Source organism: Rhodococcus chondri (assembly GCF_036327435.1).
Lineage (GTDB): Bacteria > Actinomycetota > Actinomycetes > Mycobacteriales > Mycobacteriaceae > Rhodococcus > Rhodococcus chondri.
Map to the genome: position 1 here is coordinate 1 of NZ_JAUZMZ010000022.1, position 43,520 is coordinate 43,520.

At 67.0% G+C, this 43,520-nt stretch carries 36 protein-coding genes; 15 read left to right on the forward strand and 21 right to left on the reverse strand.

Annotation, left to right across the window (positions count from 1 at the left end; translation table 11 throughout):
• The coding region (locus Q8814_RS06115) for an acetolactate synthase (RefSeq protein WP_330151128.1) at positions 1–1,498 on the reverse strand (1,498 nt) is incomplete at its 3' end.
• A 132-nt stretch (positions 1,499–1,630) separates the two neighbouring features.
• On the reverse strand, positions 1,631–2,281 hold the full coding sequence (locus tag Q8814_RS06120) for a hypothetical protein (protein WP_330151129.1): 651 nt from the start codon (positions 2,279–2,281) through the stop codon (positions 1,631–1,633).
• A gap of 14 nt (positions 2,282–2,295) precedes the next feature.
• Here Q8814_RS06120 and Q8814_RS06125 point away from each other — a divergent pair, with 14 nt between their 5' ends.
• Positions 2,296–2,928 (forward strand): HNH endonuclease, encoded by a 633-nt coding sequence (locus Q8814_RS06125; protein WP_330151130.1) that lies wholly within the window; start codon positions 2,296–2,298, stop codon positions 2,926–2,928.
• Positions 2,929–3,295: 367 nt separating this feature from the next.
• Here Q8814_RS06125 and Q8814_RS06130 read toward each other — a convergent pair whose 3' ends face one another.
• Complete coding sequence (locus Q8814_RS06130; RefSeq protein WP_330151131.1) at positions 3,296–4,327, reverse strand: FAD-dependent monooxygenase; 1,032 nt, start codon at positions 4,325–4,327, stop codon at positions 3,296–3,298.
• A 70-nt stretch (positions 4,328–4,397) separates the two neighbouring features.
• Here Q8814_RS06130 and Q8814_RS06135 point away from each other — a divergent pair, with 70 nt between their 5' ends.
• The 3 genes from Q8814_RS06135 to Q8814_RS06145 all read left to right on the forward strand — a co-directional run bounded on the left by Q8814_RS06135 (position 4,398) and on the right by Q8814_RS06145 (position 11,312).
• A complete protein-coding gene (locus tag Q8814_RS06135; RefSeq protein ID WP_330151132.1) occupies positions 4,398–4,967 on the forward strand; it encodes a TetR/AcrR family transcriptional regulator in 570 nt (189 codons plus the stop codon).
• 305 nt (positions 4,968–5,272) lie between these two features.
• Positions 5,273–9,868 (forward strand): glutamate synthase large subunit, encoded by a 4,596-nt coding sequence (gltB, locus tag Q8814_RS06140; protein ID WP_330151133.1) that lies wholly within the window; start codon positions 5,273–5,275, stop codon positions 9,866–9,868.
• Positions 9,861–11,312 (forward strand): glutamate synthase subunit beta, encoded by a 1,452-nt coding sequence (locus tag Q8814_RS06145; RefSeq protein ID WP_330151134.1) that lies wholly within the window; start codon positions 9,861–9,863, stop codon positions 11,310–11,312. Before gltB ends, Q8814_RS06145 begins: the two co-directional genes overlap by 8 nt.
• Before the next feature lie 111 nt (positions 11,313–11,423).
• On the opposite strand, the gene Q8814_RS06150 is transcribed toward Q8814_RS06145, so the two are convergent.
• The 6 genes from Q8814_RS06150 to Q8814_RS06175 form a co-directional block, all read right to left on the reverse strand.
• A complete protein-coding gene (locus Q8814_RS06150) occupies positions 11,424–13,436 on the reverse strand; it encodes a sensor histidine kinase (protein ID WP_330151135.1) in 2,013 nt (670 codons plus the stop codon).
• Positions 13,437–13,497: 61 nt separating this feature from the next.
• A complete protein-coding gene (locus tag Q8814_RS06155; RefSeq protein WP_330151136.1) occupies positions 13,498–14,454 on the reverse strand; it encodes an NAD(P)H-dependent flavin oxidoreductase in 957 nt (318 codons plus the stop codon).
• An 11-nt stretch (positions 14,455–14,465) separates the two neighbouring features.
• Positions 14,466–15,998 carry a class I adenylate-forming enzyme family protein gene (locus Q8814_RS06160; protein WP_330151137.1) on the reverse strand — a complete coding sequence of 511 codons (1,533 nt, stop codon included), beginning with the start codon at positions 15,996–15,998 and terminating at the stop codon, positions 14,466–14,468.
• Entirely contained in the window at positions 15,995–16,201 is a 207-nt protein-coding gene (locus Q8814_RS06165) for a hypothetical protein (protein ID WP_330151138.1), read from the reverse strand. Before Q8814_RS06165 ends, Q8814_RS06160 begins: the two co-directional genes overlap by 4 nt.
• A gap of 53 nt (positions 16,202–16,254) precedes the next feature.
• Entirely contained in the window at positions 16,255–17,448 is a 1,194-nt protein-coding gene (locus tag Q8814_RS06170) for an acetyl-CoA C-acyltransferase (RefSeq protein WP_330151139.1), read from the reverse strand.
• A gap of 128 nt (positions 17,449–17,576) precedes the next feature.
• The gene (locus Q8814_RS06175) at positions 17,577–18,518 is read right to left on the reverse strand and encodes a winged helix-turn-helix transcriptional regulator (protein WP_330151140.1); all 942 of its coding nucleotides are present in this window, start codon (positions 18,516–18,518) and stop codon (positions 17,577–17,579) included.
• Positions 18,519–18,667: 149 nt separating this feature from the next.
• On the opposite strand from Q8814_RS06175, the gene Q8814_RS06180 reads away from it, so the two are divergent.
• From Q8814_RS06180 to Q8814_RS06195, 4 genes are all read left to right on the forward strand, one after another.
• On the forward strand, positions 18,668–19,888 hold the full coding sequence (locus tag Q8814_RS06180) for an acetyl-CoA acetyltransferase (protein ID WP_330151141.1): 1,221 nt from the start codon (positions 18,668–18,670) through the stop codon (positions 19,886–19,888).
• Between the two features lie 15 nt (positions 19,889–19,903).
• Positions 19,904–21,421 carry a carotenoid oxygenase family protein gene (locus tag Q8814_RS06185; RefSeq protein ID WP_330151142.1) on the forward strand — a complete coding sequence of 506 codons (1,518 nt, stop codon included), beginning with the start codon at positions 19,904–19,906 and terminating at the stop codon, positions 21,419–21,421.
• Between the two features lie 62 nt (positions 21,422–21,483).
• A complete protein-coding gene (locus Q8814_RS06190) occupies positions 21,484–22,263 on the forward strand; it encodes a YncE family protein (protein ID WP_330151143.1) in 780 nt (259 codons plus the stop codon).
• A 92-nt stretch (positions 22,264–22,355) separates the two neighbouring features.
• Positions 22,356–23,309, forward strand: coding sequence for a cutinase family protein (locus Q8814_RS06195; RefSeq protein ID WP_408015844.1), 954 nt, complete (start codon positions 22,356–22,358; stop codon positions 23,307–23,309).
• 25 nt (positions 23,310–23,334) lie between these two features.
• Here Q8814_RS06195 and Q8814_RS06200 read toward each other — a convergent pair whose 3' ends face one another.
• Positions 23,335–24,243 (reverse strand): SDR family NAD(P)-dependent oxidoreductase, encoded by a 909-nt coding sequence (locus Q8814_RS06200; RefSeq protein ID WP_330151144.1) that lies wholly within the window; start codon positions 24,241–24,243, stop codon positions 23,335–23,337.
• 58 nt (positions 24,244–24,301) lie between these two features.
• Positions 24,302–24,901: a histidine phosphatase family protein gene (locus Q8814_RS06205; protein WP_330151160.1), complete on the reverse strand. Its 600-nt coding sequence runs from the start codon at positions 24,899–24,901 to the stop codon at positions 24,302–24,304.
• A gap of 120 nt (positions 24,902–25,021) precedes the next feature.
• On the opposite strand from Q8814_RS06205, the gene Q8814_RS06210 reads away from it, so the two are divergent.
• Both Q8814_RS06210 and Q8814_RS06215 read left to right on the forward strand, forming a co-directional pair.
• Positions 25,022–25,792: an arsenate reductase/protein-tyrosine-phosphatase family protein gene (locus tag Q8814_RS06210; protein ID WP_408015845.1), complete on the forward strand. Its 771-nt coding sequence runs from the start codon at positions 25,022–25,024 to the stop codon at positions 25,790–25,792.
• A complete protein-coding gene (locus Q8814_RS06215; protein WP_330151145.1) occupies positions 25,789–26,214 on the forward strand; it encodes a VOC family protein in 426 nt (141 codons plus the stop codon). Before Q8814_RS06210 ends, Q8814_RS06215 begins: the two co-directional genes overlap by 4 nt.
• On the opposite strand, the gene lysX is transcribed toward Q8814_RS06215, so the two are convergent.
• Together lysX and Q8814_RS06225 are read right to left on the reverse strand one after the other, a co-directional pair.
• A complete protein-coding gene (gene lysX / locus Q8814_RS06220) occupies positions 26,195–29,518 on the reverse strand; it encodes a bifunctional lysylphosphatidylglycerol synthetase/lysine--tRNA ligase LysX (protein WP_330151146.1) in 3,324 nt (1,107 codons plus the stop codon). The genes Q8814_RS06215 and lysX overlap by 20 nt on opposite strands.
• A gap of 120 nt (positions 29,519–29,638) precedes the next feature.
• Positions 29,639–31,750: an MMPL family transporter gene (locus Q8814_RS06225; RefSeq protein ID WP_330151147.1), complete on the reverse strand. Its 2,112-nt coding sequence runs from the start codon at positions 31,748–31,750 to the stop codon at positions 29,639–29,641.
• A gap of 255 nt (positions 31,751–32,005) precedes the next feature.
• Between Q8814_RS06225 and Q8814_RS06230 the strand changes: the two genes are divergently transcribed.
• Positions 32,006–32,788, forward strand: a complete 783-nt coding sequence (locus Q8814_RS06230) for a putative protein N(5)-glutamine methyltransferase (RefSeq protein ID WP_330151148.1) — start codon at positions 32,006–32,008, stop codon at positions 32,786–32,788.
• Positions 32,789–32,796: 8 nt separating this feature from the next.
• Here Q8814_RS06230 and Q8814_RS06235 read toward each other — a convergent pair whose 3' ends face one another.
• Positions 32,797–33,531, reverse strand: coding sequence for an anti-sigma factor (locus Q8814_RS06235; RefSeq protein ID WP_330151162.1), 735 nt, complete (start codon positions 33,529–33,531; stop codon positions 32,797–32,799).
• Positions 33,524–34,153: a sigma-70 family RNA polymerase sigma factor gene (locus Q8814_RS06240; protein ID WP_408015846.1), complete on the reverse strand. Its 630-nt coding sequence runs from the start codon at positions 34,151–34,153 to the stop codon at positions 33,524–33,526. Before Q8814_RS06240 ends, Q8814_RS06235 begins: the two co-directional genes overlap by 8 nt.
• Positions 34,154–34,358: 205 nt before the next feature.
• On the opposite strand from Q8814_RS06240, the gene Q8814_RS06245 reads away from it, so the two are divergent.
• Together Q8814_RS06245 and Q8814_RS06250 are read left to right on the forward strand one after the other, a co-directional pair.
• Positions 34,359–35,015: a fasciclin domain-containing protein gene (locus Q8814_RS06245; RefSeq protein ID WP_330151150.1), complete on the forward strand. Its 657-nt coding sequence runs from the start codon at positions 34,359–34,361 to the stop codon at positions 35,013–35,015.
• Positions 35,016–35,065: 50 nt separating this feature from the next.
• Entirely contained in the window at positions 35,066–35,647 is a 582-nt protein-coding gene (locus tag Q8814_RS06250) for a lipocalin family protein (RefSeq protein WP_330151163.1), read from the forward strand.
• Positions 35,648–35,728: 81 nt separating this feature from the next.
• Here Q8814_RS06250 and Q8814_RS06255 read toward each other — a convergent pair whose 3' ends face one another.
• The 3 genes from Q8814_RS06255 to Q8814_RS06265 all read right to left on the reverse strand — a co-directional run bounded on the left by Q8814_RS06255 (position 35,729) and on the right by Q8814_RS06265 (position 40,166).
• On the reverse strand, positions 35,729–37,213 hold the full coding sequence (locus Q8814_RS06255) for an SDR family oxidoreductase (protein WP_330151151.1): 1,485 nt from the start codon (positions 37,211–37,213) through the stop codon (positions 35,729–35,731).
• Complete coding sequence (locus Q8814_RS06260; protein WP_330151152.1) at positions 37,210–38,574, reverse strand: TIGR01777 family oxidoreductase; 1,365 nt, start codon at positions 38,572–38,574, stop codon at positions 37,210–37,212. The genes Q8814_RS06255 and Q8814_RS06260 overlap by 4 nt, the downstream gene beginning before the upstream one ends.
• Before the next feature lie 236 nt (positions 38,575–38,810).
• A complete protein-coding gene (locus tag Q8814_RS06265) occupies positions 38,811–40,166 on the reverse strand; it encodes a cryptochrome/photolyase family protein (protein WP_330151153.1) in 1,356 nt (451 codons plus the stop codon).
• A gap of 42 nt (positions 40,167–40,208) precedes the next feature.
• Between Q8814_RS06265 and Q8814_RS06270 the strand changes: the two genes are divergently transcribed.
• Complete coding sequence (locus Q8814_RS06270) at positions 40,209–40,433, forward strand: RNA-binding S4 domain-containing protein (RefSeq protein WP_330151154.1); 225 nt, start codon at positions 40,209–40,211, stop codon at positions 40,431–40,433.
• Positions 40,434–40,440: 7 nt separating this feature from the next.
• On the opposite strand, the gene rraA is transcribed toward Q8814_RS06270, so the two are convergent.
• Entirely contained in the window at positions 40,441–40,935 is a 495-nt protein-coding gene (rraA, locus tag Q8814_RS06275; protein ID WP_330151155.1) for a ribonuclease E activity regulator RraA, read from the reverse strand.
• Between the two features lie 156 nt (positions 40,936–41,091).
• Between rraA and Q8814_RS06280 the strand changes: the two genes are divergently transcribed.
• Positions 41,092–41,841 (forward strand): FadR/GntR family transcriptional regulator, encoded by a 750-nt coding sequence (locus Q8814_RS06280; RefSeq protein ID WP_330151156.1) that lies wholly within the window; start codon positions 41,092–41,094, stop codon positions 41,839–41,841.
• A gap of 4 nt (positions 41,842–41,845) precedes the next feature.
• Here the strand turns inward: Q8814_RS06280 and Q8814_RS06285 are convergent, their stop codons facing one another.
• Together Q8814_RS06285 and Q8814_RS06290 are read right to left on the reverse strand one after the other, a co-directional pair.
• Positions 41,846–42,220, reverse strand: coding sequence for a DUF5313 family protein (locus Q8814_RS06285; RefSeq protein ID WP_330151157.1), 375 nt, complete (start codon positions 42,218–42,220; stop codon positions 41,846–41,848).
• Between the two features lie 18 nt (positions 42,221–42,238).
• On the reverse strand, positions 42,239–43,520 hold a 1,282-nt coding region (locus Q8814_RS06290; RefSeq protein WP_330151158.1), incomplete at its 5' end, for an AMP-dependent synthetase/ligase.

Here is a 43,520-nt window from a genome sequence, read left to right on the forward strand (position 1 = left end):
GAGCCACCTGGTCGTACCGCGTACCGGGAGCGAGGTCGGCGGCGACGTCGTACCCGTACAGCAACTGCATCGGGCCCTTCTCCAGTCCCCACGCGGAGTTGTTGCCCACGACGATCACCATCGGCAATCGGTGCCGGACGGCGGTATCGATGTCCATCAGCGACATGCCCGCTGCGCCGTCGCCGAGCAGCAGCACCACCTGACTCGCCGGGCGTGCGATGCGTGCGGCGATCGCCGCTCCCAGCCCGGCACCGAGACACCCGTACGGGCCGGGATCGAGCCATGATCCCGGTCGGCGGGGTTCGACGAATTTGCCCGCGAACGAGACGAAGTCGCCGCCGTCTCCGATGACGACGGCATCGTCGGTGAGTCGCGGCAGCAACTCACCGTAGATGCGCGCCGGGTGGATCGGATCGGAGTCGGCGCCGAGCATCAGCGCGTCGTTCGCGGCCGCCGACGTGGCCTCGTCCTGCAATTGCCGGCGCCACGTGTCGGTATCGGGACGGCGGGGCAGAGCTGCGAGGATCCCGTCGAGGCACGCCGTGAGATCTCCTGCCGCCGACGCCGCGAGGAGCGCGTGTGCCGAAACCTGGCCGGGCGAGTCGGCCACGTGCACCACCCGGGCTTCCGGTGCCCCGTCGCGACCTCCGAACCGCCCGTATCCGAGCCGGAAGTCGAGCGGGGTTCCGACGACGATCACCAGATCGCAGGAACCCACCGCGGTGCGGCGCGCCTTCGTGACGAGCAGCGGATGCCCACCCGGAACCACTCCTCGGCCCATGCCGTTGGTGATCACCGGTACCCCGGTCTCGTCGACGAACCGCAACGCCGCTTCCTCTGCCCGGTCCGCCCACACGTCGGTGCCGAGAATCAGCAGCGGGCGCTGCGCATCCGCGAGCAGCAGTGCGATCTCCCCGAGCGCGTCGGTGTCCGGCTCGAGCCGGATCAGCTGCGGGGCGTCGATGCGCGGAGCGGTGACGCGGCCGAACAACTCGTCCATCGGTACATCCACGAACGCCGGTCCACGGTGCGACGACCGCGCCGCCGCGAATGCTGCATCGACAGTCGATGGCACCTCGGCAACCGTGCCCGCCGTCTCCGCCAGCTTGGTGATCGTGCGGAACAGAGGCGGCTGGTCGAGCTCTTGCAGACTCCCTGTGCCCCACCGCATATTCGGTGCGCGTCCACCCAGCACGACCAGGGGAGAGCCCGCGAAGTGAGCCTGGGTGACCGCGCTGACGCCGTTGGTGACGCCGGGCCCCGCGGTGAGAACCGCGAAGCCCGGATGCCGCTCGAGTTTGCCGGTGGCCTCGGCCGCGAACACGGCGGTCTGTTCGTGACGCACGTCGACGAGCCGCATCCGCGCTTCGCCCTTCACCGCAGCGTCGTACAGCGGGAAGACATGTGCGCCCGAGAGCGTGAACATCGTTTCGACGCCGTGGGCGCGGGCCACCGCGGCGGCATGATCGCCGCCGTGCCCTTCCAGTTCCGGACTCATGCGCCGAACGGTACGAGGCCCGGCACTTCTCCGGGAGCGAATCGAGCTGATGCATTCGGACGCGGAGGCATCACAGGCCGACGACCAGAGTTGTGGATCGGTGGAGTACGTGGACTGTCCAGACGGGAGATATCAGGAAATCGGTGCAGGGCACTGACCGGTTTGCGCGCCGATCGAGTTGATTTCTGCGTTCGATCGAGGATCGCCCGCATAGTCGATTTGGTTCGTGCATCGGTCGTCGGGCACGGCATTCGGGTCGGGAATGGTTACACCGGAAGGGTATCGGCAGACGGTCCCGTCACACACCGGCGTATTCGCGTCGACTTCGCCTTGAAGAACTTCGTCGTGGACGGACTGGCAGTAGTCGGAGTATCCAGTGACGGTACCGTCCGACCAGTACGTCTCGATCGGCCCGAGCCCCATCTGACAGTCGATGATGTAGGGCTCTTCGACAATTGCTGCTTCGGTCGGTGCCGTTTCGAGTACAGCCGGGGGTGTCGTCTGAGGTGGTACCGGAGGAACCGGTGCGGCTGATCTCGTGTCCAGCGTCGGCGTGGGTGTCGCCGGTGGTGGCTGAAGCGTGGGTTCGGCGGTTGTTGCACTCTCGACGGTAGTGGAGCTCGAGGTGACCGGCTGCGGTGAGTTGGGAGTGTCGTTGAGGCCGCAACCTGCAAGCGCGGCGCAGAGGCAGGCGATCCCCGCGAGGCGCAGGGTGATTGGCATACCAGGTATGTCGATACCCCGACGTGGACTGTTACGTCCAACCTTGGGTGCCGCGGTCATTCTACGATCGGAGTATGGAGAGGCATGCGGACGGACCGGACGCTGTCTTGGACACCGGTGGCCGCGTTCTCGGCGACAAAGCCGACGTGCTCGCGCGCGTCGCTGCGGCGATAGACACGGGCGATCTCGACCGAGGCCGCCGGATTCTGCGTACCGAGTACCCGTTTGCCCCGGTAGCGAAGAACTCGCGCAAGTACACCGATCGGCAGTGCCTGCGAGTGTTCTACCGGGATGGGTTCCTCGACCGCTACAGCGGCGCCAAACTGGTGCACCCGGGAGCGCTGCGCTCGCTGTCGCTGGTCATGCCTGAGGAGTTCCCGGCACATCCTAATTGGTCGATGACGCAGTCACATTTCGCGTTCTGGGAGTTGTTCCCGACTATCGATCATCTGGTACCGGTAGCCCGGGGTGGCGCAGACGAGGAGGCGAACTGGGTGTCGACCTCGATGCTGCGTAATTCCGCCAAGGCGCACTGGACGCTCGACGAGCTCGGTTGGGGGCTCGTCGAGCGGGGTGACCACACCCGGTGGGACGGATTGGCCGGGTGGTTCCTGGACTACGTTCGGGCGCATCCGGAGCTGATGGACGACAAGTACCTCGCGCGGTGGTTCCGCGCGACCGTCGACGTCTGCGCGCAATTGCCCTGACAGTCCTGTGCCGATCCCGCATCCAGCTCGGGCGACGCAAATGAAGAACGGGACGCGCCGGCACCATGGCGTCGATGACAGTTGCCGACGGAGCGCGCAGTCCGATGAGCCGCGCCGCCTGGGCGGTCTGCTGGCACATGTGGGTTGCCCCTGTCGATGATCTTCAAGCGCCCGTGAGGGACGGCCGTGGCGATGATCCGGCTGTTGACGAGCGGCACAAGCTGATCGCCGCCCCCGTGATCACGAGCACGGTATCCGAAGCGGGCGCAATCGCGATGTCCGGTTGTTACGAGCGGGATGGCAGTGCGAGCGACAGAAAATCTTCTCGAACAGAGCTTTCGGTATTTTCGATCGGCAAGTACTCACCTCAGGCGAACCGGGCGGCGGTTCCGACCACGGCGTTACGGAGGCCGGTGAGCCGTGTCGCGGTCGCGACACCGGCGACGAGGCGGGAGGCGCGCACCAGGCGCTGTGTGGGTCGCTTGCGGGCGCGGTCGTACCGGCGCAGCGCCTCGGGGACAGGGTGCTCGGACAGCAGGACGGCGAGGGTCGCGCCGTCGACCATGGCCTCGCAGGCGCCGCGGCCGAGATTCGGCGCCATCGCGTGGGCTGCATCGCCCAGCAGGGCGACGTTGCCGCGAACGTACGACGGCAGCGGCGGTGATTCGTAGAGGTCGTGGTGCAGCACCGCCGCGGGATCGATCCGGTCGAGGATGCCGTGCACGGCGGGGTGCCAGTCGCGGTACCTCGCGCGCAGTGTGTCGATGTCGCCGTTGGAGCCGGCCGGGGCACGAACTGCCGCGAACCAGTTGGTGAGGTCGCCGTCGCGCGGCGTGATCCCGAAGAGAGCTCCCGGCCCCCACGTCTCGCTCATGGTGGTGACGCTTCCGGGCACCCAGCCTCGCCACGCGGTGTATCCGGTGTAGGTGGGCCGGAACGCCGGCCCGAACAATCGGTCCCGCATCGCGCTGTTGATCCCGTCGCAGCCGAGGACGACGTCGTACGCGGCGAGGTCGGGCATGGCCGGTGCCGCTGTGCCGAATTGCAGCACGTGGGCTGGGAGGTTCTCGGCGAGCAGCGTGAGAAGGGCGGGCCGGGACAGCAGGACCGCGGGCCGCCGGATGTTCTCGAGTCGGCCGATCACGCGGCCGTCCCAGGTGAGGGCCGTGCCGGATCGCTGCAGGACGCCGAGCTTCTCGGCGTGTCCGGACAGTCCGGCGGTGGCGAGCGCGTCGAGGGCTTCGGGCCACAGGCCCAGCGCGGTCTCGGTGTCGGGGAGTGACGAAGAGCGTTCGAAGACGTCCACGTGCCAACCGCGCCGGATGAGCGCGTTCGCTGCGGTCAGTCCGCCGATTCCGCCACCGAGGACCGCGGCCTTTCCCCTGTGCGTCATGGTCATGCTCCCAATTTACTACGGATGTAGTGCCCAAGTCACTACTGTTGTAGTGGAAACCCGTAGAATCGGGGCCGTGACCGACAAACGCACCGCCGTATTGGATGCCGCGATCGACCTGCTCGGCACCGACGGTCTCCGCGCGCTCACGCACCGCCGCGTCGACCTGGGCGCGGGAGTGCCGGCCGGTTCCACCTCCAACTACTTCCGCACCCGGCGAGCCCTCGTCGAAGGCGTTCTCGACCGGCTCCTCGAACGCGACAGGGCAGACGCGGAAGCGCTGGCCGGAGCCGCACCCCCATGCGACGCACGCGAACTCGAAGATCGTGTACACCGGTATGTGATGTTCGCGACCGGGGCCGGAGCGGTGAGAACCCGGGCACGTTTCGCGATGTTCGTCGAAGCCATGGCCGTGCCCGATCTGCGGGCCGGCGTGGAGGCTCGGCGCAGCGAACTGCGCGCCTGGATCGGAGCGCAACTGGCGGCGATCGGGATCGAGGACCCCGGATCCGCCGCCCGGATTCTCATCGACTACCTGGACGGCATGATCCTGCACCGATTGACCGCGGGTGGTGACGATCCGGACCCGAGGCAATCGATTCGTCACATGGTCGAGGCGATCGTACGAACAGAATCGGTCCGGTAAGGTCCACGCTTCGCTCGTGTTACACCGGCGTTTCCGCACTTCGCGGGGGTAGTAGGGCAGGCTGGCTTGCATTACCCCGGGTGGCCTGGCATATCGTTTCGATCAGCACGGTGGGCCCACGATGTCCCGCCGTCCGTCAGGTCTCGCCCGAGCTGCATGAAAAATGCACCCGCACCGTCGCGGATGGGCGGATACTGACGGGGTCGAAGGTATCGGCGCACCCGGGCCGATACCCGTGTCTACGGCAGTAGATGGCCATCAGCGCTGCTGGTCGTCGGTGCTATCCCATGCAACGAAGGCTAGGTATGAAGCATCTTCCCGGGCCTCAAGGGCTCTATCACCCGGCGAACGAGCACGATTCATGTGGTGTGGCGTTTGTCGTCGACATGCACGGTCGTCGCAGCCGGGACATCGTCGAGAAGGCGATCACGGCCCTCGTGAACCTCGAACATCGGGGAGCGGCGGGCGCAGAACAGAACACCGGTGACGGCGCCGGCATCCTGATCCAGATCCCCGACGCCTACTTCCGTCAGGTCGTCGATCTCGAACTCCCTCCCGAGGGCGCCTACGCGACCGGTATCGCGTTCCTTCCCAAGGGCACGGACGCAGCCGACACGGCCGCCGCCGCGGTGAGCAAGATCGTCGAGGAAGAGGGCCTCGAGGTCCTCGGCTGGCGTGAAGTGCCGGTCGACGAAACCGAACTGGGGTCGATGGCCAAGGACGCCATGCCCACGTTCCGGCAGATCTTCATCGCCTCCGGAGCCCGCGCCCTGACCGGTCTCGAACTCGAGCGTCGCGCGTACGTCGTGCGCAAGCGCACCGAGCACGAACTCGGTCACGAAGGGGCGGGCAAGGACGGTCCCGGTAGCGAGACCGTGTACTTTCCGAGTCTGTCGGCATCGACCATCGTCTACAAGGGCATGCTCACGACCCCGCAGCTGAAGGGCTTCTACCGCGATCTGCAGGACGAGCGCGTCGAATCCGCCCTCGGTCTCGTGCACTCCCGCTTTTCCACCAACACGTTCCCGTCGTGGCCGCTCGCGCACCCCTTCCGGCGCGTCGCGCACAACGGCGAGATCAACACAGTGGTCGGCAACGCCAACTGGATGCGTGCCCGCGAAGCACTCATCGAGTCCGACGTGTTCGGTGGCCGCGACAAGCTCGACAAGATCTTCCCCGTCTGCACCCCCGGTGCTTCGGACACCGCGCGTTTCGACGAGGTGCTCGAGCTCCTGCACCTCGGTGGCCGCAGCCTGCCGCACGCCGTGCTGATGATGATCCCGGAAGCCTGGGAGCGGCACGAGAGCATGGACCCGGCCCGCAAGGCGTTCTACGAGTACCACTCGGCGCTCATGGAGCCGTGGGACGGCCCCGCCTCGGTGTGCTTCACCGACGGCACCGTCATCGGAGCCGTGCTCGACCGCAACGGCCTGCGCCCGTCGCGCGCCTGGGTCACCGACGACGGACTCGTCGTCATGGCATCCGAAGTCGGTGTGCTCGACATTCCGGCCGAGAAGATCGTCAGCAAGCGCCGGCTGCAGCCGGGCCGCATGTTCCTCGTCGACACGGCCAAGGGCCGCATCGTCGAAGACGAGGAGATCAAGCGCGAACTCGCCGCCGAGCACCCCTACCAGGAGTGGATCGAGAACGGCGTCACCCGGCTCGAGGACCTACCGCAGTCCAAGTACACCTACATGTCGCACGAGCGGGTTGTGTTGCGCCAGCAGGTGTTCGGATACACCCGCGAAGAAGTCGACCTTCTCGTCAAACCGATGGCCGCGACCGGTGGCGAGGCATTGGGCTCGATGGGCACCGACACGCCCATCGCGGTGCTCTCGTCGCGCCCACGCAACCTGTTCGACTTCTTCTCCCAGCTGTTCGCTCAGGTGACGAACCCGCCGCTCGATGCAATCCGTGAAGAGATCGTCACCAGCATGGGTGGCATGCTCGGGCCCGAGGGCGACCTGCTCAACCCCACGCCCGAATCGTGTCGGCAGATCTTGATCTCGGCGCCGGTCATCGACAACGACGATCTGCAGAAACTCATCCACGTCAACGACGAGAAGCAGTTCCCGGGCTTCAACAGCGTCATCATCCGCGGCCTCTACCCGGTCGCGGAAGGCGGCGAAGGTCTGCGTACGGCGCTGGAGAGCATCCGCTCGCAGGTGTCGCAGGCGATCGAGAAGGGCGTGCGCCTGATCGTGCTGTCGGACCGCGAGTCCGACGAGAAGCTCGCCCCGATCCCTTCTCTGCTGCTCACCTCCGCGGTGCATCACCATCTGGTCCGGGAGAAGACCCGCACTCAGGTCGGGCTGCTCGTCGAGGCCGGCGACGCCCGCGAAGTGCACCACATCGCCGCGCTGTGCGGGTTCGGTGCGGCGGTGGTCAATCCGTACATGGCGTTCGAGAGCATCGACGAGTTGCTCCAGAACGGCGACCTCCCCGAGGGCATGACCCTCGACAAGGCCATCGCCAACTACATCAAGGCTGCGTCCAAGGGCGTGCTCAAGGTGATGTCGAAGATGGGCATCTCCACCCTCGCGTCCTACACCGGTGCGCAGCTGTTCCAGGTGATCGGCCTGTCGCAGGAGCTCGTCGATGAGTACTTCACCGGGCTGCAGTCGCAGCTCGGCGGTGTGGGTCTCGACGAGATCGCCCACGACGTGGCTGCCCGCCACGGGGCGGCGTTCCTCGATCGCCCCTCCGAGCACGCGCACCGCGAGCTCGAGGTGGGTGGCGAATACCAGTGGCGCCGCGAGGGCGAATACCACCTCTTCAACCCCGACACGGTGTTCAAGCTGCAGCACGCCACCCGCACCGGTCAGTACTCGATCTTCAAGGAGTACACGAAGCTGGTCGACGACCAGTCCGAGCGACTCGCGTCGCTGCGCGGGCTGTTCGAATTCAAGAAGGGTGTGCGCTCACCGGTGCCGCTCGAGGAGGTCGAGCCGGCGACCGAGATCGTCAAGCGGTTCTCGACCGGAGCGATGAGCTACGGCTCGATCTCCGCCGAAGCCCACGAAACCCTCGCGATCGCCATGAACCGGCTGGGCGGACGCTCCAATTCCGGTGAGGGCGGTGAGAATCCGGCACGTTTCACGCCGGACGAGAACGGCGACTGGCGGCGTTCGGCGATCAAGCAGGTCGCGTCGGGCCGGTTCGGTGTCACGGCGCACTATCTGACCAACTGCACCGATATCCAGATCAAGATGGCACAGGGAGCCAAGCCCGGTGAGGGCGGGCAGCTGCCGCCGCACAAGGTGTACCCGTGGGTCGCCGAGGTGCGCGGTTCGACGCCGGGCGTCGGCCTGATCTCGCCGCCGCCGCACCACGACATCTACTCGATCGAGGATCTCGCACAGCTGATCCACGACCTGAAGAACGCGAACCCGCGGGCTCGTATCCACGTCAAGCTCGTGTCCGAGCTCGGTGTCGGTACCGTTGCTGCGGGTGTGTCCAAGGCGCACGCGGATGTCGTACTCATCTCCGGTCACGACGGCGGTACCGGTGCATCGCCGCTGACCTCGCTCAAGCACGCGGGTGCCCCCTGGGAGATCGGCCTGGCCGAGACCCAGCAGACCCTCATGCTCAACGGGCTGCGCGACCGCATCGTCGTGCAGGTCGACGGTCAGATGAAGACCGGTCGCGACGTGGTGATCGCCGCGCTGCTCGGTGGTGAGGAATTCGGTTTCGCCACCGCGCCTCTCGTCGTCTCGGGCTGCATCATGATGCGGGTGTGCCACCTCGACACGTGCCCGGTGGGTGTGGCGACGCAGAACCCGGTGTTGCGCAAGCGGTTCACGGGCGAGCCGGAGTTCGTCGAGAACTTCATGCTCTACATCGCCGAAGAGGTCCGCGAGTACCTCGCCGAACTCGGTTTCCGCAGCCTCGACGAGGCGATCGGCCAGGTCGACTGCCTCGACACCACCAAGGCCGTCGAGCACTACCGCGCGTCGAGACTGGACCTGTCGCCGTTGCTGACCAAGGTGAGCTCGCCGATCTTCGGTGAGCAGGACATGCACTGCACCAAGGAGCAGTACCACGCGCTGGACAAGGCGCTCGACAACGATCTGATCGCCAAGGCGCAGCCCGCCCTCGAGTCGGGTGCGCCGGTGACGATCGACACCGCGATCACCAATGTGAACCGCACGGTGGGCACGATGCTCGGGCACGAACTCACCAAGCGCTACGGCGGGGAAGGGCTGCCGGACAACACGATCGACATCACCTTCACCGGCTCGGCCGGCAACAGCTTCGGTGCGTTCGTTCCGAAGGGCATCACGCTGCGGCTGTTCGGTGACGCGAACGACTTCGTCGGCAAGGGACTTTCGGGTGGCCGCATCGTCGTGCGCCCGCCCGAGGACGCCGCGCCCGGATTCGTCGCCGAGGACAACATCGTCGCGGGCAACGTGATCCTGTTCGGCGCCACCGGCGGTGAGGTTCTCATCCGCGGTGTCGCCGGTGAGCGGTTCGCGGTGCGCAACTCGGGAGCCACGGCCGTCGTCGAAGGCGTCGGCGACCACGGCTGCGAGTACATGACCGGTGGCAAGGTGGTCGTGCTCGGTAAGACCGGCCGCAACTTCGGTGCGGGGATGTCGGGTGGTGTGGCGTTCGTGTACAACCCGGACAGCGATTTCGAAGCCAACCTGAATACCGAACTCGTCGACCTCGAAGACCTCGAAGGTGAGGACTTCGTCTGGCTCAAGGGAGCCGTCGAGCGGCATCGTGACGAAACGGGCTCCGAGGTTGCAGCCCGCATCCTGGCCGACTGGTCACAACAGGTCAGCCACTTCGCGAAGGTCATGCCTCGCGATTACAAGAAGGTACTCATGGCAATCAAGGACGCCACCATTCGTGGTGCGAACGTTGACGAAGCGATCATGGAGGCGGCTCGTGGGTGATCCAAGTGGCTTCCTCGAGCACGGTTCGCGCGAAACCCCGGTCCGCCGGCCGGTTCCGCTGCGACTGCTCGACTGGAAGGAGGTCTACGAGCCGTTTCCGCTCGAGACCCTCCAGGTTCAGGCGAGCCGGTGCATGGACTGCGGTATTCCCTTCTGCCACAACGGGTGTCCTCTCGGAAATTTGATTCCCGAGTGGAACGACCTGACCTACAAGGGCAAGTGGGAAGACGGCATCGAGCGTCTGCACGCCACCAACAACTTCCCGGAGTTCACCGGGCGGCTGTGCCCGGCGCCGTGCGAGGCATCGTGTGTCCTGGGCATCAACCAGGACCCGGTGACCATCAAGCAGGTCGAACTCGAACTGGTCGAGAAGGCGTTCGCGGACGGCCGGGTCAAGCCGGTTCCGCCGTCGAAGCTCACCGGCCGCAAGATCGCCGTGGTCGGTTCCGGTCCCGCCGGTCTTGCTGCCGCACAGCAGCTCACGAGGGCCGGGCACACCGTGACGGTGTTCGAGCGGGCCGACCGCATCGGCGGCCTGCTGCGGTACGGCATCCCCGAATTCAAGATGGAAAAGCATTTCATCGACCGTCGTCTCGCGCAGATGGAGGCCGAGGGCACCATCTTCAAGACCGGTATCAACGTGGGTGTCGACATCACCGCCGACGAATTGCGCGAGCAGTTCGACGCGGTCGTCCTCGCCGGTGGTGCCACCCTCGCGCGCGACCTGCCCATCCCGGGCCGGGAGCTCGACGGGATCCACCAGGCGATGGAATTCCTGCCCATCGCCAACCGGGTTCAGCTCGGCGACCTGCCCGCGCCGACGATCACGGCCGAGGGCAAGAAGGTCGTCATCATCGGTGGCGGCGACACCGGCGCCGACTGTCTGGGCACCTCGCACCGCCAGGGCGCGGTGAGTGTGCACCAGTTCGAGATCATGCCGCGTCCGCCGGAGCAGCGTGCCGAGTCGACCCCGTGGCCGACGTACCCGCTCATGTACCGGGTCTCGTCCGCGCACGAGGAGGGCGGCGAACGGGTGTTCTCGGTCAACACCGAACGGTTCGCGGGTAAGGACGGCAAGGTCACCGCTCTGCAGGCGCACGAGGTGCAGATGGTGAACGGGAAATTCGAGAAGGTCGAGGGCAGCGACTTCGAACTCGAGGCCGACCTCGTGCTGCTGGCGATGGGCTTCGTCGGACCCGAGAAGCCGGGACTTCTCACCGATCTGGGCGTGGACCTCAACGAGCGCGGCAACGTCGCCCGCTCGCCGGAATGGTCCACCAATGTCGACGGCGTGTTCGTTGCCGGCGACATGGGCCGCGGACAGTCGCTGATCGTCTGGGCCATCGCCGAGGGGCGCGCGTGTGCCGCGGCGGTCGATCGGTACCTCGAGGGAGCAACGGCGCTTCCCGTGCCGATCACCACGAGCACGATGCCGCAGCGCTGAGGCATAGTCACAACGAGGAGGGCGCGGGTACCGGACAATTCCGGTACCCGCGCCCTCTTCGTCGGGGTCTCGTGCGCGGCGCTCACCCGGTCGAAGTCACCCCGGTCGAAGTCACCAAGGATCGCCCGAGCGGTGTGAGGTGACGACTCCTATCCGTCCACTCGGATGCGGATCCTGTGCGGGCTGGTTCCGCCGCTGCGCGGGACCGTGGCTGTGGCGATGTGCCGCTTCGTCCGGGGAGCGCAGTCGCCGAGGCCGCTCCGTCAACGGTTCGGGGTTGGTGAACCGGACCTCGGTGAGCAACACCGCCGGGAAGTACACCGACGCGGTGATTCCGGCATTGGTGTCCGTATCGAAGGTTGGACGCAGGCGCACGCTGATGCCGTTTCGAGCGGCCAGTCGCCCCACCACGAACAGACCCATCCGGCGCGGTGCGTGAATCTGAGCATCGTCGCCGGCGGCGAGTCGAGCATTGATCTCGTCCAGAACGTCCGGTGGTGCACCGATGCCGCAGTCGGCGATCTCGAGTAGTAGTCCGCCACCCACGGCTTGGGAGAATTCGAACTTGACAGCGCAATCGGAGGGCGAGGCACGAAGTGCGTTGTCGACGAGTTCGGCGACCAGGTGGACGACGTCGGTGACGGCAGATCCGGTGAGGTAGCCGTACGGAGCATTGCCGATCCGCACTCGCTGGTAATTCTCGACCTGCGAGACCGCACCCCGCAGCACGTCTCCGAACGGAGTCGGAGCAGTGCGCGTGCGCGGCCGGGTGCCCGAGAGCACGAGCAACGAGTCGCCGGTGCGGCGCATACGTGCGGCAAGATGGTCGAGCGCGAACAGGTTTTGCAGTCGGACCGGGTCCTTCTCCTCGTGCTCGAGTGAATCGATGAGTGAAAGTTGCTGATCGACAAGGTTCTTGTTGCGACGAGCGAGGGTTTCGAGCATCGTCGAAACCTGCTGCCGCAGGTGTGCCTGTTCGCCGGCCAATCGCAGCGCTTCGGAGTTCATGGAGTCCACGGCGCGAGCGAGTTCTCCGAATTCTTCTTCGGTGTGCACATCGATGGGGGCCAGTTCGACCGTGGTGACGTCTGCGCCTTCCTTGACCGCCGCGATGGCGGCCGGCAATTCCCGGTGTGCGGCACCGAGAACGCCCTCGCGGAGCTTCCGGATCAGGATCGACAGTGCGCGTGCCACGAGCAGGGCGATGGCGAGAGCGGCCGCAAGCATTGCGCCGACGAGGATGCTGTCGCGGGTGGCGTCGGATCGCGCGTCCGAGGTGAGCCGGTCGAGGGTCGTCGTGATGCGTTCGACGGCGGCTCGGTTGGTCTCCTGATACGGCGTGTAGGCGTTGAGCATCGCATTGCGGAGGTCTTCACCCGCAGCGACGCTGGGAGTGAAATTATCGATCAGCGCCCGCTTCTGCTCGACGTTGGCAAGCATCTGCTCCACCTGGCCGGTGTCGAGCGATGTGTCGCGCAGGAGACCGAGGGTGGACTCTTCGGTGTTCAGGGCGTTCCGAGCCTGGAGTCGGGCGGCTTCGGGATTGGTGGCGAAAACCGCGAGCGCATTCATCTGGTCGAGCATCGTCCGCTGGGCGTTCCAGGCGGTGAGCATGTTCGTGCCGTCGGTGAGTACTTCGGTGTCTTCTGTGAGGTCGAGCAGCATGCGGAACGTCGCCTCGCATCGGACGAGGAAGTCGACCGTGCGCCTGCGGAGTTCTTCCGGGGGAAGGGAGCCGCCCTGGAGGGTGCTGTAGAGCGCCTGTCCTTGCTCCAGGAGCAGCGTCAGATTCTCGGAGATGCGAGGATCGAAATCACCCGCCACCGCGAGAGCGCGCACGTTCCTGATCGATTCGGTGACCTCTTCGGTCACGTCGTCCGTGCTCAACCCGAGGCTTCTCGCCGTCGACGAGCTCACGACGTAATTGGAGAAGCCGAACAGTGCCGGGATCACGGCGACCTGCTCGGAGAGGGTCTCGAACCGGTTCGCTTCGTCGAGCTGCGAGGTAACGCGCAGGCCGCCCAGCGCAATCGCGACCAGCAGTGGGATGGTCAGGACTCCCGCGAGCTTGTAGGGCAGACGCCAGTCCATCGGGTTGAGCGAGAGCTTCTTTCGTCTACCCACAAGCGTGAGTCCTTCCGGATGTCTTCTTGCGCGGAGTTGCGAGGAGCCCTGTGACGAGGCACTAGCGCAGATGCAGGTCGGTGAAGCGGCTCGTCGCGGCCGAGTATTCGGTCACGAGATCGTCGACGACGGCCTTCACCGGCGTCACGCCGTCGATGAGACCGAGGCCTTGGCCCGCAGCCCAGATGTTCTTCCACCGCCCCTGTACATCACCACCGGCGTTGTAATCGCGGGTGGCCGGGGCGGTGAGCGCGTCGGGATCGAGCCCGTTCGCGATCAGGCTGGGGCGCAACCACGAAGCAGCGGTTCCGGTGATGCCGGAACTGACGACGAGGTCGTCCGGGCCGTGCTCGACCACCATGCGTTTGTAGTCCGCAGACGCCATGCTCTCCGTAGCGGTGAGGAAACGGGTGCCCATGTACACCAGGTCGGCACCGGCCGCGACAGCACCTGCCACACCCCAGCCGTCGGCGATGCCGCCACCGACGACGAGGAGCCCGTCGAAGAACTGACGGACGGCGGAGACGAACGCGAACGGTGACAGATGCCCGGTGTGGCCGCCGGCGCCCGCCGAGATGCAGGCGAGCCCGTCCACACCGAAGCCCGCGGCCTTACGGGCCAGCCGGACCGACACCACATCGGCGAGCACCGACCCGCCGTATCCCTTGACCGTCTCCATCACCGGTTCCGGAGACCCCAGCGCGGTGATGACCACGGGGGGACGGTGTGCGGCAACAAGGCGCAGGTCTTCGTCGAGCCGCTGATTGGAGCGGTGGGTCACCAGGTTCACCGCCCACGGCGCGGCGTCCCGGCCCGCGGTCGCGACACCGTCTGTGATCGTCCCCATCCATTCGTCGAGTTCGGCAGTCGTGCGGCAGTTGGGCGTGGGGAACGACCCCACGATCCCCGCCGCGCTTGCCGCTACGACGAGCTCCGGACCCGACACCAGGAACATCGGGGCCGCGACCACCGGCACCCGCAGCCGCGCGGGGAGGGGATGCCGAGCGGATCGTGGCATCACGGACACGCTCATTTCGATTCCAGGAGATCGGTTCGGATGTGCCGGCGCAGGAGCTTGCCGACGGCGTTGCGAGGCAGGGTGTCGACGAGCTCGATGCGCTCGGGCAGTTTGAACGACGCGATGTCGCGTGCACGAAGATGCGCCGTGAGGTCGTCGAGCGTCGGGGTGGCCCCCGCGGAGGGGACCACGACCGCGCAACACTTTTCGCCGAGTACGTCGTCCGGGACGCCGACGATTGCGACTTCGGACACGGCCGGATGGTCCTGCAGCAGCCCCTCGATCTCCGCCGGGGCGATGTTCATGCCACCCCGGATGATGATCTCCTTGATGCGATCGACGAACCGCAGGTACTCGCCGTGGTCACCACACAGCTCGAATACGTCGCCACTGCAAAGGAAGCCGTCCTCGTCGAACGGGGACGCGGCCGCGGTGCCTTCCAGGTAACCGCCGAACACCGTCGGGCCCTTCAACCGGAGTTCGCCCCGGCCGCCGATGGTATCGACCACGACACCGGTGAGGGGATCGACCAGGCGCACCTCGGTGCTGCGGCTCAGGCGCACCACCCACGAACGGTCCGGCGCTGCATAGTTCGGCAGGTGCTGAGCACGGACCGTCGGGTCCGGGATGTCGCCCGGAGCACCGAGAAGACACACTCCCTCGTTGGATCCGAAGAAGTTGATCACTTCGACGCCGTGGTCGTTCTGCCACGCCTCCACGACGGGCGGCGGAAGCGGAGCGCCGCCGGCCCCGACACGCTGGAGCGACGAAAGATCGAATTTTCCGCGCAGGTCGTCGTTTTGCAGCAGCATCGTCAGGATTGCCGGGGGCATGGTCGTGTGGGTGGCACGGTGTTGCTGGATCTGCCCCAGATAGACGGCGATGTCGAGGGGATGGTGATGGACGAGGTGCCCTCCGCCGATCAGCCAAGGTAGCAGCGCGGCGGCGAATCCGGCCATGTTGACCAGCGGGAACGGGTTGACCAGGACCGACTCTTCGGTGGTGCCGAGGCCGTCCTGCACGCCTTGGCCGACGGCCAGCCAATCCGCGTGGCACCGCGGGACCCCCTTGGGGGCGGCTTCGGTGCCGCTGGTCCAGCAGATCGTCACTCGATCGTTGATCGTCAGGTGCAGCCCCGACGCGTAGGTACTTGCCGCGACGAGGTCGTCGCGGGGCACGGTGGCCGGCTCGATCTCTACGGCCCCGGACGGCACGTCCGGCCCGAAAGCGAACACGGTGTGCAGGCGGTCGTGCTCGGTGGTCGGATCGAGTGCCTCGGCGGCCATCGCCCGATCGCCGAGCCTGCCGGTCGTGATCACCGCGACCGCGTCGCATGCCCGGACGATGCCGGAAAGCTCGTGGCGCCGATACGATACCGGCATCGGGGTGGCCACGGCGCCGAGACGCCACAGCGCCAGATACGTGGCGGTGAGCGCGATCGAGTTCGGTATCTGCACAGCGACCGTATCGTCCTGGCGAATACCGCTCGAATACAGCACGGCGGCAATGCTCTTCGCGTGCTCGTCCAGTTGCTGCCAGGTCATCGAATTCGGTTCTGCACGGTGAGGTCCACCAGATTCGCCGGGTCGGTGGTCGCGGCACTGTCTGCCCGGCGCGCGACCCACGCGTCGAACAGATCCAGCATCGTCTCCGGCTGCCACCAGCCGCGGTCGAGGTAGTCGCGCACCTTGTCGTCGGAGTGGCATGCGCGTGGCGAACGTGTAGCAGAGTTGAGCGTTTCGGACATCGGTCGACCTTTCAGACGAGATCGGCTTCGGACAGCAGCTTCGGGCTTCGCGCTCAGACGCGGCGCAGGACGATCGCTGCGCCGAGGCCCAGGGCAGCGGGAATGGTCACGAGCGCGTGCTCGCCGCCGGTGCGCTCGAGCTGATCGAGGGCGTGGGCGACGAGAATGCCTCCGGTCGCGCCGAGAGGGTGCCCGACCGCCAGGGCCCCTCCGTGCGGATTGACGCGCGCCGGATCGAGATCCAATTCCTCGATCATCATCAGGGGGGTGACAGCGAACGATTCGTTCACCTCGACCACGTCGAGATCCGCGGCGGTGATGCCGGCGCGGCCGAGTGCGCGACGCGAGGCCTCGACCGGCGCGGTGAGCAGCGGTGACCGTACCGCGGTCTGGGCGGTGCCCACGATCTCTGCGCGCGGCGGCCGCCCGAGTGCCGCGCTCGCAGCGGGATTTCCGATCAGAACGGCCGACGCCCCGTCGACGAGCTGCGGGGCGGTCGCCACGGTGTGCAGTCCCGCGGCCGGTCGCGGCGAGTCCGGAAGCCGCCGGGCCACGCGTTCCCACGCCGGGTCGTCGCCGAAGAGCGCGGGCAGCGCGGCCAGCTCGTCGAGCGTGACGCCGGGCCGGATGCCCTCGTCCGAGGCCAGTTCACCGCCGTCGGTGGGCACGGAGACCATCGAAGGCGCGGCGGGAGCCGCCGCGGCCCGCCGATGGGACTGCACCGCGTATGCGTCGAGGCTCTCGCGGGTGAATCCGTACCGGGCCGCGGTCAGGTCGGCGGACACTCCGATGGTCACGAACCCGGTGCGCTCGCCGAGCTCAGGGTCGACGGCGATCGCGGGAGAGTCGGCGAACATCGGTACGCGCGACATCGATTCGACACCCCCCGCGACGATCACGTTTGCTGCGCCCGAGGCCACACGCGCCGCCGCGCTCTCGATCGCGTCGAGACCGGAGCAGCACAACCGCGACACCACACCGCCGGGAACGGTGTCGGGCCAGTCCGCCCACTGCACCGCCGCCCGCGCCGGGTTGCCGGCGTGCTCACCGGTGACGGTGCTGATGCCGAGCAGGACGTCGTCGACCACCTCGGGTGCCGGCGACCGGGCGGCGAGCGCCGTGAGCAACCGGCCCACCAGTTCGACGGGAGTACGGCCCGCGAGGGTCCCTCCGGTCCTACGGACGCGGGCGCGGGGCAGGCGGAGGGCGTCGTAGATGTACACGGGGTCGAGCTGTGTTCGGGTCACTGGCGGCACCTTCGTCGAACGCGGGCGTGCGTTACCAGCAGCAATGCACACGCACATCACTACAATTACCGAAGTGATACCGGTCGCATCTGGCGGCTGTCAAGACCGCGCGGTGGGGACGTGTGTCGTTACGGCTGCGCGGGGGCGGATTCGATGCGTGCGGCAGTCCGGTCGAGCGGGGCGTCGCAGCCTCGGCACTGCAACGCCGGAGTCAGGATCGCGCCGCAACTCCGGTGCCGGATCCGCAGTGGGCCCCGGACGTCGGGATAGGCCTGGGTCGACCACCGGATCAGAAAGACGAAGACCCCGAACAGGGCTCGCCCGCGAGGGGTCAGCCGGTACTCGCGGTCGGAGCCGGCGGGCCGCTCGAGGATCTGCGCGGTGGACAACCGGGTGAGACGGTCGGTGAGTGTCGTGGGGGAGATGTCCAGGGCCGATCGGAACTCGCCGAATCGGCGCGCCCCGGCCAGCGCGAGACCCGTGATGGCACCGCTCCAGCGGTCGCCGATGGCTTCCATGACGGCGTTGAACTGCATATCCGTCCGCGACGAGTCGCGGGACCGGATACGCGTGGAGCGTCTGCGCGCTCCCGACGTGACCGTCCAGATGGCCTCGGCGTCCATCTCGATATCGGTGTCGTGGCCGGTGACCGTGCGGCCGCACGCGTCGCACATCACTACGGCCGGTCCGCGGTGCCCGCAGGCCGCGTGCACGAGATCGGGTTGCCAGGCACCTTCCGGTGTCCACTCGCGCTGCCAACCCCAGATGCACACCAGGATCTGCCAGGTGGAGGCGCCGAGATCGGTCAGCACGTACTCGTGTCGTTCCGGGGTGGTCGGCAGGGGCGAGCGCTGCAGCACACCCGCGTCCACCAGGGAGTTCAGTCGGTCGGTCAGGACGGACGACGGTGCGCCGGTGCGTTCGAGCCACTGGTTGAACCGTGTCGTGCCACTGACGAACGCGTGACCGAGCAGGGCGAGGGTGAGCCGATCGCCGAGCAGGTCGAGCGTGGCAGCGACCGGATTGACGGCGGGGGACCCACCATCCGGCGGCAACGGGCTGCGATTCACGGTTCACCTCTCCTGGCTGTCTGCTCCATTGCGATGCGGGAACCAAGATGCTTCAATAACTGTACTGAATCCGTCCCGGTGGCGCGCCACCCTGGTCACTCTTCCAATTCGAGCGCCACGCGTCGAACCGATACGAAAGCGACAACGAGATGACCCCATCGCAGGTGTGGATTGCCGGCGGCTACCAATCGGACTTCTCGCGGAACATCACGAGAGAGGGACTCGACATCGGCGATCTCACCGCCGAGGTCGTCACCCACACCCTCGACGACGCCGGAATCGGCGCAGGGGACATCGACGTCGTCCATGTGGGAAACGCCTTCGGCCAGCTCTACACCGGCCAGGGACATCTCGGCGCGATGCCCGCGTCGATGATGCCGGAGCTGTGGCACGTCCCGGCGACCCGGCACGAGGGTGCCTGTGCTTCGGGCTCCCTGGCGATTCTCGCCGCCATGGCGGACCTCGAATCCGGCCGGTACGACTGCGCGCTCGTCGTCGGTGTGGAACTCGAGAAAACCGTGCCCGGCGACATCGGCACGAACTACATGAGCCCCGCCGCCTGGGTCGGCAGGGAGGGGCAGGATGCGAAATACATGTGGCCCTACATGTTCGGCCGAATTGCGGACGAGTACACCGAGCGCTACGGCCTCGACCCCGCACACCTGTGGCGCATCTCCGAGCTCAACATCACCAATGCGAGCCGGAATCCCAATGCCCAGACCCGTACTCGCTCGTACCCGCCGGAGGCGTTCTCCGCGGACGACACCGCGAACCCGATCGTGGAAGGAAGCCTCCGCAAGATCGACTGCGGTCCCCTCACCGACGGCGCGGCGGGTCTCGTCCTCGTCAGCGACCGCTACGTCGAGCGGAACCCCGCGTTCGGTTCCCGGCCGCGTTCGCGCATCCTCGGATGGGGACACCGCACCGTCGGATTGTCGCTCGACGACAAACTCGCACGCAGTTCGGAGGGCGGCCTGATGTTCCCGCACCTGCGGGCCACCATCGACGACGCGTTCGGACGTGCCGGACTCGGGAACGTCGACGACGTCGACCTGATCGAGACGCACGACTGCTTCAGCATCAGCGAGTACCTCGCGGTGGACCACTTCGGACTCACTCCTCCCGGCGAGAGCTGGCGCGCCGTCGAATCCGCGGACCTCGAGATCGGTGGCCGGATGCCGATGAACCCCAGTGGCGGCCTGCTCGGCGGCGGGCATCCGGTGGGCGCCACGGGAGTCCGCATGGCGCTGGACTGCCACCGTCAGATCACCGGTACCGCAGGCGGCTACCAGGTCGAGGGGGCGCGCCGCGCAGCCACTCTCAACTTCGGAGGAAGCACCACCACAACCGTCAGCCTTGTCATCGGCTGATTCGAAGGAGAATTCATGGATCTCGAGATTCTGGGGCGCGCTCTGACGACGCTGCCCGCCGACGACGACCATCCCTACCGCACCGGTCCGTGGCGACCGCAGCACACCGAGCACCGGGCAGACGACCTCGAGGTGATCGGTGACCTTCCCGCGGATCTGGACGGGGTGTACATCCGGAACACCGAGAACCCGGTGCACCCCGCACAGCAGGGTCGCTACCACCCGTTCGACGGTGACGGCATGGTTCACGTCGTCGGGTTCCGCGACGGAAAAGCGTTCTACCGGAACCGGTTCGTGAAGACGGACGGTTTTCTCGCCGAACAGGATGCCGGGCGGGCACTGTGGGCAGGCATCGCCGAGAATCCCGCGAAGTCCGAGCGCACCGACGGGTGGGGTGCGCGCGGCAGGATGAAGGATGCGTCGAGCACCGACGTCACGGTGCACAACGGGGTGGCGCTGACCAGCTTCTGGCAGTGCGGCGACCTGTACCGGCTCGATCCCGCGTCGCTCGAAACGCTCGGCAAGGCGGAGTGGTGTGGCGATTTCCCGTCCGGTCTCGGTGTCTCGGCGCATCCCAAGGTCGACCCCCGCACCGGCGAGATGCTGTTCTTCAACTACGGCACCGACGCACCGTACATGCACTACGGCGTCGTCGATGCGTCGGACAAGCTCGTCCACTACACCGATATCGAGCTGCCCGGTGCGCGACTGCCGCACGACATGGCGTTCACCGAGAACTACGCGATCCTCAACGACTGCCCGCTGTTCTGGATCCCGGAGGCGCTCGCCGTCGGCAAGTACGTCTCGCGGTTCCATCCCGATCTCCCGATGCGTCTCGGAGTCGTTCCGCGCCGGGGGAACTCGGCCGACGTCATGTGGTTCGACGCGGCACCGACCTACGTACTGCACTGGACCAATGCCTACGAGGACGGCGACGAGATCGTTCTCGAAGGTTTCCATCAGGAGACGCCCGAACCCGAGGACACCGGCAACGGCTCGCTGTACGAGAGGATGTTCCGGTTCCTCGCGCTCGACAGGATGGGCACGCACCTGCATCGCTGGCGGCTGAACCTGCGTACCGGGCAGGTGAGGGAAGAACGGCTCTCCGAACGCATCACCGAATTCGGAATGATCAACTCCGGCCATCTCGGCGTACCGCACCGCTACACCTACGCCGCCACCGGACTGCCCGGATGGTTCCTGTTCGACGGTCTGGTCAAGCACGACACGGTGACCGGCGCGGAGGAGCACTTCGCTCTGGGCGAGGGGGTCTTCGCGAGCGAGACGGTGATGGCGCCGCGGATCGGATCGACCGGTGAGGACGACGGATATCTCGTCACGATGACGGTCGATATGAATCGGGACCTGTCCGAGTGCCTGGTCTTCGACGCCACGCGCCTCGCCGACGGTCCGCTTGCGCGCATCCGGCTCCCGGAGCGGATCAGTTCGGGAACCCACTCCACCTGGGCGGCCGGATCTGCGATCCCGGGCTGGCGTGACGCCGACCGTGCGGAAGACGCATTGCGCCTGTGATTCCCGCATTGCGCCGGTGATTCCCGCTGCCCTCGAGGGTCGCACCCGTTAGGGTCGTGCACATGACCGGTACGCGGAGCGTTACCAAGAGGACATGGACGGTGCTCGCGGTCGGTGTCGGCGCGGCCGCGATGGCGACGGGAACGGCCTCTCCTGCCGGATCGGATCCGTTGAGCGACTGCGTACGTAATGCCGGCGGCATCGTCTCGATCGACGGAGCCCCTCCTGTGCCACCGATTTTCGGCTTCGACGGTCCTCGGCTGCTCGGCGTCGAAGGGGGCAGCGGCAATGCCTGCATCACCAACGTCGGACCTGGCACCGTCCAGGTGACCCACCCGGTGGGGCGCGAACCGGGCCGGACCGACGCGTCGGGCGCGATCGTCGAAATGCGGGTCGACGGGGGCGTCGGTAACGTCGCGGTCACGAACCTCGGCGTCGGCTCGGTCACGGTCGATCGCAGCGAGGTCGCACCCGCCCCCGACACCGTCGCTGTTCCGGATCCGGTTCCGGGGATTCCGGAGTTGATTCTCGCCGCCGGCCACGACGGCGTCTTCGTCACCAACATCGGTACCGGCGCAGTGACGGTAATGGACTGGGACGCGTCTGCAGGCCCGCTCCCCGAAGAGTTGCCGGCTCCGCCCGGCATGGTGATCACCGACCCGGTTACCGGGAATGTGTACGTGACCAATCTGTTCGGTCCGGCGGTGACGGTCGTCGACCATCCCGGAGGTACCGGTTCGGTCGTCGACCGGCAGGTTCCCGGAACCGCGATCGATCACGGCACGAGCAACGTGTTCGTCACCAACATCGGGGGCGGGCCGGTCACTGTCGTGCGCCGGTAACCGGCGATACGCCGGCAAAACCCGCAATCTCGATCTTGTCGCCCACTATTATCACGTCCGGTTCACCGATGTGTCATATTCGTGATCAACACTTGCGTGACGACGGACACGACGACACGGGCAGGGGCATCGTGGTGGGGCTGAGAAAACTTCTGACGGTCGCGGCGGCAGCAGCGGCGGCGGTGGCCGGAACACTCGTGGCGGCACCTGCCGCACAGGCGAATCCGGGCGGATGCCCGACACTGAATGTCATCGCGGTTCCCGGAACCTGGGAGACCTCGAACACCCCCGACCCCGGGCGCGGTAACGGCATGCTCGCACAGGTCACGTCCGGGTTACCGCCCGGCGCCCGCGTCGATTATGTGCAGTATCCCGCGACCGCGTTCCCGTGGGAAGGCGATGTGTATGCCGCCTCGCGTACCAGGGCCGTCGACAATGCCCGCGGCCTGATCGCCGCGGCAGCAGCGCACTGCCCGCTCACCGACTTCGCGCTCGTCGGATACAGCCAGGGAGCCGACGCCGCAGGCGATCTCGCCGCCGAAATCGGTACCGGTATCGGTGTCGTCGGCCCGCACCGCCTCGTTGCCGTCGGCCTGCTGTCCGATCCGCGTCGCTCGGAAGCCGATGCGTTCATCGGTCCTCCGGTTCCGGGTAACGGGGCAGGAGGACCGCGGATCGGTGGATTCGGTCTGGTGAGCCCCAGCGTGCGCACGATCTGCGCCGTCGGCGACCTGTACTGCTCGACGCCCCGAGAAGATTACGTGACCCGGCTGGCGGGTTTCCTGGCGATCTCCGCGGGCAGCACACCGGCGGAACTCGAGAAGTACCGCGACGAGGCGAACCTTCTCTACAACGACATCATGGCGGGCGGTGGTCTCCCGACACTGCAGCTGCAGATCACGCCCGAGGCGAATGTGGAGCGCGAGAACAAGATCCGTCGATTCTACGAATCTCAGATCCACCAGGACTATTCGAACTACGTGGTCGACAACCGGGGCACCACCGCGACGAGATGGCTGCGGAACTGGCTGGCGTCGCAGGCCTGAGGTAGCAGCACTCAGGGTATGTGGGTCAGTCGATGTCGAACCGGGCGCCCGCCCGCATGACCCGTGGTGCCAGCCGGCTCAGCCACTTGCGGGCCTTCGCGCCCGGCGCGACCGTGACGAGGGGCCGGTTGTGGCGGACCGCGAGCACGATGGCGTCGGCGACCCGCTCGGGCGCCACGTGCAACTTGCGGTAGAGCGCAAGGGAAGCCTTGCGGCGGCGGGAACGTATCTCCCGGTCGGGTGCCACATATTTGGTGTTCCGGATCAGGTTCGTGTTCACCAGGTCCGGGCACACCACCGTCACGCCGATGCCGTGCTCGATCAAGTCTGCGCGCAGGCACTCCGAGAGCATGAACACCGCAGACTTGCTCGTGGTGTATGCCGCGAGGTTCCGTTGCGGCATGAAGGCTGCCGCCGACGAGACGTTCACGATGTGCCCGCCTGCGCCGCGCTCGATGATCTGGGACGCAAACGCGCGGCACCCGTAGACGACTCCCCAGAAGTTGACGTTCATGACTTCCTCGAAGGTGCTCTGCGGAGTGTCGAGGAACGGACCGATCACCCCGATCCCCGCGTTGTTCACCAGGATGTCGGGGACTCCGTGCCGGGTGCGCACCGTTTCTGCGAACTCACGAACCTGTTCCTCGACGGACACGTCGAGTTCGTACGCGTGCGCCCCTCCGCCGAACACCGCCGCCGGGCCCGGGGACGTCTCCGGGGAGTCGATCAGCCCGACGGTTTCCAGCGCACTGTCGAGATCCTTGTCTGCTACCACCACGATCGCGCCCGCGGCCGCGAACGCGCGGGCAGAGGCACGGCCGATGCCGCTACCTCCGCCGGTCACCACCACGAGGGTGCCGGTCAGATCGCGCAGTCGGGAACGCAGCGCGGCACCGGCGCGCCACCGCCGAATCTGGGCCAACCGGGTAGGCATAGGTTCCATCCAACACGACCGCCCTGCCGGGCGCGCGGAAAAGCGGCCGGCGTGGCGATCACACGCGCAGCATGTCGCGGACGTGACCTGTCTCGTTGATCGAGGCGACGCGGCGCGCGCCGCTGCGCGAGATGAGGAGCCGCGACACCGACGCATAGTCGATGGGGAAGGTGAGCGGGCGTTCGAGCCCGAGGACCTGCTGGAACAGCACATTGATGACGCCGCCGTGCGCGACGATCACCGCGGTGTCGGAGTGCTCGCACGAGCGCACGATCTCGTCGACGGCGTCGAGAACGCGGGTGCGGAAAAGTTCCGCGTTCACGAAGTCGGGCAGATGCCCGGCACGGATGCGTGCGTAGGAGTCGGGTGCGAGGTCCCGGGCGGTGTCGATCGGAATGTAGTGGTCGAGCCCGTAGTCGTATTCGGCCAGCCCTTCCACCCGGTTCACGGGCAGTTGCCGCGTCGTTGCGAGCGGCGCCGCGGTTTCGAGGGCGCGCCGCTGCGGGCTGCAGAACAGCTTCGCGATCCGGTACGGGGAGAGGGCGTCGGGCAGGCGGTCTGCCTGGAGGCGACCTTCTTCGGTGAGCGGCGGATCGGCGGCGCCCTCCTCGACCAGTGCGAGGGCGGGCAGGGCGTGACGAATCAGAAGAAGCTGCACGCCGATCACGATGCCATGCGCGCGGATCGTCATCTCCATCGGTGGCAGCGCGGTTTCACGTGAAACTGCGCGTCGCATTTCCATCAATCCGATTTGATGTAATGGGGGTATTCTGGCCATGTGATGCTGTTGCGTCGACCCGTCCCGTCCTTCTTGCAGCTGTCGGCCCATCCGCTGCGGTGGCAGTTGCTGGTCATGCTGTCGGCCAGCGACTACCGCGTCCGGGAACTGGTGAAGATGGTCGGCGAGTCGCAGAACCTGATTTCGTACCATCTGCGCCTGCTGCGCGACGGCGGCCTGGTGACGGCCACCCGTAGCAGCTTCGACGGCCGCGACAGTTACTACCACCTGGACCTGGAGCGCTGCACCGAACTGCTGGCCGGTGCCGGTAATGCCCTGCACCCGGCGCTCCGTCTCGATCCCGCACCGTCGCCGTTCCACCCGACCGGGCGTGTGGAGGTGCTGTTCGTGTGCGGCGGCAACAGTGCCCGGTCGGTGATCGCGGAGACACTGCTGCTCCGACATACCGACGACCGGGTCGATGCGGCCAGCGCCGGAACGAGCCCCAAGCCGGACATGCATCCGGACGCAGCGCGGGTGCTGCGGGAGGAATTCGGTATCGACATCTCCGGCCGGCGTCCCCGTCACCTCGACAGTCTCGCCGATCGCCGGTTCGACACGGTGATCACCTTGTGCGACAAGGCTCGTGAAGCCTGTCCGGAGTTCGGCGACGACACGCGCCGGATCCACTGGAGTATTCCCGACCCGGCCGCGGGTGGCAGCGACGAAGACACCTACCCGGCTTTCCGGGCCACCGCCGCCGAGATCGACACCCGCATCCGGTACCTGCTGCCGATCCTTACCACCGCGCGTGAAAGGAGAGAACAATGATCCCCACCAACGAGTACACCAATGTCCGCTACCTCGTCGACGACGTGCCCGCAGCCATCGACTTCTACACCGGCCCTCTGGGTTTCACCCTGAATTCGCACCCGGCTCCGCCCTTTGCCGATGTGGTCCTCGGGTCGCTACGCCTGTTGCTGTCCGGTCCCGCCAGCTCGGGCGCCCGCGCCACCCCTGGCGACGTCGCCGCGGCGGGCAGCGGCCGTATCCAGCTCATCGTCACCGACCTGGATGCCGAGATCGCTCGTCTGCGCGAGGCACGCGTCGATTTTCGCAGCGACGCGGTCACCGGGCCGGGCGGTCGCCAGATCCTGATCGCCGACCCCGCCGGCAACCTGATCGAACTGTTCCAGCCCGCGGCCGACCGGCGTGAAGGTCAAATCCCGGCCGTCAGTGCCGACGGGGTTTGACGAACGGGAACGCCAGGGATTCACGGATACTGCCCCCGAGGATCAACATCACGATCCGGTCGACGCCCATGCCGAGACCGCCGGTGGGGGGCATCGCGTGCTCGAGTGCCCGCAGGAAGTCCTCGTCGAGCTCCATCGCTTCGTCGTCGCCACCGGCGGCGAGCCTCGACTGCTCGGTGAGCCGGGCGCGCTGTTCGATCGGATCGGTCAGTTCGCTGTACGCGGTGCCCAGCTCGACACCCCAGGCCACGAGATCCCATTTCGCCGCGACCCCCCGTTTCCTGGGGTGCGGTCGCGTCAGCGGCGACACGGACGTCGGGAAGTCGGTGTAGAACGTGGGAAATTCGGTGCGGGATTCGACGAGGTGCTCGTACATCTCCTGCGCGGTCGCTCCGGCATCCCACGCGAGGTCATAGCCGATCTCGCGTTCGTCGCACATCCGTCGCAGGACCGAGGTGGGAGTCTCGGCATCGACGAACGTGCCCAGAGCTTCGGAGAGCGCGTCGTAGAAGGTCTTGACGGGCCACTGCCCCGAGATGTCGATCTCGACGCGCTCGCCGTTCGGTTCGCGGCGCACGACGATCTCCCGTCCGTGCGCGGCGACGGCCGCGTGCTGCACGAGTTCGCGCGCGAGCACCATCATCTCCTCGTAGTCGCTGTGCGCCTCGTAGGCCTCGAGAATCGTGAATTCGGGGTTGTGCTTGAAGTCGGCGCCCTCGTTGCGGAACACCCGCCCGATTTCGAACACCTTCTCCATGCCGGCCACACACAGCCTCTTGAGATACAGCTCGGGTGCGATCCGCAGGTACAGATCGGCGTCGTAGGCGTTGATGTGGGTGAGGAACGGGGCCGCATTGGCGCCCCCGTGCACCGACTGCAGGATCGGCGTCTCGACCTCGAGGTATCCCCGGAGCTGCAGCTGATCGCGCAACGACCGGACCACCGCGCTGCGAGCGGCGAGCAGTGTCCGTGCGTCGCGGTCGACGGCCAGGTCGACGTAGCGTTGCCGCACCTTGGCCTCGGGGTCGACGAGGCCGTGCCACTTGTCGGGCAGGGGATGCAGGCACTTGCCGTTGATGCGCCACGAGTCGGCGAGCAACGAGATCTCCCCGCTGCGGCTGCGGCCCATCACGCCGGCGACCTCGACGAGGTCGCCGAGGTCGAACAGGAAGCGTCGCCCGGACACCCGTTCGCGGTCGACGAGGATCTGGATGTCGCCGGACCAGTCGCGCAGCACCGCGAACAGGACACCGCCGAAGTCGCGGATCCGCAGCACACGTCCGGCGACCGCAGCCGAGGTTCGGGCAGGCGACGCCTTCGCGGCCGCGACACTGTGTGAGGGTGCCTCGGCCACCGGGTACGGGTCCACGCCGTGCTCGATGATCCGTTCCAGTTTGTCCATTCGGACCCGGACCTGTTCCGGGCGATCCCGTTCCGGTGTGTCGACGTGCACGAGTGCGACGGTTCCGGGGTCGGGGGCGCTTCCGTCGTGGTGCAGGCCCTCGGAGACGGGCAGGTCCTCGGGGAACGACGACTGGGTGCCGGTGTGACGGCGCATGTTCCGGCGCCCGAACGTGGGAACCGGAAGGAAACCTTCGGCGATGGCGGAAGCCATTCCGACACGCGGGATTTCGCGGTTCTCGCGGAAGCAGAGGTAGCGGGGGACCCACTGCGGACGGTACTTGACGTTGGACCGGTAGAGGGCTTCGAGCTGCCACCATCGGGAGAAGAACAGCAGGATCGAACGCCACAGTCGCAGGATCGGGCCGGCGCCGATCCGGGAGCCCTCCTCGAATGCCGCGCGGAACACCGCGAAATTCAACGAAATCCGGGTGATTCCGAAAGTCTCGGCGTGCGCGGCGAGTTCCGACACCATCAGTTCGACGACGCCGTTGGGGGCGTGCGGGTCGCGGCGCATCAGGTCCAGCGAGACGCCGTCCTCGCCCCACGGCACCAGCGACAGCATCGCCACCACGGTCCCGTCCGCGACGGCCTCGACGAGCAGGCAGTCGCCGTCGAGAGGATCGCCGAGGCGTCCGAGCGCCATCGAAAAGCCCCGCTCGGTTTCGGTGTCGCGCCACTGGTCGGCGAGCCGGATCACCTCTGCCATCGCAACCGGCGACAGCTCGCGATGTCGCAGGATGCGCACGGACACACCATGTTTACGGGCGCGACTCACTGCCTGCCGGACCGGTCGCATGTCCCGGCCGGCGAGGCCGAACTCCTTCGGGATCAGGACGGCTTCGTCTCCGAGTTGCAGAACGGAAAGTCCTGCACGGTGATACGCGACCGCACCGTCTTCGCTTGCACCCATCACCGCCGGTGTCCACCCGTATGCGTCTGCGAGCAGCAACCATTCGTCGATCGCATGCGACCAGGCCTCGGGATCGCCGATCGGATCGCCGGAGGCCAGGCAGACGCTCACCTCGACGCGGTAGGTGATCGCGGCCTTGCCGCTCGGCGCGAACACGACGGCCTTGTCGCGCCGCGTCGCGAAGTAGGCGAGTGAGTCGGAGCCGGCATGGTCGAGCAGGCCACGGATTGCGGACTCGTCGCTTCCGGTGAGCGCGTTCTCCGAGCGTTGCGTTCGGAACAGCACGAGCAGCGCTGCGAGCAGGGCGAGCGCTCCCAGCAGGCCGAGGACGGTATTGACCAGACCGTACGGCCGTCCACCGAACTGGTCGTTGTCGATGAACGTGAGCGTGGTGACCCGGTTGAATGCCCACAGGAACCGGTCGGCGGGCGGCAGGGAACCGGGAAAGAGTTCGACGAGTCCCCATCCGAGCAGGGTCCCGGCCACGAGGCCCGCGATCAGCACGGCCAGCGACTTCCATACCGCACCACGACGCACCCGGGTGTAGAACTCGGGATAGGCGAGCAGCAGCAGCGCGATGAGCGCGAGATGCACCACCAGCGCGCCGGCATGGTGGAGATCGCGATCGGTGATGGAGAAGAGAAGATTCGTGATGGCGAATCCGCCGAAGTAGATCGTCAGGATCCACCAGGCGACGCGCTTGCGTCCCGCGGTCGCACCGGCCAGCAGTGCGACGACGAGAGCGAACGACAGGCTCGTGTCGGGAGCGTCGAGGTAGTACTCGTCGAGGTACTCGCGCGGCGCATGAATCCAGAATCTCAGCGTCGGCGAGATCGACCACAGCGCGATCGCCGTGGCGTAGACGGCCAGGGCCACCCCGGCGATGTGCGGCAGTGCGGTCAGGCGACCGTGGAGCGGTGCGGGCGCTGGGGAAGCCGGGGCCGCCACCGGGGACGGCTGATCCGGCCTCGCGGTGAGATCCGCAGACATGCATCGACCGTAGCGCCGCCGGCCCCCGGAAGCGACACCAACCGGTGATTCTCCCGTTTGTCACTATCCGCACTGCCGCGGGTTACCCTGTCACCTCACATCAGTACGGCTGTACGGACGTCACTTTCGGTCACCGGTGGTGGCGGGTTCGTCGACGGGCTCCTTCTCCCGTTCGGGTTCGGCGCGGGCCAGCGCGCTCGGCCACCAGACCTTCTTTCCGATGTCGACCGTCAGTGCCGGCACCAGCAGCGACCGGACCAGCAGCGCATCGAGAAGCACACCGAACGCGACGATGAACGCGAGTTGGGCGAGGAACAGCAGCGGGATCACGGCCAGTGCCGAGAACGTCGCGGCGAGAACGATACCCGCGGAGGTGATCACCCCGCCCGTGACGGTGAGTGCTCGCAGCGTGCCGCGCGTCGTCCCGACCTTCTGCGTTTCCTCCCGCACTCGCGTCATGAGGAAGATGTTGTAGTCGATACCCAGCGCGACAAGGAACACGAAGCCGAACAGGGGAACGACGGGGTCGGCGCCCGGGAAGCCGAACACGTGGTTGAACAGCAGCGACGACACGCCCAGCGTTGCCGCGAACGACACGATCACGGTGAGCATGAGCAGGATCGGCGCGACGATCGCGCGGAGCAGGACGATCAGGACGAGCAGCACCACGATCGTCACCACGGGAATGATGACCGTGCGGTCGCGGGTAGCGGTCGTCTTGGTGTCGAGATCGACGGCGGTCGGTCCGCCGACGAGCGCTTCGGCGTCGGGCACCGTACGGACGCTGTCGCGGATGCGTACGACGGTGTCCTCGGCGGCGAGGGAGTCGGCCGCGTCGTCCAGGGTGGCCTGTACCGCGACGAGACCGTCGACGACGGTCGGTGCTCCGTCGGGTCCGGTGACGGGTTCGACAGCAGCCGTCCCTTCCACCCGGGCGGCGTCCACGACGGCGTCGAGGGCGGATTCGCGGGCGACGATGATGGTGGGCGCGCCGGTTCCGGCATCGAAGTGCTCGCCGAGAACCTGCTGTCCGGTCTTGGAGTCGGTCTGCAGCAGGAAGAGGTCGGACGATGCGACACCACTCGCCTTGAACTGGGGCATCAGCAGCGCGAACGCGACCAGGGCGAGGCTGCACACGATCCAGATGGGACGGGGCCGGGATCCGACCCACTGTGCGACCCGGCTCCAGAACCGGTGGGTGTCCGCCAGATTTTCGCTGTCGAAGTCCGGGTCGTATTTCGGGCGGGTCGGCCAGAAGGCGACGCGGCCGAGCAGTACGAGGGCCGCAGGAAGGAACGTCACCGAGGCGATGAACGAGGTTGCGATGCCGATCGCCGCGACCGGGCCGAGCCCGCGGTTGGAATTGAGGTCGGACAGCAGCAGGCACAGCACGCCGAGGATGACGGTGCCGGCGGAAGCGGCGATCGGCTCGATGGACGCGCGCCACGCGGTGCGCATGGCGTCGTACTTGTCCTGCCGGACCCGCAGTTCCTCGCGGTACCGGGAGACGAGCAGCAGGGCGTAGTCCGTCGCGGCGCCGAAGACCAGGATGAACATGATGCCCTGGCTCTGGCCGTTGAGGGCGATGACGTCGGCGTCGGCGAGCAGGTAGACGAGCAGGCTGGCGAGGGCGAGCGCGAAGACGGCCGAGATGATGACGACGAAGGGAAGGATCGGGCTGCGGTACACGACGATGAGAATGACGAGCACGACTCCGCCCGCAACGAGGAGCAGCAGGCCGTCGATGCCGGCGAATGCGGAGGACAGGTCGGCGGCTTGCCCCGCGGGACCGGTGACGTACACGGTCAGGCCGTCCGGCGCTTCGGCGAGAGACTCCCGCAACTGCTCCACGGCGTCCTGGACTTCGCCGCCGGCGTCGATCGGGACGATCATCTGCACCGCTTCACCGTCTTCCGACGGGATGGGCGGAGGCCCGACAGACCGGATCGCGACGAATCCGATGTCCTGCTCGGTGATTCCGCCGTCACGCTCGGCGACGACGATGGCCGGAATGGCGTTGCTGTCGCGGAACTGTGCGTAGATCTCGTCGGCGCGGGTGGATTCCGCCGAGGCCGGGAGGAAGGAGCTCGCGTCGGTGGATGCCACCTCGCTCAGCTTGCCGGCGAACGGTCCGCCGCCGCCCGCTGCCACGAGCCACGCAATGAGTAGCAGAGCGGGCAGCAGCCAGCGCCACCGTCCGGTTTTGCGTGCGGGAGCGGAAGTGGTGCTCAAGATTCCTCCTGGCGTAAACGAATAAGGGACTGAGTCGATTGCTCGTCGAATGGGTGTGCGCGTACAGCCGGCCGGTCCGTCGCCGCACGGTAGAAAACAGATGCGCCTCGCGGCGGTGCTCCGGTACCCTTTGCCCGGTCGGACACCCGCCCGGGGACGACAGGTTCGCTGCCGCTGGTCGCGGTGGTGTGCCGTCCTGGCGTCCTCGGTCCCGAGGCGATTCGGAGACAACCCTGCACTCCGGAAGGTGCACTCATGATGGTGGTTTCATCTCGCCAACTCGAATCGAGCATCGCCGCCACACTCAGATCCGCGGGCTGCGTGTTCGCCGAGGACGAAGCGCGGCTGTTGCTGGACGAGGCGTCGACCGTCGCCGATCTCGCCGCGCTCGTGACTCGGCGGGTCTCGGGTGAGCCACTCGAGCACATCGTCGGCTGGGTCGCGTTCTGCGGTGAGCGGATGGCCGTGGACCCGGGTGTGTTCGTGCCCCGCCGCCGCACCGAATTCCTGGTGCACTGCGCGACCGAGGTCGCGCCCGCGCGACCGGTCGTCGTCGACATGTGCTGCGGCTCCGGCGCGGTGGCGGCCGCCCTGCACACGATGTTCGACGCGAGCGAGGTCTATGCCGCCGACATCGATCCGGCGGCGGTGCGCTGTGCTCGCCGCAACCTGCCCGCGGAACGCGTGTTCCAGGGTGATCTGTACGCTCCTCTGCCCGGGGCGCTGTACGGGCACGTCGACGTGCTGGTCGCCAACGCCCCGTACGTTCCCACCGGAGCATTGAGCGCGATGCCGCGGGAGGCGCGATGCAGCGAACCCCGCGTAGCGCTCGACGGCGGCAGCGACGGACTCGACATCCACCGCCGCCTGGCGTCCGGCGCGGCCCACTGGCTCGCACCGAACGGTTGCCTGCTGATCGAGACGGCGGAAAGTCAGGCCGGTACCGCGCAACAGATCTTCGCCCGGGCCGGGCTGGCGCCCCGCGTCGTATCGTCCGACGACCTCGACGCAACGGTCGTTGTCGGGTTCTCCCGCTGAGCGCATCGTCAGCCCAGCGGCAGTTCGGCGAACAGCGCCGTCGGTTGTTTCGATCCGCCCGCCGGTTCGATGCTGAATGCGAGTGCGGTCGCGCCCGAGATTTCCTCCAGCACAGCGGTGGTCGACGGCGCCACATCTTCGGGCGTCATCGTGCCGGCAGAGGATGCACCCTCGGGTCCGATGAGCCACATCTGGTAGACGGTGCCCTCGGTGGGCGGAGCGACGTTGTTCATCACCAGAACACCCGCGTCGACCTCCTTGGAGAACACGACCGTGGCGGTTCCGCCGCCGTCGAGCACGCCGGTTGTGGTGCGCACGTCGTCGGCGGCGAGCACCTGTGCGGTTGTCGGTTGGTCGGAGGCGCCCGGCCACTGGGAAGCGACAACCACACCGCCGAGCGCGACGACCAGCGCGGCGGCCGCGACGAGCAGGAAGTTGCGGCGACGACTCTGCCGACGGCGTTCGTCGAGCGAGATCGGCGGAGGCTGCGCCGCCTCCTGCTCCTCGTGTGCGATCCGGTCGAGGAGGCGGGACCGCAGCTCCGGTGAGGGCTCGGCGGTGTGCGCCGCGGAGAGCTCGGCCAGCACCTCGCGGAACAGGCAGACCTCGGCGTCGAATGCTGCGGCCACCTCCGGGCCCGAATCGGCGAGTCGGGTCGCGACTTCGTCCCGCTCGGCCGACGACAGAGCGTCCATCGCCACGATGGGTGCCATGTCGAGCACTTCGCGGTCGGATTCACGCATCATCACCGGTCACCCCCAGACAGTTCTTCAGTCGGATAAGACCGTCGCGAATTCTCGATTTGACGGTCGGTAACGAAGCGGAAAGTTCTTCCGCGACTTCGCGATAGGTCAATCCGCGATAGTAGGCGAGTTCGACGGATCTGCGCTGTAGCTCGGTGAGCGTGCCCAGGCAGTCCACCACCCGCCGGCCCTCGTCGCGCTGTGTCACCTCTTCGCTCACGGAATCGAATGCGGCATCGACCGTTCCCGCCCCGTAGTTCGATTCACGATCTGCTCCGGACTGTTCGCTCCGCACCCGGTCCACGGCACGGCGGTGTGCCAGTGTGATCAACCACGACAGCGCCGAGCCCTGACGAGGGTCGAAGGTCTCCGCCGATTTCCAAACCTGCAGGTAGACCTCTTGGGTTGTCTCTTCGCTGTAGCCCGGATCGCGCAGCACTCGCAGTACCATTCCGAATACGCGGGTGCGCGTGGCGTCGTACAGCTCGGCGAACGCAGCCTGATCCCGGGTTGCCACTCGTTCGAGCAGCACCCCCAATGTGTCGGTATCTCTCCCGACCCCTGCCATCACCGCTGTCCGCTCATCGAACGGAAGCCTAACCCGGCGATCGAACCCACTCAAGGCGACTGCGGCCGTCATGGTGTTCACCTCCACCGAGTTCATCCGACGATTTGTCCATGACCGTTGTTCGTGGCCGGCGGCCGTCCGGATGGGTCCGAAAAGAATATTGCGAACCCACCCATCCACCCCGGCACCGGTACCGAATGCCCGATGACACACCTGATCGACGTGGTCTCCGGCCACGACACCGAAGGGAATTCGAACGATGAATATCAACACGCGGAAGAGCTTTGCGGCAGTCGGAATCGGTGCGATGGCCCTCGTGGGTGTCGCGGCCTGCTCGTCGGACGAGTCGGATACGACGACGGAGACCAGTGCGGCCACCGCCACCACGACGTCCATGATGGAAACGACCACCGCCGAGGCTGCCGCCTCCGGCCCGGTCGGCCCCGGCTGTGCCGATTACGTCGCCGCCAACCCCTCGGGTCCCGCATCCGTCGAAGAACTGGCGAACCAGCCGGTCGCCGAAGCTGCGGGCAACGTGCCCATCCTGACCACTCTCACCGCCGCGGTGTCGGGTCAGCTCAACCCTGAGGTGAACCTCGTCGAGACACTCAACGGCGGCGAGTTCACGGTGTTCGCCCCCGTCGACGACGCCTTCGCCAAGCTCGACCCGGCCACGGTCGACACCCTGCGGACCGACTCCGCGCTGCTCACCGACATCCTGACCTACCACGTGGTTCCGGGTCAGGTTTCGCCCGCGGATATCGCGGGTACCCAGACCACCGTTCAGGGTGGCACTGTCGAGGCGGCCGGTTCGGGCGAGAACCTGACGGTCAACGAGGCCAACGTGATCTGCGGTGGCATCGAGACCGAGAACGCGACCGTCTACCTCATCGACTCGGTCCTGCTGCCCCAGTAGGGCCGGCACCGTACCCGGAAAGCGGAGGCAGCATGCGGAAGACCAGCACTGTGCGCAGAACCGTTCGGGGCCTCGCGGCGGCGACCATCGCCGCCGCGGGCGCCGCCCTCTTCGCCGCTCCTGCACAAGCGGCACCACTCACCCCCGTCCCACAGCTCGATGTGAACCGGTATGTGGGCGAGTGGTACCAACTCGCCGCGAATCCCGCGCCGTTCAACATCGATTGCGTCCGTGACACCACGGCGGTCTACACACCGATCGACGAACGCAATGTGCGCGTGGAGAACTCGTGCACGACCATCGCTGGGGAGCGGCGCGGGATCGTCGGCAATGCGCGGGTCAACGACACCGCATCGCTCCACGTCTCGTTCCCGGGGGTGCCCACACAGGACTCGCTCGACGGGCCGAGCAATTACATCGTCACCTACCTGGCCGACGATTACTCGTGGGCGTTGGTCGGTGACCCGAGCCGGCTGTCCGGATTCGTCCTGTCCCGGTCGCCGGTGGTCGATGCCGCGGCTTGGCAGCAGATTCGGACCGTCGTCGAGCAGAGCGGGTACAACTCGTGCCTGATGCTCACCTCCCCGACCACCGAGGGGATGCAGGAGATCCGACCGCTCTGCACCGTGTGAGCAGAGTTCGGGGAAGAAGAGAGGGCCGGCGAAATGCCGGCCCTCTCTTCGTGCGTCGCAATTCGATCCACAGGGTGTGGATCAAGCTGTGGATCGACGCGCTGCGGTACCGGCGATGTTCTCGAGCATGCCCTTGAAGATGATGCCGTGGAATGGCAGTAACGAGTACCAGTAGAGGCGGCCCGCAACACCTTTCGGGAAGAAGAGTGCCCGCTGATGCAGCCGGGTGTGCTCGGGACCGAGAGGTTCGACCCGCCACTCGAGCCACGCACCGCCCGGGGCGCGCATCTCCGCGCGCAACCGCAGCAATTGCGGCCGCTCGATGCGTTCGACACGCCAGAAGTCCAGTGCGTCACCGGTATGCAGGGTGCGAGGATCCCTGCGGCCGCGAACGAGACCCACGCCGCCGGCGAATCGATCGAGCCAGCCTCGCACAGTCCACGCCAGCGGGAAGGAATACCAACCGTTTTCGCCGCCGATGCTCTCGATGACCTGCCAGATCTCACCGGCGGAAGTTGCGCAGTCGAGGCTGCGTTCGTCGGTGAAGACGACTTCCCCGGCCCAATCGGGATCGGACGGCAGGGAATCGGCAGGCGCCCCGAGCGGAGAGGCGGACGCCCACGTCGATTCCACGTCGCCGCGCTCGATACGTCCGAGTGCGAGCCGAACCGCGTCGCGGTACCCGGTGAGCCCGTCCGGAGGGGGCGGAATCACCGCGTCGACGTCGTGGTTGCTCATCACCGCGTCGGTGCTCAGGGATTCGATCAAGGCCCGCCCGAGTCCCGGAGGAATAGGGGTGACCAGCCTGATCCACAGTCCTGCCAGCCGCGGGGTGAGAGTGGGCAACACCAGGATCCGCCGTTGCCGGAGACCGGCGACCTCCGCATATACCTGCAGCATCTCGCGGTAGCGCAGGACATCGGGCCCGCCGATATCCAGTGCAAGACTGCGCTGCAGCGGGACGTGCGCCGCAGCGACGAGGTAGTGCAGGACATCCCGGACGGCGATCGGCTGGATCCGGTTGTCCACCCACCGCGGTGTCGTCATGACCGGCAACCTGTTGGACAAATGACGGATCATCTCGAACGACGCCGACCCGGAACCGATCACGACGCCGGCCTGCAGCACGAGAGAGGGGATCCCGGAATCGAGCAGGATTCGTCCGACCTGGGCCCGCGAGCGCAGGTGCGGCGAGAGTTCACCCGTCTCCGGGTGCAGCCCTCCCAGATAGACGATGCGCCCGACCCCGGCCCCGTGCGCCGCGGCCACGACGTTCTCCGCGGCCCGGCGCTCGGCGTCGACGAACTCGTCGCGGCCGCCCATCGAATGCACGAGGTAGTACAGAACGTCGATGTCGCGGAAGGCGGCAGCGAGCGTATCCGGATCGTCGAGATCTCCCTGCACTATTTCCACGTCCCCGGCCCACGGCACGTCGCGGAGTTTGTCGGGGCTGCGCGCCAGCACCCGGACCCGGTATCCGGCGTCGATCAGTCGCGGGGCGAGGCGACCACCGATGTACCCGGTGGCTCCGGTGACGAGGACGCGAAGGGGTTCCGGGGTGGTCAAGAGTTCTCCAGGAGATAGCCGAGCTGGTGGCGCAACGAGGCTTCCAGGTTGGGGCGGCGGAACCGGTGACCGGCGTCGAGCAGTGCTCTCGGCACGACGTACTGGCTTGCGGTGGCGAGTTCACGGGCACCCTGGTCGCCGAGCAGAATCCGGGGGCCGAACGAGGGAACGGGAAGCAGAGCGGGCCGATGGAGTATGTGCGCGAGCGTGCGGGTGTATTCCTCGTTCTGCACCGGCTGCGGCGCAACCGCGTTCACGGGGCCGGACACGGCCGGATCGGTGAGGGCGCGGTGGTACACGTCGACGAGGTCGTCGATGTCGATCCACGACAACCACTGTTTCCCGCTCCCGAGTCTGCCTCCGAGGCCGGCCGCGAAGAGCGGCCGCATCACCTGGAGTGTGCCGCCCCGGGGGGTCTGCACGATACCGGTGCGAACCCGGACGACGCGCAGGCCGCCGTCTTCGGCGGGACGGGTCGCGGCTTCCCAATCGGCGACGACGTCCGCGAGGAAACCCGAGCCACGCGATGCGTGTTCGTCGAGGGGAGCATCACCCCGGTCGAAACCGTAGAGCCCGATTCCGGAGGCGCTCACGAACGTGGCCGGGCCGTTGCTCGTACCGGCCGCGAGTTCCGCGAGCCGACGTGTCGGCTCGATGCGGCTGTCGCGCACCTCGGCCTTGTGCGATTCGGTGAATCGACCGGCGATCGATTCGCCGGCCAGATGCACGACGGCATCGACGCCTTCGAGCAGGTCGGCAGCGGGATCTGCCGGGCTCCAGCAGCGCTCGTGCAGACCCCGGGCATCGCGGCGAACGAGTCGGATGACGCGATAACCGCCGGTGCTCAGAAAGGCGGTCAGGGCGGAGCCGATCAGACCGGAGGAACCGGTGACGGCGACCGTGCCGGGCCGCACGCCCTGCTCGTGCGACATGCGGTGGCTCGCCAGGTCTTCGGCGAGCTGACGATGCCGGTAACGGAACGTCTGCCGGAGGAACCTCTCGGGCACGGGCGTATCGACTCGGTCGATCACCCGGGTGCGGTTCCGGTCGGCGGGCTCGAACCGGTGCTCGTGCCGCCACGAACGGATCAACCCGGGGGGCAAGGACATCAGCCCGTCGCGGCCGAGTGCGTCGACGAAACGGTGTGGGGGATCGTAGGCCTCAGGCTGGTGGTCGGAAATCCAGCGGAGACCTCCGGGCAGGGCGAGAATCGCGCGTCCGTCGGCGAGCGAACCGGCTTCGGAGACGACATTCAGTGGCTGCCACGGTGGAAGCAGGCGATGTATCGCGCCAGGGCGGGTGTGCCAGTCGAATACTTCGTCGCGAGGTGCCTCCACGACACTGCTGTACTCGATACCCATCTGCCCTCCGTGGCTGCGCTACCGGTAACCGAGATTGGTGGGCGGCGCCGGAAACGTCCGGCGCCGCCGTCCGATCACGCAGGAATCATGGTGATCAGAAACATGTAGGCCTCGGCCAGGGGGGTGTGGATAGCCATGAATGCCATATCGACCAGGGCTCGCATGGTTGTCTCCTTCTTGTCGGTGACGGTCGGTCCGTCTGCCTCTCATTCGGTGCCGCCCGGACACCGGATGGGTCACCCGCTCACGGAGATCTCTCCGTACCTCGCCAGCGCCACCTGACGTTCGTGCGCGTGATCCACAATCGGTTCCGGATAGCCGGGCGGTGGCCCGTCCGGGAGCCGATGTACCCGACTGTCCGCGATGCCACGAAGTTCGGGTACCCAGCGACGTACGTACTCACCCGTCGGATCGAACTTTTCGCCCTGCGCGGTGGGGTTGAACACCCGGAAGTAGGGTGCGGCGTCGGTGCCGCTGCCGGCGGTCCACTGCCAATTGTGCTGATTGGATGCCAGGTCACCGTCGACGAGGTGCGCCATGAAGTGCTGCGCACCCCACCACCACGGCAGGTGGAGGTCCTTGGTGAGAAACGACGCGACGACCATTCGCACCCGATTGTGCATCCAGCCCTCGGCGAGCAGCTGCCGCATGCCGGCGTCCACGATCGGATAGCCGGTGCGGCCCTGCTTCCATGCAGAGAAGGCGCGGTCGGCCTCCGGCCCGGTGTCGTAGCGGATGGCGTCGAACCGGCGGTTGTAGTTGCGATAGGCGGTGTCCGGCCGGTGATGCAGGACGTCGGCGTAGAAATCGCGCCAGCACAATTCGCTGCGCAGGGTCGTCGCACCGGCATCGGTGCGTGCCCGCAGATCGTGCAGCACGGTACGCGGGTGGACACACCCGAACTTCAGGTAAGGGGACAGCCGGCTGGTGCCGTCGAGGTCAGGTCGGTCCCGGTCGGTGTCGTAGCGGTCGAGATCGTGGTCGCGGAAGTCGCGCCATCGGCGCAGCGCGGCCGCCTCCCCGGCCGGGGGCAGCTCGACGGCGATGTCGTCGTCGGCCGGAATGGGGATGCGCGCACTTGTGCCGTCCGGGTCGAGCCAGCTCACGGTGGTGACGTCGGTGGCTGCCGGGGGCCGCCACCCGTGGTCGAGCCAGGACCGCCGGTACGGGGTGAACACGCGGTACGGGGTGCCGTCCGCCTTGACGACCCGGCCGGGGGCGACGGCGTACGGCGAACCGGTCCGCACGAGCGGGACATCGCCGAGCGCCGCCTCGACCGTCCGGTCACGGCGTGCCCCGTACGGGGCGTAGTCGGCGCTGATGTGGACCGCCACGGCGTCGAGTTCCTTCGCCAGTTGCGGGATCACGGTGGCGGGGTTGCCGTGGGCGACGAGCAGCCGCCCGCCGAGTTCGTCGTCGAGGGCACGCAGGCATCGCAGCAGGAAGGTACTGCGCGGTCCAGGGCGGAGCAGCGTGTCGTCGAGCACGAATACCGCGGCCGCACCGGCACCTTCGTCGGCTACGTCGAGCAGTTGCGGCAGATCGTGCAGGCGCAGATCTCTGCGGAACCAGATGAGGGCGGGACCGGGCACCCGTCCAGTGTGCGTGACCGGGAATGGGCGACAATGGAAAACATGCCCGACGCTTTCGAAGTACCCATTCGCGACGACTCGATCAGGCTCGGCCAGTTCTTGAAATTGGCGAGCCTGATCGAGTCGGGCGCGGAGGCCAAGGAGGTCATCGCCGACGGCCTCGTCTCGGTCAACGGCGAGGTCGAAGTGAGGCGCGGCCGGCAGCTGCACGCGGGAGACGTCGTCGAGCTCGCCGGGACGAGCGCCCGCGTGGCCCGCGACCTCTGAGCGTGGCTCAGCTCTCGGCGCGTACCACTACGCCGTCGTGGTCGCTGTAGAGGATCTCGCCCGGGTTGAACGTGACGCCCCCGATCTCCACGGGCACGTTCTTTTCGCCGGAGCCGGTCTGGGTGCTCTTGCGGGGGTTGGTGCCGAGAGCCTTGATGCCGATGTCGAGGGTGCGCAGGATCGCGGAGTCGCGCACCGCCCCGTTGACGACGACACCGGCCCAGCCGTTGTCGACCCCGCGGCCGGCGATGATGTCGCCGACGAGCGCGGTATGGATGCTCGCTCCGCCGTCGACGACCAGGACGCCACCGTTGCCGGGCTCCGAGAGGGTCTGCTTGACGAGGAGGTTGTCCTGGAAGCAGCGGATCGTGGTGATCGGGCCCGAGAACTCCGTGCGGCCACCGAACTGGAGGAACTGGGTGTCGCAGCTGCGGATGTCCGGGCCGATCTCGTCGGCGAGGTCGGCGGTGGGCGGGATGTCGTTCGACGTGGCTTCGCTCATGTCGCTGAGGATAGAACGTTCGTCTGCGCTGGTGGAGGGTCGTGACGGGCGCCACCCGCAGACAGGTGGATTATTGACCTCTTGAAAATCTATACCGGTAAATTCTTGTATCCTTGCTCACGAGTTCGCCCCGACCCCGGAATGCAGGACGGTGAAATGCCAATCGACGGACGCTCGACGATTGTTCGCGTGCCCAAGGCGGGCGAACTGATCGCTGCGAGTCTGCGCAGGCAGATCATCACCGGCGAGTTGCAGGCGGGGGAGCCCCTGCCCAACGAAGCGGCGCTCATGGAACGGTACGGCGTGTCCCGGCCGACCCTGCGTGAAGCCTTCCGCATCCTCGAATCCGAAGGCATCATCACCGTGCTGCGCGGCGCGCACGGCGGCGCCCGGGTCCAGGCGCCCGACGGGTCGACCGCCGCCCGGTACACGGGTCTTCTGCTGCAGTACCGCGGCGTGCCCCTCGCCGATGTCTACCGTGCCCGGACCGAACTCGAGGTCGCGGCCGTCGGACTGCTCGCTGCGAAGCCCGACGACCGCATCGATACGCTCTCGGATCTGGTCGAGCGTGGCGAAGCGGTCTTCGGCGACGTACACGCTTTCGCCAAGCACGACACCGAGGTGCACCGCGCGATCATGGAACTCGGTGGCAACGAGACCATGGCCGCGCTCGCGGGGATGCTCCTCGACATCATGGACGCGCACAACGCCCTGTATCTGTCGTCGCGCGCCGAGCAGGACCGGCCCGAGTCGACGTCGGCCCTGCGGGCCCACCGGAAACTCGTTGCGCTGCTTCGGAAGAGTGAACCCGGTGCAGCAGAAGCATTCTGGCGCCGACATCTCGACAGCGTCGAGCGCTACATGACCGGTGATTCCGAGACGACACTCGTCGAAGTGCTGTCCTGATCGCTCAGCGACCGAAGCGGCGTTCGTAGTCGGCGCGTTCACGATCCGCCCGGATGCGGGCCTTCGCGCTGAGCAGTTCCGGGCTCAGTCCGTGCTGCTGGAGACGGTGCCGTTGCCAGACGGGCATGAGTGCCACCGAGAAGTAGATCCACGGCAGCAGCAACAGCAGCATCATCGAGAGCGGAATCCATACCGGTCCGGGAATCAGCAGGAAGAGCAACAGCAGCGGAACGATCGGCAGGTTCCACCGCAGCAGGTACCGGCGGGCGGCGCCGGGGCCGATAACGTCTTCGCGGACCCAGTCCTGCATCTCGACGGGCAGCGGACGACCGATCAGATAGCCGAGTCGCTGAAAAAAATTAGGTCGTGCACTACTCATGTCGCTCAGGATAGATCCTCAGTCGTAGAGCCGTGTAAGGCTCCCCGAGAACGTGTCCACCACCACCTTGCGGCGCAGCTTCATGCTGGGTGTGAGATCGCCGCTCTCGACCGTCAGTTCACGATCGAGAATCGTGAATTTCTTGACCTGCTCCCACCGGTTGAGCTGCAGGTTGAGCTCGTCGATGTACCCGGAGATCAGATCGTGGGTCTTGTCGTGCTGCGAGATCTCGGCGAACGACAGATCGCCCAGGCCGTTCTTGGCGGCCCACTCGGTGATCGATTCGGAGTCGAGGCCCACCAGCGCGACGCAGTACGGCTGGGCTTCGCCGTACACGATGATTTCCGATGCGTACGGGCAGATACCCTTGAACATCGACGCGATCGCCGACGGCGCCACGTACTTGCCCTGGGACGTCTTGAACATGTCCTTCTTGCGGTCGGTGATCCGCAGGTAGCCCTCGTCGTCGAGGCTTCCGATATCGCCGGTGTGGAACCAGCCGTCGGGCTCGAGTGCTTCGGCGGTCGCGTCGGGACGATCGTGGTAGCCGGTCATCACGCCCGGCCCCCTGACGAGTATCTCGCCGTCCTCGGCGATCTTCGCCTCGGTGCCCGGGATCGGCCATCCCACCGTGCCGATCCGGTTGGCGTAGGGCCGGTTCACGAACGACGCCGCGGAAGTCTCGGTGAGTCCGTATCCTTCGAGAACCGGAATGCCGACCGCGTCGAACCATTGCCCCACAGAAGGATTCAGCCCTGCCGAACCGGAGATGAAGAAGCGCAACTTGCCGCCGAACCGTTCACGAACGGTCGAGAACACCAGCTTGTCCGCGACCTTGTGCTGCACCGAATCGAGGAGCCCGGGGGACTTGCCCGCCTGCTTGGCCTTCGAGACGTTCAGGCCCACACCCATCGCCCAATCGAAGATCTTCTTCTTCGCGCCGCCTTCCTCCGCCATCATCCCCTCGACACGCGCATGTGCCTTCTCGAAGATGCGCGGCGCCGCGCCCATGAACGTGGGGTGCACGACTGCGAGGTTCTCGACGATCTTGTCGACCCGTCCGTCGACCGCAGTGGGAAAACCGATCTGAAGCGGCAGCGTCAACAGCACCTTGCCGAAGACGTGCGACAGCGGAAGCCACAGGTACTGCAGATCGTCGTGGCTGAGCAGACCCACCGCGTCGATCGCCGCTGCCTCGTACGTCCACGCCGAGTGCGGCAGCCGCACGCCCTTCGGTTTGCCCGTCGTGCCGGACGTGTAGATCACCGTGGACAGGTGATGGGGCTCGATGCTGTGAATG

Coding starts and splice junctions, on each gene's coding strand:
- Q8814_RS06120 (WP_330151129.1), bottom strand. CDS start 2,281: ATGACCGCGGCACCCAAGGTTGGACGTAACAGTCCACGTCGGGGTATC.
- Q8814_RS06125 (WP_330151130.1), top strand. CDS start 2,296: ATGGAGAGGCATGCGGACGGACCGGACGCTGTCTTGGACACCGGTGGC.
- Q8814_RS06130 (WP_330151131.1), bottom strand. CDS start 4,327: ATGACCATGACGCACAGGGGAAAGGCCGCGGTCCTCGGTGGCGGAATC.
- gltB (WP_330151133.1), top strand. CDS start 5,273: ATGAAGCATCTTCCCGGGCCTCAAGGGCTCTATCACCCGGCGAACGAG.
- Q8814_RS06155 (WP_330151136.1), bottom strand. CDS start 14,454: ATGCCACGATCCGCTCGGCATCCCCTCCCCGCGCGGCTGCGGGTGCCG.
- Q8814_RS06160 (WP_330151137.1), bottom strand. CDS start 15,998: ATGACCTGGCAGCAACTGGACGAGCACGCGAAGAGCATTGCCGCCGTG.
- Q8814_RS06165 (WP_330151138.1), bottom strand. CDS start 16,201: ATGTCCGAAACGCTCAACTCTGCTACACGTTCGCCACGCGCATGCCAC.
- Q8814_RS06180 (WP_330151141.1), top strand. CDS start 18,668: ATGACCCCATCGCAGGTGTGGATTGCCGGCGGCTACCAATCGGACTTC.
- Q8814_RS06185 (WP_330151142.1), top strand. CDS start 19,904: ATGGATCTCGAGATTCTGGGGCGCGCTCTGACGACGCTGCCCGCCGAC.
- Q8814_RS06190 (WP_330151143.1), top strand. CDS start 21,484: ATGACCGGTACGCGGAGCGTTACCAAGAGGACATGGACGGTGCTCGCG.
- Q8814_RS06200 (WP_330151144.1), bottom strand. CDS start 24,243: ATGCCTACCCGGTTGGCCCAGATTCGGCGGTGGCGCGCCGGTGCCGCG.
- Q8814_RS06215 (WP_330151145.1), top strand. CDS start 25,789: ATGATCCCCACCAACGAGTACACCAATGTCCGCTACCTCGTCGACGAC.
- lysX (WP_330151146.1), bottom strand. CDS start 29,518: ATGTCTGCGGATCTCACCGCGAGGCCGGATCAGCCGTCCCCGGTGGCG.
- Q8814_RS06230 (WP_330151148.1), top strand. CDS start 32,006: ATGATGGTGGTTTCATCTCGCCAACTCGAATCGAGCATCGCCGCCACA.
- Q8814_RS06235 (WP_330151162.1), bottom strand. CDS start 33,531: ATGCGTGAATCCGACCGCGAAGTGCTCGACATGGCACCCATCGTGGCG.
- Q8814_RS06245 (WP_330151150.1), top strand. CDS start 34,359: ATGAATATCAACACGCGGAAGAGCTTTGCGGCAGTCGGAATCGGTGCG.
- Q8814_RS06260 (WP_330151152.1), bottom strand. CDS start 38,574: ATGGGTATCGAGTACAGCAGTGTCGTGGAGGCACCTCGCGACGAAGTA.
- Q8814_RS06270 (WP_330151154.1), top strand. CDS start 40,209: ATGCCCGACGCTTTCGAAGTACCCATTCGCGACGACTCGATCAGGCTC.
- rraA (WP_330151155.1), bottom strand. CDS start 40,935: ATGAGCGAAGCCACGTCGAACGACATCCCGCCCACCGCCGACCTCGCC.
- Q8814_RS06280 (WP_330151156.1), top strand. CDS start 41,092: ATGCCAATCGACGGACGCTCGACGATTGTTCGCGTGCCCAAGGCGGGC.
- Q8814_RS06285 (WP_330151157.1), bottom strand. CDS start 42,220: ATGAGTAGTGCACGACCTAATTTTTTTCAGCGACTCGGCTATCTGATC.